This is a genomic window from Thalassobacterium maritimum (assembly GCF_031127805.1).
In the GTDB taxonomy this organism is placed as follows: Bacteria; Verrucomicrobiota; Verrucomicrobiia; order Opitutales; family Coraliomargaritaceae; genus Thalassobacterium; species Thalassobacterium maritimum.
The window spans coordinates 1-57,671 of record NZ_JARXHW010000005.1 but is presented as its reverse complement, the minus strand read 5'-3'; the positions used below and the strand labels follow the sequence as shown (position 1 = coordinate 57,671).

The window sequence follows — 57,671 nt, the reverse complement described above, 5'->3', positions numbered from 1 at the left end:
CATTCTATCCAGTCACATTTTGCCCGAGATCGAACGTTCTTGCGACCGAGTCATCATTATCAACCGTGGTCGCATTGTCGCATCCGGCACCAGCAACGAGCTGCGCGAGGAGTTTCTGCCAGGTAATCGCTTCAGTTTGAGCATTGAGGGCGACGCATCGCAAGTCATCCCCCAACTGGCCGCCAAGGGGTTCGAAGCCACGATCTTGGAAAGCACGCCACTGGCTGAAGATCGTGCCAAGCTCAGTCTGCGAATCGAAAACGACGGCGAGCTCGGCCCACAATTGATTGAAGCACTCAGCAATCAATCCACCTTCACCTTACACAGCCTCGCCCCACGCGAGCCAAATCTCGAAGAAATTTTCCTAGCGGCCACCAAGCGCTCCTGGGAAGAAACCATCGAAACCAAGCCTAAGATCACAACCTAGCCCGTCAGTCATCAATCATTTTCCATCCGTCATTTAAAAGATGCGCCATTTTTTCATCCTTCTTAAGCACGAGCTACGCATGTTGTTTATCAGCCCGCCCACCTATATTGCGGCAGTGCTGTTTCTCAGCCTGATGGGCTTCCTTTACTGGGCCATCTTGCGCGGCATGGTCAACACCCCCTCGGAAGTGCTTCCGACCGTTCAATTCTTCAGTATTTTCTGGATCCCTGTCTTCTTCGTAGTGCCTCTGCTCACCATGCGTAGCATTGCGGGCGAGCGCAGCATTGGCACACTCGATACGCTCATGACGACGCCGACTTCGCGCGTCGCCGTCGTTTTAAGTAAATTTGCCGGCGCCTATCTATTCTACATGTTGCTATGGGTGCTCACGATTGGCTTCCCCTTCCTCACCCAGAAGCTGTATCCGCATGCCGCCGAGAGTGGCGCACTCTTAGAGCTCGCTCCACTGGCAGGCAGCTTCCTCTTTTTAGCGACCAGCGGACTGCTCTTCATCTCGATAGGGATCTTTGCCAGTAGCGTAACACGCAGTCAGTTAGTGGCCGGCATGCTAACCTTCACCACGCTATTTGTAGTCATCATCGGAGGACAGCAAATGGGCAATCTCGCGGATACCGGCGGGCAGCTCTCCTCCTGGGTCGTCGCCACCGTCAATTACCTCCAGATCTTTGAGCACTTAGACGACTTCTCACGCGGCATTATCGATACACGCCCCTTTTTCTACTACGCCAGCACCACCTTTCTACTGCTGGGCCTCTCCACTCTAGTGATCGAGGCGAAAGCCTAAACCGCGCTTCCATTTTCTGATGCAAATCAACCGTTTCAACGAATACCGCGTCGCACGCCGCTTCCGCATCGCCAATCGCTCGATGCAGATCATCTTAGGACTGTGCCTGATCGCTTCGCTCAATTTCCTCGCAGCTAAATACTACGAACGTATCGACCTCACACAGTCGGGCAGCTATACCCTTGCCCCCGAGTCGAAGGCTTACATCCGCGAACTCGAGGAGCCCGTCGACATTATCGTCACCATCCCCAACAATCCAGATGTCGCCGAGCAACAACAGGTCCACCAGCACTTGCGCAAACTTTTCCGTGAATATGAAGCCGCGGGCATGCACGAAGGAAAGGCCTACATCCATATCGAATTCGTTGACATATACCGCCAGCGTAAGCGCGCCCAGGAACTCGCCAACAAATATAATCTCACCCAAGAGAACATCATTCTAGTCGCCATGGGGGATCGCACTCGCGAGATTCGCCAGGCCGACCTCTACGAAGTCAAAGACAACACAATCGCTGGCTTTCGAGGCGAAAAGGCGATCACCTCCGCCATCATCGATGTGTCCTCCAAGGACGAAGACAAAATCTATTTCCTAGTCGGCCACGGTGAAATGCGTCTCGACGATGTCGACCCACTGCGCGGGCTGTCGCAACTCGAAGCCTTTCTACGCGAGCGCAACTACAAACTCGCCACCCTCGACCTGGCAGTCGATGAGAACGTGCCCGCGGACGCCGATTTGATCGTGGTGCCGTCGCCACAGGCCAGCCTACTGCCCGAAGAAGTTGAGAAACTACGCCGCTATATGAACGAGCGCAACGGGCGCATGATCGTATTTGTCGATCCTGGACGTCGCCATGGCATGGAAGAACTCTTTTACGACTGGGGCGTCATGGCCGACGACATGGTGGTCGTCGACGACGGCCCCGATTTCCGTTCCCAAGGGGGCGATCTGATTATTCGACGCTTCGCCGAGCACCCCATCACCAACTTATTGGTCGACTACCAAATCACTGCACTCTTCGGGCAACCACGCCCCATGCGCACCGATCCCGGCTCGCTCAAAGACCCACGCCTCAAGGTAACACAGATCATCGGAACCTCCGATCAGAGCTGGGGCGAACGCGACTACCGCACGCAAGACCCGATTCAATTCGACGCGGGCCGTGACCTCAAGGGGCCCATCACCATTGCCACCGTATCCACACGCACCGCTGGCACAGAACTCGGAATCAACATCCCCGGAGGACGCTTTGTGGCCTTCGGCAACTCCGACTTCATTACCAACAATCGACTGCGCGCCTTCGGTAACCGCACCTTATTCTTTAATTCCGTCAACTGGGCACTCTCCAAAAACAGCTTACTAAAAATCGCCACCCGCCCGCTCGAAAGCTATCAAGTCGTCATGAGCGAGCGAGACCTCAATCGCACACTGATCTACTTCGCAATTATACCTGGCGCCACCGCGCTGCTAGGTCTGCTCATCTATCTCATCCGCCGCCGCTAAGAACATGCGCTTCAAATTTACAGTCTTTCTACTCGCGCTCAACGTCATCACCTTCGGCTTAATCGCCTACCTCGGTAAACAAGCCAAACAAGTGCAAGCCGAGCCCGGCGGGCTCTCGGGCCAGATCGGACGCGAACTACTGGATGCCGACCGCATCGAATTACACGGACGCGGCCTGGAGACCCCGCGTATACTCGAGCGCAAAGGTTCTACGTGGACGATTACCCAGCCCATGGAATGGTCGGCCAATTACTTTGCGATCAATCGTATACTCAACCAACTACAATTCCTCGAAGAAGACGCCTCCTTTGCAGTCGATGAAATTGAAAAATCAGGCCAGAGCTTAGCCGACTACGGACTGGAAGATCCTTTACTGCGACTCGTGATCGCAGAAGGCCAGCAAACGATCTCACTCAGTATCGGCACACTCACTGAAATCGGCAACAACGTCTACCTACTCGGCCCCGATGAGCGCGAGATTTTCGTCGTCAACCGACAAATCATCGACGGCCTGCTGGTCGATCTCAACGACCTACGAACCCGCGAGATTTTTGACATCCCCGTCTTCGAAGTCGAAGCACTCGGGCTACAAATCCGCTCCGAAAGCACCGCCGATGGCAGCTCACTCAAAGTACGCCTCGCCCGCAACAATGGAGAGTGGCGCTTCGAAGCTCCCCTCGCGGCCAAGGCCGACCCGGCATTGGTGGATAATACCATCAACACACTCACCGCCGCCAAAGTGGTGCGTTTCATCGAAGGCAACGAATCCGACCCCATCCTACAAGGCCTGGAAACGCCCTTAATGCAGGTAACAATTCACGGCAATAAGCGTCGACAAACACTGATCATTGGCAATCTAGCCAGCAACGCCAAAGGCCCACCTCAATACTACGCCAAGCTGGAAGACAATCCCGCAATTTTCACTCTCATGGCCCGCCCCTTCGATGCTCTGCGTGAAGCACAGGAAGCCTTGCGCGAGCGTAACTTCGTCAACTTCGACCACCGCTTACTCTCAGCGATTAACATCTCCGAAAACGGTCGTAAGATCCGACTCCAAAAGCTCGAGACTGGTGAACACGACTGGCAAGTATTGGAAAGCAAGGGTGAAGACGAGATTCAGCCACACCGCGCCGACCCCGCTATTATCGAACAGCTCATGGACGACCTCTCCAGCATGCGCGCCAGTGGCTTCGCAGTGGACGCCCCCACTCCCACCGACACAGAACGGCTCGGCTTCAATCAGCCACGCCGTGTAATCACACTCAGCTTCACACAGGGCGAGCCACTCACACTGACTTTGGCACACCCCGAAGATGATAGCGAAGATGCCAACGCGGCACTCTATGCAAAGACCAATCAAGCCGATTTTATATTCCAAGTCGAGCGACGCCCCACCTTACAAATGGTGCCGCTCAACACTTCCTACTATCGTAATCGCACGCTCGAAAAGCTGCCCTCATCCGCACGCATTCGCTCGCTACAACTCACCAACTTAGAGAGCGGAGAGAGCGTATTCGATTATACATTACCACAAGACAGCATTCGCTGGGACAATTTACTAGAACAACTCGAAGGCCAACGCGGCCCGCACATTCGCGTATTAATCGACTCCATTCGCGAATTTAAGGTAAAGAGCTACCTACTAGACCGCTATGCAGAGGCCTACCCCATCGACTCCGAGAAATCACTGCCCTGGAAGTTTAAGCTCAGCGCCACCATCCAACTTCCAGGTGGCGACACGGACCGCACAGAAATGCGTGAATACGTATTCACCAAGCGCCTATCCGGCACGATACAAGTCGCCGGCTCCAAACAGCACAATGCCATTTTCGAGATCCCACAGCCACTGATTGACGCGCTCTACGAGCTCACCGACGACATGGAAACACCCCCCGAAGTCGATGGCAATGCAGTCACCACTCCGGCCACTCCAGCGCCCTTGACAGCCCCACAACCGATCGAGACGGAACTGTCAGAATAATCGGCCCGTCGCATGGCACTCTTAAGAAAGCTCCGCCTCAGCCTCCTGCTGGAGCTATTTCTCGACACAGGACTACTACTTCTATTCATAGCGCAGGCACTCATCGTGGGCTGCCTCATCATCTATGGTCACCTGCCATTGCCCTCTGAGTGGGCCCAGCAGAGCTTGGCTCAAAAACTGCCTCCTGGTCTGCAAGTCGAAGCCGACGAATTTCGGGTGCAGCTAGACGGCTCTCTGAAATTACTGGGCGTCAAAGTGCGCACCAAGACCATTCAGCAAAACCTACTAGAGGCCGACAGCTTAGAGCTCGCCCTCAAGTGGCAAGGCTTCAAACAGCTCCCCACCCCCACCAGTCTAACCGTAACTGGGGGCACCCTCTACATTCCTTCAGTGTATTCGCCCGATGGATACCACAGCCGGCTCCTCGAACGCATTGCCTTTCGTCTAGCGCCCGAAGAAGGAAATTGGAACATCGAACGCTTCGCCGCCCTACACGATCAAATTCACTTACGTGGCAGCTTCCAGACCCAAGCGACGGCCAGCTCAAGCAAACAGCCGAGCGCCCGCCTGCTCCAGCTAAAGCTTCAAGAGATCGATCTCAGCGAACACATTCAAACTTTCTACCAACAGGTGGCCAAGCTATCACAGTATAAGCAGCGCATCAATTTCTTCAAAAACCCGACCCTTAGCTTTAAATTCAAGCTGATTGATGCACAGCACCAAGAAATCGACCTACACTTGAGTAGCCGTCTGTTGCAACACCCGGAAGTGCGTGCAGAACAGGTCCAACTGAAAGCACATATCCAACTGCAAGGCGACCAGATACGCCCACTCTCGGCCCCGCGACTGACGGCCACACAACTCGAAATACCTCGTTACCAAATCCACACCAAGAGCCTCAGTGCAGAATTCCCCCCGGTAGAACTCAGCGGTGCACTTGCTGGGCAGTGGCCCCCGGTCAATTTGGCCGCCGAGCAAATCAAGCTCCAAGACTTCGAACTCGACGCCCCCACCCTGCAAATTGATCCCGCCCACTACCCAGAACTCACTTTTCACGGATCTACACGCAGCTTAGACGGTGCCATCGACCTCAGCGGTCAAGTCAATGCACAAAGCCGGAGCGGGCATGTGCGCGCCCGCGGCAGTGTCGATCTGAGTATACTCAGCCCAGAAGCTCTGCATGCACGGCTCCCGGACATTAGCTACGAGACACCCCCCTACCTCGATCTACAGATAGATTTAGCCCCCGGCTTCGAACTGCAGCAGGCCGAACTAAAGGCACAAGTCAACAATCTACAAATCGACCAAATCAGCTTCGACCATATTAAAGCTCACGCCAGCTATCAAAGCGGTCAGTTCGAGATCCGAAAACTAAGTCTTCAGCGTCAGCGACAATGGCTTGACCTAAAATTCAAACTCAACACCCAGAGCAAAGATTACAAACTCACCCTACTGGGATCCGCGGTGCCTTACGAATACAACACTCTGCTACCTCGCTGGTGGACAGCGATTTTTAGAGATTTCGACTTCAGTCGCACCGACTACAGTCTCGGCGATTTCATCATCTACGGCAACAGCCAGCGCAAAGCTGCCGACCTTTACTATGGCCATGCCGAAGCACATAATGCCATGTACAGCGATATCGCCTTCGACGAAGCCGAACTCATCGTTCGCGGACGCGGCCCCTATTGCGAACTGCGCAACATACGTACCCGCAGCGGCCCAGGCTGGGCAAAAGGAAATCTAGCCTTCAGCTCACGCATGGGCGACGGCAAGGGACCGATCTCGCTGCGCATCGACATGACGGCCAAGCTCACCCTCGAAGATGCCGCCAAAATATTTAAGGGGAATGTCTCTCAAATCATCGCCGACTTTCAGACCGAGGATTTACCCATTACGCGATTCGAAGGGGCTATTTTTAATAGCCAATACCCCGAATATGCAGACCAAACTTACTTCGACTTAACTGCAAAACTCGACAGCCCGCTCACATTCAAAGGCGTGCCTCTCGACTACCTCAGCTTCGACCTCTATGGGCGCTCCACCCTCACACAACTGCGTCAGGTCGAGCTCGGCTATGCCGACGGCCAAGGCCTTGCGCAAATTGATATTCATACCCCGAAATCAGGCGCCAGCACGCTCAATTATCAATTTACCCTCCAAGACGCCGACCAGAACCAAGCAATTCAGAGTCTGCCACAATTAGACAATCTCGAAACCAAGCTACAAAGCACCAGCAGCAACAGCTCGCAGCCCTCAGCGCGAGAGCCCGCGCGCATCGACCTACAACTGAATGGTCAAGGCCCGGCCGAAGACCCACTGCGACACGCGGGCTTCGGACAGATCGAAATCCGTAATGAGCAGCTCGGCACCATTCAGTTACTCGGCCCGCTCTCGAAGATTCTGCAAAACACCCAATTCAACTTCACCTCATTTAACCTCAACTTATTGCGTGGCAATTTCCACTATCAAAACGAACTCGTCACCTTTGATCCTTTGCGCATCGATGGCACCCGCACCCAGATTACCGCCCTCGGCAGTCTGAACTTAAGCAATCAAGCACTCAACATGCGGCTCAAGCTCTCCCTCTTCGGAAATTTCGGCAAGTCAGACTCCAACATAAAAAAGATCAGCGACCTCATCACCAAGCCCCTGACCAACCTACTAGAGTTCGAACTCACCGGCACCCCCGATCAGCAAAAGATTCGCTCCCTCTACGACCCGCGAAATTTAATTCCGCTCTTCGAGTAAAGCAAGCAGCTCAAGCTATCACTCTTAGCAATATACTTATGTCATCACAAAAACTCACCATCGTAGCCAACATTCACGCCAAGGCCGACAAAATCGACCTCGTCCAAGCAGAACTGATCAAGCTGATCGAGCCGACGCGCGCGGAAGAAGGCTGCATCACTTACAACAGCTGACTATTCCGAGCTCGCTTCAGTTTCATTACGAAGCGCAGCTTGATAGGTATGCCAGGGAAGGGTCGCACACTTGATACGTGCGGGAAATTGACGCACGCCCGCGAGCGATGCGAGCTCGCCCGCTGTTTCTAAACTCGGGCTCTCGTCTGTATTGGTATCCAAGATACGGCTGACTCCCTCGCGAAGCGACTCCCCCTCTGCGAGGCTCTGGCCCTGTAAGGCATCTGTCATCATCGAAGCGCTGGCCTTACAAATGGCACAGCAGGCTGCTTCGAATTGAATGGCTTCGATACGATCGTCTACGATGCGCAAAAATACTGTAATCTTATCACCGCAAAGTGGATTGTAGCCTTCGGCATGATGCGTCGCCTCGGCAAGCGCACCGTAATGACGTGGGCGCTTGTTATGATCTAGAATGATCGACTGATAGAGCTCGTGGAGATCGTCGGACATTTTAAAGAATTAGAAATTTAACAGTTGAGGTCGGAGCCCCGCTTTACGTGGAACTCCAACTCATTGAATACGAATTCGCTAAATTGAAGCAATTGCTTTGGCAAGGTCCTCAGTCGGTGCGAAGCAGCGCGTGCCGATGCAGACTTGAATCTGTTGGGCCGGTAAGTCGGTGCTTTGCTGGATAAAGCAGCGGCGCCAAGACTGCGCGGCGAGGCCATCGCGCAAGGCAGATAGATCCACGCCTAGGCCGACTTTGACCACAACGATGCCGACCTGCTGCGTCGCTGCGGCTTCGAGACCGTGCGCCACGCCTGCGGCAACTTTGCGCGCGTAATCAGCGAAGGCCGGCAAGGTGAGTTCGAATTCCGAGGCATAGCGGGCATCACCGGTGAGTGCATAGAGCCCACTCAAGGCATGCAACATCACAGAGTTACCAGAAGGGGTGGCATTATCAAACCACTCTTTACGGCGAGCCACGGGCGTCTCGGTCCGCTCAGCGGTAAAATAATAACCGACCGAATGTGGGTCTGCAAAATCTTGCAAAGCCTGATCTATGCAAGCTTGTGCACGAGCCTGATAGAGGCCCGAAACTCCAGGCTCAATCCAGTCGATTTTGGACGCCAGCGCCAGGCAAGCTTCAGCCAACAGCGCATAATCGTGCAAGAAGCCATCCACTTGTGCGCCGCCGTTTGCATAATAAACTGCTTTGAGCTGAATGCCCTCATCGTTTTCTGTGACCAGTGCGTCCCACAAGAAGTCAGCGGCTTGACGTGCACGCTGCAGCCACTCGGGCCGATTAAAATAAAAACCGGCATCCACCAGCGCACGAATCAACATACCATTCCAGGCGGTGCTCACTTTGCTATCCCGGCCTGGCGCCACGCGTTCGGCTTCACGATGCTCGCGTAGCTGGCGGCGGGCATCGGCTAATTTTTCGCGCACAGCAAAATCGGGCTCGGCCAGTGCGGGATTGCTGTTGCCATGCTCAAAATTGCCCTCCGCGGTAATATTATATGCGGCGCGCACTTCGCGCGCCAGCGAGGGGCCCAGCACGGAATCGACCTGCTCCGGCGTCCAGACATAGTAGCGCCCCTCTTCACCCTCGCTATCGGCATCGAGGGCGGCGCAAAAACCTCCGTCGGGCGAGGACATTTCACGTTCGAGCCAGCCGACAGTTTCCTCCACCACTGCGGCGTAGAGGGGATCTTGGCTGTCCAGCCAGCCGCGCGTGTAAGCATCGAGTAGCAATGCATTATCGTAGAGCATCTTCTCGAAGTGCGGAATCAGCCAGTGCGCATCCACACTGTAACGCGCAAAACCGCCGCCAAACTGATCAAAGAGCCCCCCATGCGCCATCGCGCGCAAGGTGATCCCGCAAATGTCGTCGATCCGCTGCGCGAGCTCGGGCTCAGCCTGTGATCGTAGGGCTCGCAAGAAATTGAGCGACATCGAAGGTGGGAATTTAGGTGCGCCGCCGAAGCCGCCGTATTGATCGTCGTGATTGCCGCAGATGCCCACGGCTGCTTCGATCAACAGTTCAGGGTTCCAGCCCCCAGATGCACCGCCGGTGCTAGAGGCTTGAGTGCCTGCCAAGATGTTTTTCTGAATGGCGTCGGCATTTTCAATCAACTCGTCCTTGGAGCGCTTATAAAAGTCGGCAATTCGCATGCACATCTGAGGCCAAGGGATGAGCCCCTGCCCGCGATCTTCAGGCGGGAAGTAAGTGCCCCCAAAGAAAGGCCGCCCATCGGGCAAACAAAATACATTGAGCGGCCAGCCCCCCTGCTGCTGGATCATTTGCACCGCTTCCATATACACTTGATCCACATCAGGGCGCTCCTCGCGGTCGACCTTTACGCAGATGAAATGCTTATTCATAATGCCAGCGATGTACTCATCTTCAAAAGATTCGTGCGCCATCACGTGGCACCAGTGACAAGCCGAATAGCCGATAGAAACCAGCAAGGGCTTCCCCGACTCCTCGGCAGCCTTCAGGGCTTCCTCGCCCCAAGGATACCAATCCACTGGGTTGGAAGCATGTTGTTGTAAATAAAGGCTGCTTTCGTCTGCAAGGCGGTTTGACATAGCGTTGTTTGTAAAGAGGTTAAGAAAACAGACCCCATGACCACGCCAGCGAAGCACGGCGCGGCCATTTGAATGGGTCGCATCTATTGTTAGTGTAAGCCATGCTCCAAAACCACAAGTCCGGATTTACTTATTAAGAAATTGCTTTGCAGCTGCCGCACAGTGCTTCAAAAGAGTAAGCCCTCTTTAACTATGTCAACGATCCGCATACTATCCGACCGAGTCGCTAACCAAATCGCCGCAGGCGAAGTGATTGAGCGCCCAGTCGCCGTGGTCAAGGAACTGGTGGAAAACAGTATCGACGCCGGAGCCACTCGGATCGAAGTCGAATTCCGAAATGGCGGCAAATCCTACATTCGCATCGAAGACAATGGTAAGGGTATGAGCCCCGACGAAGCACTTCTGTCACTGGAGCGACATGCTACCAGTAAGATCCGTGAGGCGGTCGACCTAAACGAGGTATCGAGCTTCGGCTTTCGGGGCGAAGCCCTGCCCTCTATCGCGTCGGTCTCACGTTTCACTCTGCGCACCCGCGCCGAAGGCTGGGAACACGGCACCGAGATCAAAATCAATGGCGGCAAGTTATTGGACAAAAAGGCCTGCGGGATGCCTGTGGGCACTGTAATCGAAGTGGCTCAATTGTTTAATTCCGTGCCCGCTCGGCGGAAGTTCTTAAAAACTGACCCCACTGAGACCGCACACATCACCTACAACACTAGGCTCTTTGCGGTGGCGCATCCCCAAGTCGCCTTCCGTGTGCTGGAAGGAGGCCGCACCGTCTTTCAATCCCCCGCCTGTGAAAATCTGCGCGACCGCATCGCCGAAATCTGGGGACGCAGCTTGGCCGACGATTTACTGCCAGTCGATGTAAGCGATCCTAAGACAGGCTACCGCCTAACGGGGCTGACTGCCAAACCCGGTGTGGGACGCTCCACCCGGCGCGAACTGGTCACACTGGTCAACCGTCGTCCTGTCGATAGTCGTACCCTCGGTTTTGCGGTATTGGACGCGTATCACGGCCGCATTCAAAAAGGACGCTACCCACCCGCATTTTTGTTTTTAGAAATTCAGCCCCAGGAAGTGGATGTCAATGTACACCCCGCCAAGCGCGAAGTTCGCTTCCGCAACGATGGCGCGATCCGCCGCTTTGTGCTCGGCGCCATTACCGAAACATTAGTCGCCGCCACAGAGGCGCAACGCCCGCAGCTCGAAGGCACGGCCATTGAAGCCGAAGCCCCATGTAATGCGGTCGACGCGGTCGACTCCGTCGAGCTCAAGACACCGTCCCCGGCAACCACGCCCTCCGAAGTGGTGGAATCCTTCCAATCCACCGCCCCCCAACCGAAAGCGAAGCCTGCAGCCAAAGCAGAGCCACGGCGTACGCCCGCACCGGGCATCACACCAGCGCCCCAAGCGACCGCTCAATCCGCGCCCAAAGCACAAGCGGCGCCCCTCGCAACTCGCCCTTCCACAGCGGCGGCCAAAGCAGCCACAGCGGCCACAGCGGCCACAGCGACCAGCACGCAATCTAGTCCGACCTGGCGCCTGATTACTGTATTAAAAAAGCAATACGGCCTCTTTGACACCCCGCGCGGGCTGGTCATGCTACATTTACGGCATGCCGATCAACGCGTGCGCTTCGAGCGCATACTTGAAAGTTACAAAGAGAGCGCACCGCCGAGCCAAGGCCTGTTGATCCCACATCCCGTCGAGTTGGAGCCCTTAGCTTCAGAAGCACTTTTAGCGCATCTCGATTTAGTCAATGCACAAGGCTTTCACATCGAAGAATTTGGCCGTCACTTCTATCGCATCGAGGCCGTGCCAGCATGGCTGGAGCCGGAACAAGCGGAAGGCTTCGTGCGCGACATGGTGGATCTTCTGCGCCAACGCGGGGGCTCGCGCAAGCAAAGCGAATTAGTCTGGGAGGCAGTCGCCAAACTAGCAGTGCAGGGCAGCTACCGCCGCAGCGACAGCATGAGTGAAGCGGGCGTGCAACAACTCGCCGAAGCTCTACTACACTGCGACACCCCACACACCTCCCCTTTCGGAAAACCGACCTTTAGTGAGATCAGTTGGAGCGAATGGGAGCGCCGCTTCGGCAAAGACTAAACCATGCCTGACACTCAAAACAGTTTCGCGCATTGGCAACAACTCGCACAAGACAAGCCCGAACAAATGGCTGCGCAGTTTATCGAGAACTGTGAGTCACTCCCGCCCGAGACGCGACGCGCACTGATTGCTGCCACTCCCGACCAAGACAGCCTGACTCAGAACATCAAAGCCGCATGCGCTCAAGAAGATGCACCGCTACGCGGAGTGCCCTACCTACTGCAAGATCTCTTCGATGTAGAAGAACTGCCCACTCGCTGTGGCGCCCCCTTTCAAGACCCTTTCGAAGCGCCACTCGAAGACGGCAGCCTGCTCCATCACAAATTAAAAAGCCTCGGAGCCAGCCTACTGGGCAAGACCGTCCCCAGTGAATTTGGTGTCGACCCACGCGGTCGCAACTTGAGCTTTGGCGACTGTCCCCACGCCGATGGCCTGCGCTATATCTGCGGAGGCGGTGCCGGCGCCTGCGCCCATGCGGTCAGCGCCGGCTGGGCTCCGATCGCCTTCGGCCTCGACAGCGCTGCTGGCATTCGCATACCCGCCGCATTTCATGGCTTGTTTGGCTTTAGAATGGCGAATAACGACTACGCTCGTGAAGGCGTCTTTCCCATCATCCCCTCGCTAGAGTCCGTGGGCTGGATGACCGCTCAACTGGAGGACTTACAAACTAGCATTGAAGCCCTCTTTCCGAGCTTGACCGCGAGCACCACTGAAGCCCCGCACGGCTATTTACTAAACGATCCAAGCATCCCATTGGATGCCGACCTCAAGGCCAACATGATGGAGCTCACGCGCCACCTCGACGTGGATGACAATCCAGAGCCCAACAGGGCCCTGTGCCGCAGCTTTAAAGAGTCTGGCGAAGCCTTCGCCACCATTGAATCCCGCGAGCTCTACGCGATCCATCAATACTGGATAGAAGAATATCGGACACGCTACCCCGAGCATTTACTGCGACGCATCGAAGCCGGGCAAATCTGCACGGCGGAAAAAGCTGAGCAAGCCACGGCCATCCAACAAAAAATTCGCGAAACGATGTCAGATTTTTTTAATCGCTATGACTATTTGATCCTACCGATTAGCCCGCAACCGACTCCAGATCGAGCCAATTGGAGTGGACAGATCAGCAACGAGCTCAACCGCCTAAACGCGCCTGCCAGCCTGACTTTCTTGCCAGCACTGATATTGCCCTTCCCTTGTGATGAAGGCCGTCACAGCGCGCTACAACTGCTACTGAACCCGCGTAAACTCCATCTCTGCGCAAAGATTTTACAACAGGTCAGAGGCTTCTACGGTTAAACCTCCGAACGGAACAGCAAAAGATTGCTTCATAGTTGCCACGCAATGGGCGACAAATAGACTCCCTTTTCACTAACGCCCCTCACATTAACAAAGCTAATTTACAAACATATGACGCTCCCCCGTGAATGCTCCCGCGATGAATGGCCACTCAAAGCCTACAAGAATCTTGATTTTTTAAATAGCGATCCCGCGCGCAACATCCGTGTGCTCTGCGAAATGACCGAACCGGGCCTGCGCTTTGCGGAACAAGATGTCAAAGACACGATCGTGCTTTTCGGCTCCGCGCGCACCAAGCCGCTACAACTCGCGGAGCAGCAACTCGCCACGGTGCAAGCACGGATCCAAGATCCGGAAAATATGAGCCTCGAAGAAAGGCGCAGTCTCCACCAAGCCAAATGTGCCGTGCAGGCCGCGCCCTATCATCAGGCCGCGATAGATCTTTCAGAGTCGCTGACCAAATGGTCGATGAGCCTACCAGGAGAGCACCAAGATCGCTTTCTAATCTGCTCGGGAGGTGGACCGGGCATCATGGAAGCCGCCAACCTCGGTGCTCACAACGTAGGCGGCAAGTCGGTCGGTCTGGGGATCAGCCTCCCCTTCGAGCAAGGCGTCAACGAGTACATTCCTGAAGAACTCAAATTCGAATTCCACTACTTTTTTGTGCGCAAATATTGGTTTATGTTAATGGCTAAAGCCTTAATTGCCTTCCCTGGAGGCTTCGGCACCATGGACGAACTCTTCGAAACGCTTACACTCGTCCAGACGAAGAAAGTCGAGAAGCTGCCACCGATCGTATTGTTCGGCAGCGAGTTTTGGAACGATGTGCTTAACTTCGACGCATTCGTGAAATGGGGCACCATTTCGCCAGAAGACGTCCACCTGTTTAAAATTATTGATTCTGTCGAAGAGGCACACGACTACATCGTAAAATGCCTGACTGAACGCTTTCTAACAGTCAGCTAGGAAAAGCTAGGCTGGTAGACGTCGTGCAGACGTAGCAGGCCGACACATTTACCATCCTGCGGATCCACCACTGGCAGCACAGAGATTTGTGAAGGGCGGTCTTCCATCACTCGAACCGCCTCACCGAGGCTCATGCCGAGGTGTGTAGAAATCGGCCCGGCAGTCATGCAATCGCCCACTTTCTTGGCCAGAATATCGCCCTCAGCAGATAGAATCCGGCGAATATCGCCATCGGTAATAATTCCTTCCAATACACCGGCGGGCGAAACTACACATGCGGCACCAAAAGGTGCCTGGGTCATACGAATCACGACCTCGCGCAGGGTTTCATCCGCTTGCGCGCAAGCGACGCGCTCGACGGGATGCATGACTTCACGCACAGTCATTAATAAATTGCGCCCCAACTGACCGCCTGGGTGAAAAGTGGCAAACTGCTCTGCAGTGAAATCGCGCGCCTTAACCAATGCGGCCGCCAAGGCATCGCCGATCGCGAGGCTGACAGTGGAGCTGGATGTCGGCATTAAATTCAGCGGATCGGCCTCCTTCTCGACGCTAGCATCGATCACCACATCGGCCGCCTCCGCGATCGGCGAATCCGTATTTCCCACAATCGCGATCACCGGAGATTTGAATTTGCGAAAGAAGGGCAGCAGACGTAAAACCTCAGCAGTGCTTCCGCTCTTCGAAAGCACAACTGTAGGATCACCAGGTTGATAGACGCCCAGGTCACCATGAATCGCTTCGGCTGCGTGTAAAAAGACGGAGGGCGTGCCGCTACTGGAAAACGTAGCGGCCAGCTTCGCACCGATGTGCCCCGATTTGCCGATCCCGCAGATCACCAGCTTTGTCGGTGCAGACAAAATAATATCAACGGCGGCGGCAAATGAAGCGTCAAGCCGTGCGGCCGCCATCTCAATGGCGGTGGCTTCTGCACGCATCGCCTCGCGGCCAGTTTCCAAGCTATGCTGTTCTAAATCGGACATCTTTTAAGCCTAGCTGCTTTGGCTTAAATCGGCCACTCAAAAATTCAGACTGCCCACGAAAGCTGCGTCCCTGCACATAAAAAAAGCCGCCTCCACAGGAGACGGCTGAATCAATTTTTCAACTACACGAACGGGACGCGGCATGTTGGCTGTCAACAAGCTAGCAGCCGCAGCCGAACAGGCGAACAACCCTAGCAGGGAACAGCCCTAGCAGCTGAACAGCCCTAGCAGCTGAACAGCCCTAGCAGGCGATTGGCCTAGTAGTCTTGCAGAGTAATAAGGCCCCAAAGGAGTGTCACCTTATCACCACTAAAATTCTTACGGCTGTAGAGCTCGTCAGTGCTCACCGCGAAGGTTGCGACACCAGCGTTCTCATAAGACTCTCTCTCGATAGACGCGATCCCGAGAAGGTTTGCTTCCTTAGGTGCCATCTGAGCAGTGCCACCATCGCAGCCAGTAAATGCCAGAGCGGCCAATGAAAGAGACAGAAGAGCGAGGATCTTGATACGCATTTTTATTTGTGGGGTTTGAATTAAAGTTAAATAGAGCCTGAGCGCAGTCTCAGCGCTTGGCAAGTGGTTTTTAGTGGTGGATGCGGGTATTCAATTACGCATCGTCATCGCCCAATAAATCGGCTGCGATGTCCATATTCGAATGCACGGCTTTGACATCCTCCAAATCGTCGAGTTTCTCGATCAAGTGAAGCACCTTACGAGCCGTATCTTTATCTTCGATGGGCACTAGAATATTAGGCACGTAAGCCAACTCGGACGACTCGGTCTCGATCTCTTGATCGCTGAGTGCTTGCGAGAGAGTATCGTATTCCGACATAGGGCAGATCACTTCGAAGTGAGTGCCTTCGTTCTTAATGTCCTCGGCACCGGCTTCCAGCGCTAGGTCCATCAAGGCTTCTTCGCTGATCTTAGTGGAGTCGATGATGACTTGGCCTTTGCGATCGAACTGAAACGCAACAGCACCCACCCCCGCGAGGTTGCCCCCATTTTTAGTCATGGTGCTGCGCACCTCCGAAGCGGAGCGGTTTTTGTTATCGGTGGTGATTTCCACGATAATACCAACGCCCCCCGCGCCATAACCTTCGTAAACAAGTTCTTCGTAGACGATGCCGGGCAACTCACCAGTGCCCTTTTTGATGGCGCGCTCCACATTATCCGAAGGCATGTTGGCTGCTTTCGCTTTTGCGATCACGGTGCGCAGGCGTGGGTTCATCGCTGGATCGCCGCCGCCGTCGCGTGCTGCGAGTGTGAGATCCTTACTGATCACACTAAAGATTTTACCGCGCTTCGCATCGGCTGCGCCCTTGGCGCGTTTAATTGTGGCCCATTTACTGTGTCCTGACATAGCTTATAGAAAGTTGAATTTTGTGTATTTGGAAAGAGGAAAATTAACGCTTATTTGCGTTTCGCCTTAGTGCGCGGGGCGCCTCCTGGACCTTTGGACTTAGCACCGGCAGTCGCGACTGCGGGCTTCAAATCTTCGTCGGGGCGGCTGTTAATGATCTTTTGCTGCACGATAGTGAGTATATTTTGCACCGTCCAGTAAACCACCAGACCAGAGGCGAAATTGTAGAGAAAGATCAAAAATACGAAGGGCAGGAACTTAAAGATCTTTTGCTGCATCGGATCCGCAGTGGGCGAGACAGGCATCATGCTCATTTGCAAATACATCGTCACCCCCATGATCATGGGCAAAATATTGATCGGGAAGCCTCCGATTTCGAACTGAGTGTCGGGCAGCGAGAGGTCACTGACCCAAAGGAAAGGCTCGTGGCGCAACTCGGAAGCGGTGCGCAACATGTAAAACAGACCGAGGAAAATCGGCATCTGAATGATCATGGGCAAGCAACCTGCCACCGGATTGACCTGGTGCTCCTTGAAGAGCTTGAGTGTCTCTTGCTGAATTTTCTGAGGATTGTCCTTATACTTCTCCTTCATTTCGGCCATCGGGCCTTGAATCTTAGCCATGCGCTTCTGCGACTTGCTGGCCTTAGCCGTGAGTGGCCAGAACAGCGTTTTGATGCATACAGTCATGATCACGATCGACCAACCCCAACTAGGAACAACCGAGTGGATGGCATACATAAAGGAGAGCAGCAGCTTACTAAAGAAGCCGAAGAAACCGAACTGCATGACGAGGTCCTGCTGATTGCCCAAGGCCTGTAGGCGCTTGAACTCCTTAGGCCCGATAAAGAACTGAAAGTCCAAGGTCTTCGACTCGCCAGGAGCCAAAGTGCCGACTTGATAACCTACACTGCCAGAGATGCCCTGATGGCTAGCCGTTTCGTCGCCCCCCTCAATTGCGGGCACTTTGTAGATATACAGATCATCACCCACGGTGTCGGAAGAAAGCACACTGGCAAAGAACTGGTTTTTAACCGAAGCCCACTCCACGCGATCCGCGATTTCCATCTGATCCGTTGGCTGACTAGAGCCGATGCCGAGCACACCATTGCCCCCTTTAAGTTTGGTGATCGGCACAAAATCAGCGTCTTCACCATTATAGTGCCCGACATTCAAGTAGTTCGCACTTTGCTTGCCCTCGGTAATCGTCCGGGCAGTGCCTAGATTAAAGTAAATGGTGCGAGGATTGATTGCGGCACCCGACTGATTTACAAATACAGTACTATGCTCGATCGCATAAGGCTCCGCATCGGAGCCTGTAGGCGCGATACGATAGCTACGACGGATGAGCATGCCTTCGCCTTGATCCAGCACAAATGTGATCGAATCCGCAGTCTGCTGCTCCACGCGGTAATCGAGCGCAAACTCCCGCATACTTTCGTCGCTCGCCTGATAGCTTAAGCTCAGGGCAGGCAAATACCCCCCTTGATTAAAGACGTAGTCATCACGCTCGCCGCGCTTGGTTTGCAGAAAATCAACCGTCTTAATCGCTCCCCCACGCGTCGTGAAGACCGCCTCAATGAATTCATTAGCCAAACGGACCGTCTGTTCCTCAGCCAGCGGCGCCCCAGACAAAGCAGGCACGGAATCCACTTGTTGAAATAGGTCAGTGACCGCAGCCGCACCCAGTTTCGCCTGATCGGGCTGCCAGTTCGCATCCGCAGCCACAAGTTCGGCATCCGCGGGAGTGGTGGACTGCCCGGCGGGGGCCTCCAAAGTTTCCGCCTGTTGCAACTGCTCAATGCGCTGCTGTTCGATTTGCTGGCTCTGCCAAAACATGAAGCCGATGCCGGCCGCAATACAGACAACGCCTAAAATTGTGTTCTTTTTATCCATCTGAATGAGTATTGAAAGGAGGTGAAATGTCGTGTTCGGGCTCGCTATTCAAGCCCGGAACGGGATCAAATCCGCCTGGGTGCCAAGGGTGGCAACGCACAATACGACGCAGTCCCAACCATGAGCCATAGAAAAAACCATGACGCAAGAGCGCATCACGGGTATAACAGGAACAGGTAGGTTGAAAGCGACAGCCGCAGGAAGTGCCAAATAAAATTTGTTTCAGCGGCGAAAACACTAACTGGTACACTCGCACCAGAGCGGCCGCTACGCGCGAGAGCAAGGAGGGCTGCGCACAGAACAAGCGCTGGATCTGTTTCGCCCAAGACATCATTTGGCGACGTGCTTCTTATGAATCGTGCGGCAGGCACGTAATAAACGCGCTTCCAAATCGTCAAAACTATGACGATCAAAATGATTGCGCAGCACGATCACCAACTCACTACCGGCGGGCAGTTCGCTCGCGTGCTGACGAAATAGTTCGCGAAAAATACGTTTTCCGTAGTTCCGCTTCACGGCGTTGCCTACGCGACGACTCGCAATAATTCCGAGTCGAGGAGGCGTAGCTAACTCGCTCACGTGGCATTGGAAAATAAAAGGTCCGCAGTGGATACGATGACCCAAACTGCGGACTTCTAAAAATTCGCGTGGCTTACGTAAGCGCATTGAAACCGGGATTCCCATGGTCTCTGATAATACGCTCGCGATGATTTAACCACTCAAGGCCCAAGCCCCATCAACCACAAGGATCAACAGATCAAGATGACCTTTATACGACTAGACCACTATGCGGCTAGACGATGACGGCCCTTAGCGCGGCGCGCAGCCAAGACCTTGCGGCCAGAGTGTGTTGCATTACGTGCGCGGAAGCCGAATTTGCGAGCGCGACGAAGTTTGGAAGGTCGATATGTTGGTTTCATAAGAAAGTGCCTCTAAATGGGAAAAGCGGGAGAGAAAAACCTCTGCCCTCGCCACTGTCAAGGCGCGATCTCAGAGATTTATCGTCAAAATCACCAGAATGGAGTCACAACCACGCCCCAAACCAAGCGTTGAAGCGAGGAGAATTCGTTAATTTTCAGCAAAAACAGCTCAGCCCACGCCAAGGACTTGCATCTGAAGAACGATTTAGGAATGATCTAGCAAACAACACTCACATAGATCGACCCCACGCACATGGCTACACTCAACTCGAAGGCGAATACCACCTCTACCAAGAAGAAAAAAAGCTTCGCCGAAGGCCAACGACTCGCCAAACAAAAGTCATACGAAAAGCAAGCGAAGCGCAAGAAGATCAAGCTCATGGAGTTAACGATCTTCACACAACAGCTCGCAGCCATGCTGGAAGCTGGCCTACCGCTGGTAGGCGCACTGGAAGCGCTCGAAGAACAAACAGAGAATCCCGTCTTCCAAATCATCATTCGCAACGTTAAAAATGACGTATCCGCAGGCCGCGCCTTCTCCGAGGCCTGCTCGAGCTATCCTCGCGCCTTCCCCAACCTTTTCGTCTCCATGGTCGAAGCTGGTGAAGCCAGCGGCAGTCTAGCTGAAATCCTAGAAAAGACCTCCAGCTACTTCGAAGAGACGGTTAAACTCATCAAGCAAGTCAAAGGGGCCCTCGTCTACCCCGCAGTCGTCATCAGTTTAGCAATCATCCTAGTGAACGTGCTATTGGTCTTCGTGATCCCCGTCTTCGCTGACATGTTCAGCGACTTTGATGCCGAACTCCCCAAGCCCACACAGTTCCTAATTGGGCTCAGTAACTTTCTAAAGTCTTACATTCTACTCATCATCGCGGGCATAGCTGGCGCGGTCTGGCTCATTAAACGCTTCGTCGCGACACCTAAGGGTAAAAAAGCCTCCGATAAATTCATCTTAAAAATACCTGTCATCGGTGAACTCATGCGCAAAGTCAGCCTATCGCGCTTTTGCCGCACCTACGCCATCCTAATGCGCTCGGGCGTGCCGATCTTAAAGACCTTGGACATTGTCTCGGCAGCAGCTGGCAACACTTTCATCCAAACCGCCTGTAAGAACATATCCCGCCACATCAGCGAGGGTGGCCAAGTTTCCGACGTGGTCGCCAACGACCCCTACTTTCCCCCGATGGTGAAACACATGAGCCGCGCAGGCGAACAAACCGGTAACGTCGACGGCATGCTAGTCAAAGTCGCCGACTTCTACGATGCGGAAGTCGACACCTTAGTCAAAGCACTCACCTCTTTAATGGAGCCCTTATTGATCACCTTCCTCGGGGTCGTAATCGGCGGCATCGTGATGGCCATGTTCTTACCCATCTTCCAGCTCTCCAGCGTCGCCGGCGGCTAACCCCAAAAGGATCACACCCGCCCAGCGCATTCAGCGAACTTGTATCAATTTTCATCAGAAGCTCGCTCCTTTAATATCAATTCAAAAAAAGTTCGGCCCTAATTATATATCTTTTATGACCTCGGTTCTCGGAACCGGGGCGATGCCGATCGCTGCCCGACTGTTTCCTGCATAGCCGAAGGCGACGCAGGGAAGCAAAATTTCGAGGCGACGCAAAGGCCAAGCTTATAGATCATATATTCTTAGAAGCGGCTTAGGTCCGCCCTGCCAGACGCACAAAAAAAAAGGCGCCCCCACGATGGGAGCGCCTTGATTCTAAATTGGAGACTCGACCTACTTCTCGTCGAGCCAGAGCGAGATGCTGAGGATCGTCCACTGCTCTTCGTTGCCGCCAATCTTGGTGCTGACAGTCGCGCCTGGCTCTTTACCGAGCAGGGCTTGAGCGAGGGGTGTCTTGTAAGAGAGCACATCGTTTTCTGGATCACTATCCCAGGCACCGAGGATGGAATAGCGCTGCTCTTTACCAGTGGAGCCTTCCTTCAGGTGAACGATACAACCAATGCCGACGTTGTCGGTGGTGGCTTCGCTGAAGTCAGTCACGCGGGCGCGGGAGAGATCGATTTCAAGCTCACTCTTACGAGAGAGTAGGATGTCTTGATCCTGGCGAGCCATCTTATATTCGGAGTTTTCCTTCAAGTCACCGTGGTCGCGAGCGACTTGGATGGCGACCTTGTTCTCTGGGATCTTGGTGGAGACGAGCTCTTCGTATTCAGCCTTGGCTTCGTTGAAGCTTTCTTGCGATACGATGAGTGCTTCCTCTTCGGAAGTTTCAGCCGCTTGGCCAGCGAGCAAGGCTTGAACGGTTGGGAATTGCTTGATGAAGCGAGCGAGCAGCGACTTCTTGGTCAGATCCTCAAAGCCTTGATTGAGCAAGAGTGTTTGAGCGAGATCGTTGGCGGTCTCGACATTGGCTTCTGCCAACAGGTCGGGAATCAATGTGACGTCGTCGCTGAGCAGATCAGCCAATGGGATGCGGCGTGTGCTTGCATTCTGTAGTGCCTCGTGGTCGATCGCATAGAACATCGCAGCGAGCAAGCGAGGATTGACGAGAGGCTCGATGATGGAACCGTATTTCTTAGATGCGCGGTTCTTGACCACCCAGAAAAGAAGTGGGCCCTTGATGGTTTGCTCCTTGAGCCAGCGATCGAGGCAGTAACTGATGCGCTCTTGCATCTCTTTCTCGAGCATAAAGTTGATACACTCACTGGTGAACTTACCGCTGGAGTTGCGCAGCAGGTCTTCGACCATGGCTTGCCATTTCTCTGGGTAGGTGCGGCTGATGAGGTCGAGGTAGCGCTTGAAATATTGAGCAGGCAGATTCGCGGCGAGCTCGGAGTAATCGTTGGTCGCATCGAGGATCGAGCCGGAAGAAGGCTCGAGAGTTTCGACGTCTTCGTGCAGGTCGCGGGCCAAGTTGTTACGCACCCATACACCGTGTAGACGGTCCGCTTGGCTGAGGCTCTTGGCATTGGCGATCGCATCGGTGAGCTCTTCCAAGATGGAAGGCATCTCTTCGCGCACCACAGAAATGTTTTCGGACAAAGCGTAGAGTTTTTCGCCTAGCTCGATCTTTTGCTTCGAGTTTTTGGTGCCACGGAATTGCTCGAGAATCTCGTCCTCTGGCTTCACGGGATCTACGCGATAAATGTAAGGGTCACTCTTTTTGAGTGGCACACCGATACGTGGGTCTTTGACCAAGACCTTCTTAGCGGCAGTCCACCACTTCTTGTATTTGATCGGTCCAATGACACGTGCCAGGCGGCGCTCGATCTCAGTCGACATCATTGCGTGATTCTCGTTAGAGGAAATCATCTCGCAGATTAAATCAGCAGGCTGCTTCTTAATCATCTCCTCGATCACGTCGGCCTCGGTGCGTGAACGCACAAGCAAGTCGTTGGGCATCAAGATTTCGAGCTTGTCTACGCAGAACGCTGGCGCCATCGCGTGGCCTTTTTTACCATCTTCAAAGTCGATGATTAAACGGTCGTCCGCAGCGTTGTAATCTACAATTTTACCGAAGCCCCAGCTACGGTGTAGGCAGTAGTTACCGGGCACCATCACTTCGAGCTTTGCACGTTGCGAAGCCAGTTTAGGGTTCTTTTTGATGAGAGCGTCAATGGACTCTTTATTCATAATGATTGCTTGTCTTAGTCGTAAACTATCCACTATGGACAGTTTCCGCGCCAATGAGAAGTATTAAGTTTAGCTTATCCAGAAAGTCCACAACAGGCTGGGATGCTGCTGTACACTTGACAGAAGCATATCTGTCAGGTGACCGAAAGGCCGACCAATTGTTGGACGAACTACCTACAGAATTTATAGGAGATCGGCGCGCTGCCTGCCAATCACTTTTTTTAGGGGCGCTTCGCCATGGGCACCGCAGCAAGGCGGCACTGAAGGGGCTATTACGCAAAAAGGCAAAGCCTGGCGTGGAAGCGATCTTGCTGGTATCGGGCTACGAACTGCTGGCCGCCGACGCGGAGAAGCACCCAAAAATCATCCACCACGCGGTGGAGCGCAGCAAGCAACTGGTGAATCGCTTTGAGCAAGGCTTCTTAAACGCGGTGCTACGTAAATTACCGGAGGCGCTGGCTCGGATTGACGCCGAAGCAGCACCTGCGGCTTTTTATAGTCATCCGGAGTGGCTGGTCTCGCATTGGAAACGAGAGTTTCCCCAAAGCTATTTACAGCTGCTGGAATGGGACCAGGGCATTCCAGCCACCTATCTCAAGATCTACGACGACTCGATCCAAAAGCCTGCAGGGCTGGAAGCCACGGATTGGCCACAGTTTTACCGCATCACACCGAAACTGTCTTGGCAGGAGGACCTACACCCGCTGCTAAATAAGGGCAACGCCTATATCAAAGACCCGTCCACGCGTCTCGCCCCGGCCCTACTTGCGCCGCAGGCTGGTGAGTCAGTGCTCGACCTCTGCGCCGCTCCGGGCGGCAAGGCCTACGACATGGCGCACGCTATGACTGGCAAGGGGCAGATCGTGGCCGTCGACCTGCCAGGCAATCGCATCGCTCGGCTCGAAGCCAACTTATCCACGCTACGCTCGACAGACTTAAACTGCGCGATCATCGAATCGGACTTATTGGAATTGGAAGCGGCGACCTTTCAGGCCCAGGCGCTGCCCATTGCATATGACGCAGTCATGCTGGACGCGCCTTGCTCGAACACGGGCGTAATCCAACGCAGGACCGACGTCAAATGGCGCCTGAGACCGAAGGACATCGCCCAATGTGCAAAACTTCAGCTGCAGTTACTCCACTCCGCCGCTCGATTCGTCAAAGCGCGCGGACGCATTGTTTACAGCACCTGCAGCATCGAGGCCGCCGAAAACAGCGAAGTCATCGAGCAATTCCTTAAGAGCAAATCCGGACAGAAATTTGAACTCGTCGACACGGCGATCAGTCTCCCGTGGAAGACTGGTCACGACGGCGCGGGCGCATTTCTGCTCCGCCGCAAAGCCTAACAAGCCCTATGCCTGAATCACAAATCGTCCGCCCCTGCCCCAAGCCGGGCCACGTCTTTAGCTGCCAGGGAGAACTTCTCGCGGTGCCTGCCGGCTGGGCATTATTACCGCCCGGTGATGCCGCACTGAGCCGGCGCATCAAGCAGGACGGCCCTTCTTGGACGGTCAAAGAAAAGAAGGGGCGCAAGGAATTTCCACACGGCATCTGGGCGCCCGCGCACCGAATCGAAGCACTGCAAGCCGCGCGCAAGCTGGAAAAAGCAGACCCCGCTTACACTCAGAAACTGGAGGCGGGCCGCGCCCGTCGCGCCCAAGCGGAGGTCGTGTATAATGAGGACTTTACTCAGGCTCTGCGCGATTACCTCAACTTCCACCCACGCTATGAACTTCTGGCCAAGCGCTTGAGCGTATTGATTGCGGCCCACGCCACACCTGTCGGCAGTGGCACCGTCGCGCGCACTAAACGCATCCCGATTGAGCAGCGTGCGGAAGCCGCCACCATCGCTTGGATGCGCCACCAGACCACCGCTTACGACCACATGCAGATACCGCGCGCCAAAGGAGCCCGGCGCGAAGTGCGTCGCATGCTGGCCCAAGAGTCGAAGCGACTCTTGGAATCCTACCGCAGAGGCACTCGCATCGATGTCAGCCACTGTCCACTGCAAGCCGCGCTACGCTGAGCAGGATCAGGCTAAGCGGAGTGTAAACACCAACGACGCGCCTCCGTGGAGCGTGAGCTAGGCTTCGCCTAACACGCGGGCGGCCTCTTGCACATCCTTATCACCACGGCCGCTGAGGTTACCGATAATGATTTGATCCGGCGACATTTCACGCGCGCGCTTCATCGTGTAAGCGATGCCGTGAGAGGATTCGAGCGCGGGTACGATGCCCTCGATCGCACATAAATCTTGAAACGCTTGCAAGGCCTCCTGATCGGTCGCGTAACCAAAATCGATGCGTCCTTTTTCCTTATAATAAGCATGCTCGGGGCCGACTGCGGCGTAATCGAGGCCCGCAGAGACGGAGTGAGTCAGATCGATTTGCCCCTCGGGGCTCTGCAAAATCCAGGTCTTGGCGCCCTGCAAAACGCCCAGCTGGCCACCTTCGAAACGGGCCGCGTGATGCCCACGCTTGATTTCGCGACCACCGGCTTCAACACCAGTCAGGCGCACATTGAGATCTTTAAGAAAGGCAAAAAAGATACCGATCGCGTTGGAGCCACCGCCGACACAGGCAGCCACTTCGTCGGGTAGACGACCTTCTTTTTCCATAATTTGGCGACGGCACTCCTCACCGATCACACGATGGAAGTCGCGCACCATCATCGGGAATGGGTGCGAGCCAAGCGCGGAACCGATAATGTAGTGAGTGGTGCGAATATTCGTGACCCAATCACGCATGGCTTCGTTTACGGCCTCCTTGAGCGTCTTTTGCCCAGCGGAAACGCCGCGCACCTCCGCCCCGCAAAGGCGCATACGGTAGACATTGAGCGATTGACGGCGCATATCTTCCTCGCCCATATAAATGACGCATTCGAAGCCCATCTTAGCACACATCGCGGCCGTTGCGATACCGTGCTGCCCCGCCCCCGTCTCGGCGATAATACGCTTTTTGCCCATACGCTTGGCCAATAGGGCCTGCCCCAGCGCGTTATTGATTTTATGGGCGCCGGTGTGCAGTAAATCTTCGCGCTTCAAGTAAATCTTAGCCCCACCGCAGTGTTCTGTCAGGCGGTCGGCAAAATAAAGATTGGTCGGGCGCCCCGCGAACTCACGCAACTGAAAATCCAGCTCCTGTTGAAACTCAGGGTCTTTACGCGCGGCCTCATAGGCCTCGGTCAGCTCGAAGAGCGGGGTCATTAAAGTCTCGGGCACATACATGCCTCCGTAGGGCCCGAAGTGACCGCGAGCATCGGGGAGGTTAAGTGGATCGACTTCGAGTTCTGAAGGAGCAGTTTGCATAGCTTAAATACGGCTGTGAGTCGGCGGCTTTGTCAAGCAGGCAAGTGTGTCACTCGGCAGGCAGGCGTGCTTCGAACTCGCCCACATCCTCCGGTGTATCAATACCGATAGTGGCTTGGTCAGTAATGCCCACATGGATGCGATAGCCATGTTCCATTGCACGCAGTTGTTCGAGCTTTTCGATATTTTCCAAAAAGCCGGGCTCCAGACCTGAAAATGCACTCAGGAAATCTGCCTTATAAGCATACAAGCCAAGATGACGGTAACAAGGGTTCTGCGCCAACCATGTGGCATCTACTTGAGCGGCACAATCGCGAGCAAAAGGGATGGGCGAACGGGAGAAATAGAGTGCATAGCCAGCGCGGTCGCGCACGACTTTAACTTGATTCGGATTGGCAAAATCCTGCGCTCGCTCAAAGGGCACCGCCAAGGTCGACATGGCGGCCTCGCCCTCGAGCCCCGCAGCCAGCGCTCGAATCTGCTCGCCAGTGACAAGCGGCTCGTCACCTTGCACGTTGATCACCGCAGGGGCGCCCACGATGGCATTGGCCTCCGCCAAGCGGTCGGTCCCGCTGGGGTGATCTGCTCGCGTGCGCACCGCATTGAAGCCCGCCTCACTCAGGCAACGCTCCAAGGCATCGTCATCCACCGCGAAGTAGAGCGGAAACTCTGGCGCGACCGCACGAATACGTTCGGCCGTCCACAAAATGATGGGCTTTCCACGGACCAGGTGCAGAAGTTTTGCGGGGAAACGCGTCGAAGCGAGTCGAGCAGGCACAATTATAGAAGCTGTCTTTGACATATATCCAAGCATCATCATGAAAGATCACAAATGAACAAGGAAATCAGTGCGAGCGAAGCGGCAATTTTACGCGAAAACAATCCCGAAGCAGTCTTTCTCGACGTGCGCGAAGACTCCGAACTGGCAATTTGCCGGATTGAGGGCGCACTGCATATCCCGATGGGCGAAATCCCAGAGCGGCATACGGCGCTACCTAAGGATGTGCCACTAGTCGTATTATGTCACCACGGCATGCGTAGCATGAACGTCATACAATTTTTGGCAGCAAAGGGCTTTGAGAATACGATTAACCTGAGCGGCGGCATTCACGCTTGGGCGAGCGATGTTGACCCTGCAATGCGCAGCTACTAGCGACGTAAAACGACGAGCTACTTCGAGGTCATCACGTAGGCACCGTTCCAACCGGCGGGAGCTCCTGTCTCTAGGAACTGGCGACAACGCGCCGCGAGAACCGCAGAAGGCGTCGTCGGCGCAAAAGCCTTAAACGGCTCATCAGCCTCGGACGCCTCAAAACCTTGCAAGGCGGCGGCCCAATCAGCTTTAAAATAGAGCTCCAAGGCAGCCTCATAAGCAGCCCGGCACGCAGAGCTCTGGCCTGCTGACACCGAGGAGTCCCAGAGTTCATAGAGCTCGACTGGTTGACGACGCCCCTTCACGACCACACGGTCCAGCTTACGATAATTGAGCTCGGCGCCTTCGGCCAGTGCAGCCTGCAAGGTGTTTTCAGTGACCATAGTATACACACCGTAGATCTTTGCCCCACTTTCGCAGCGAGCAGCGAGGTTCACCGAATCCCCCATCATCGTATAATTGAAGCGCATCTCACTGCCCATATTGCCAATGACGGCGCGCCCCGTGTTCACACCGATACGTGTGCGCATATGCCGCACACTCTCCGGCCATTCGCCAGAGTCTGCCCATTTCTCTCGCAGGGCAGCGTGGCATGCCTGCATTTCAATCGCGGCGTTGCAGGCGCGCGATGCATGATCCGTCACAGGCACTGGCATGCCAAACATAGTCACAATTGCATCACCGATGTATTTATCCAAGGTGCCAGACTGAAGCTGGAAGACCTCCGTCATGGCTCCTAAATATTCGTTCATCAAAGAAACCAGTTGGTGCGGAGTGAGCTCCTCGGAAAGTGCAGAGAAGCCTTCCACATCAGAGAACAGCGCAGTAATTTCCGTATCGGTGCCACCGAGTTGCGGGTCCTGATTCGACTCCACCATTTCATCTACCAGCTTCGGTGCAACATAGGCGCCAAAGAGTGCCTTGATGCGACGCCGTTGCCACTCCTCTGAACCGAGCTTGAGCAATACCACAGAAACCACCGCAGTCAAAGACGAGCCTATCGGCACAATCATGGGCAAGATCCAATTAAACTGCGCAAAGGCAAAAAACACACAACCGCCATATGCGAGTAGCAACAGCAAGGACAGCAAGCGCAAGCTGCCACGATTCAAGGCGAGCATGCAAACCAACAAGGGTAGCAAACACACGATCGCAATACAAAGCCCGGAATCCGCGCGTGTGATATATGCTTCATCCGCGATAGTACGATAGAGATTTGCATGTAGCCCGACCTTAGGCACTGGCTCACGATTAAACGGAGTCGGCGAAATATCTTTTAACTGTGGATCCACCGGACCCACAAAAATGACCTTGTCCCGAAAACGCTCAAACCACTTCTCCAACTCCGCGACTTTGACTGTATCCTGCGCTGAGGCAGCTTCCGATAAGGCATGCGCGTTGCGCAATACTGCTTGCATACTGACATGATCCTCATCGCCCGAGATCTCCCAACCTTCAAACCAATTCACTTCGATCGACTGCTGCTGCACCAAAGGGATCTGTCTAAAGACCTCACCTGCACGTCGAATCGTGAGCGTGTCAGGACTAATTTCTACTGCGTCTTCATCTAATTCATGTGCAGCCAAGAAAGTTTCTAGACCAAGCGTAAAAATCGTCATTTCACTCTGCAAAGGTACCGAATATGTGGAAAAGCCGTCCAAATCAGTCAGTACAACTTCATCGCCCACCACTTCGGAATACGGCTCATTCATGAAATCCATTTTGTCACGCATCGCTCCATCGACTAAATGGAAGCTATAGCGCGCGCTATTTAACCCAACAAAGCTTGGCACATAATACGGCACCACGCCCCCACTCAGGGTTTCATCGACATTGGCCAAGGCCAGACGCCCCACATTGAAATCAACAATCGGATATGTGGGCGCCTCAGGGAAAGGCGACATCTCTGGATCGTAGTCGCCGTCACGGATCATAGGCAACAGAGCCGCTTCTTGGGTGATAGATGACACCACTCCGGTATAAGCTGCAGCGAGCACGATACGATCCTCGTAGGCCGCAACGACCTTGCCCAAAAAACTGTCCCCCTTACGCGCACGTTCCCAATCAAGTAGCGCACCACCACCATACTTTGACAGTATGATATCCACACTGGCGGTCTTCGCTCCACCCACTCCAAGCAGAGCATGCAGCAACACCCCAAACTCACGCCGATCCCAAGGACGATCCCCCATATAAGAAACCGTCTCAGCATCCAAATCGACATAAACCACAGGCGCACTCGATTCGATCTCCCCACGAGCCAAATAGCGCCAGCGCAGCGTTTCCTGCTCCAGCCCATCTAAAACCCCCGATAGCATCAGCAACAGCCAAAGCACCACCGAAAGCGCAATCAGCCCGAGCGAAATTAATAACTGTTTCGATTTCTTCACGTGTCCCGCTTAAAATAAATCAGCTTGATAGGCTGACGGCGGCTTAAGCTCCCCGCGAAAAGGGGTCACGAGCTCGGGCTCGTCTGCATATTCAATGATAATAATAGGCCTGCGCACCTCTTTAACAGCTGCTGAATTAGGCACGACAGCAGATTGCCGCATGCCTTGATCCACCCCCTTAAAGTGCCCTAAGAACGGCTCCAAGGCGTTCGCCGACTCCGAATACTGATCCTGCATCAATTTAAAGCGCTGAATCAACTCATACGAACGAATCGTACTCTCACCAATTTCAATCGATGGCGTATTGCGCGCCCCCGCCCCAGCGAGGCGCTGCCCTGTTCGCAGGGTGTATTGCTGCCCTTGTAAGTCAGTAAAACGAACCCGACCATCACTACAATTAATAGTGAAATCAAAGATTTGGCTGCGTGGATCGAATTCGATACGCATTTGCCATAAAGCATTTTTCACAGTCAAACGCCCGAGCGGGGTTTCAATCAGGCACTGAGAGGATTCAATCATATTGCGGTTATCGACCACAATCTCACCCCCTCGAAAATTAAGAATCATCCGACTTTGGCCCGTCTCAGACTCTGTCGTCTCCCAAGATTGCAAGTCAGGCATGATTTGTTCAAATCGCTCGACCGAAAAACTACCTTCCCCTTGGAAATAAATATGAGTGCGATTCGAAGTACTCAAATAAGCTGCTGCGCCATAGATAGCCTCACAGTCGACCAAGCCAGGCAAAGAAACAGGCACCTGCTCAGGAGCCAATAAAACAGTCTCGGCACCGAGCTGTTTCAAACTAACTTGGCCAGTTACCTCATGCAGCGTGACTGCGCCACTCACCCACATCTCCGCTTGGACCTGCGAAGCGAATAAAAACAGCACGGCTGCGAGAACTTTAGTAAAATGTATCACAGTTAAAGAATGAGTAGTTTTTGCTGTAAGCGACGTGCAGCCGCATTATTAGGATTGATTTCCAATGCCTGCCGAACCATCGACAAAGCCTCATCGCGCCGGTGACTCACCGAGCTCAAATAAGCCGCATAATAGTAATGAGCATTACTATTATGCGGCGCCAACTCAAGCGCCTTTACTAATGCATATTCTGCAAGTTCCTGCTCGCCATGAAAGGCGCGCGCCACTCCCAGTTGCGCCCAGCTTTTCCAATAATCGGGGCTTAAATCGACGCCACGCTGGGCACACTCGACTGCGCGCTCCGCGATTCGTTCGAAATCAGAAGGGTTACGAAAATACAGCTGACACACGGCCGCACTCAAACCGATCCAAGCATCCACATTCTCCGCATCAGCAATCACTGCGTCTTCGTAGAGTTCAATCACCTCATCGAGCAAAATTTTATTTCCAGAGACATGCACTCGCATGTCCACAACGTGCTCTAGCTGCTGACGCGCTCTTAATTCCAATGCTTGAGCCTCCAACTTAAGAGAGCCCAAAACATAAAACGCCCAACCTGCACAAGCAGCTAACAATAAATATCCTATACGATGGACCCAATGCCCCGGCAAAATCAGACGCCGATTGAAAGTGGTCTTCAATAGAATCGCAAAAGCAAGCACGCCGTAAAGCGTCAACGCCGGCACATAGAATACAAAGCTGGCCGCCATACAAAGTGCGAATGCCATCGAAACCGACAGACCAATCGACAAAAAGAAGCGCTGTGGAGGCATTACAGTACCCTCGGCACCTCGCAACTTGACCGCAAAGGGTTCCTTTCGCCAGCGACCAAACGCTCGAAAAAATACATAGATGCAGGGCAGACCCCACAAAAACAAGCCCACGAAGCCAAGCTGACTCAAGACTAAGAGGTAATCATTATGTGGCGTGAGTGGAGCCTCCGCAAGTGCCACTCTGGGGCTTTGCTCAAAGGCCGCACTAAATCCACCCGCGCCCACTCCCGTGATCGGACTCTCGCTCGCAAAAGTCATGGCTTCCTGCCAAAGTACCAAGCGCACACCTTCCCCAGAGACCGCCTGCTCGAGCTCTTGCTTAAAAACAGGATGATACAGCAGCAACAATGTAAAAATGAGCGAAGACGTAAAGAGCCCAATCGCGGAATAAAGTAAGCGACGCTTAACCGTACGAAAACAAAACCATGGGACGACCGCTAAAACAACGATAGTCAAAACAACCGCCCACAGCAACTGCGTAAATGCAAGACCTGCAATAAACATCAAAGCAATATACAGAGACAATAGGCGTAAAATCTTAGGCAAGCGCCGGACAGCAGCCACGACCAAAAGCAAGGGCAGTAACGATAACAAAAAGACTGCCAAAGAATTAGGATCTGCAAAAACGCCCGTTGCCCGCCCCAGAAAAACCTCGTTAATCTCTAAGCCATAATCAGTCATCGCGCCCATAATCCGGTCTGGCCGCTGAAAGAACTGATAAAAACCATTAAAAACCGCGATCGTGCCAGGAATGAGACTCATTAAAATTAAGAGCCACAAATGCGCGCGCGTACGCACATTGTTCGAAAGCACCCACAGCATAACAAAGGCCTCCAATGCATAGATGATCTCATACCAACCACGCCAAGGCACAGGCGAAAACCAAAGCACACTCGCCAGCATCCAGAGTAAAGCAGGAACAAACCACAAGGGGTGCTGACTCAAGCGCTTAGGCGACTCTCGGTCCACCGCCAGCCACAACCCGTGTAGAAACAACAAAACTCCATACAGTGGCAACAGAACTAAATGCGTATCTGGACGCACTCCACCAAGTGAAATCGTCGTCAAAATAAAGATCGCCCCCAAACAAAGGGTGACGAGCCAGTCGACAAAATTCCCCCAACTCACACGTCCGAAAAATGCGATGTTACCGTTTTTATCAATTATAGTGGCCATAGAGAATGAAGAGAGCGTCAGTTAAATACTAAAGCAGCAGGCAATACAGTGAATCCAACAAGGTAAACTCATATTTTAGCCTAAGACTTGAACCCGAGCAGGAACTAGGTTTGTTTGTCGCAATCTCACTACTTTACCAATGAAAAAAACACTCCTAATTATCGCCGCCGCACTCCTTGTTAGCAGTTTAGGCCTGCGCGCTTACTTTGCATTTGTACCGCCCCCAGCTCCGACACTCAAAGAGCCCCTGGCCCTGATCGTGCCCGAAAACCTGAGCGGATGGCAAATCAAAGACCTCGACATGGCCGAGTCGCCCGAGTCGAGCGCTCGAATCAGCGAATTTCTGAATTTTGACGACGCTCTCTTTCGCGTATTTCAAAAGGGTGACGCTTTTGTGGGGCTCTACATCGCCTATTGGACGCCTGGTAAAGCCTCCTACCGCTGGGCGGGCGCCCATACACCTGACACCTGCTGGGTGCTCAATGGCTGGACACGCGAAGAGCGCGAATACTCGATTCCCTTCACCTACAACAAAATCCGCTTAGAACCTGCGGAGTTCGGCGTATATTCCAAAGACGGCTCCTCTCAAAACGTCTATTTCTGGCATCTCGTCGGCGGCGAGCCCTTTAGCTACAGCCAAAAAGGCACTCCCAATATCTTAGGCGCCCTGATGGACGTAAAAGAATACGGCTTAAACTTGCGCCAAGAGCAGTTTTTCATCCGCCTCTCCAGCAATAAGACAATGGATCAGCTCAAACAAATGGAAGGCTTCAATGAGATCATCCAAAGCTTGGTAGAGATTGGGCTGGAAGAAGAGGCCTATGCCGGCCAAACCCCAGAAAACACTCAGTCCTAAAAAGATCGAGCGGGATTGCCAAAGACACGTCCGCCCTCGGGCACATTACGAATCACTACAGAGCCCGCACCAACTGTTGCCTGCGCGCCGATACGTTTACCTGGAATGACACGCACCCCGGAGCCCAAGAAGGCAGCCTCTCCGACCTGAGTGCCTCCCGTCAGGTCGCAATGCGCACTGACCGTCACCCAATCCTCAATCACGACATCGTGCCCTGCAGAGGTATGGCAGTTCAGCATCACTAGGTCGCCCAGCTCGATATCGCAGGTCAATGTGACACGCGGGCACAGCACCACGCCCTGCCCCAGTCTGACATTGCGTCCGACCAGTGCAGTCGGATGAATCAGACTCAGAAACTCGGCCCCCTTCGCACGCATCGGCTCACAGAGCTTACGCTTTAGTTCCACATTCCCGATCCCACAAATGAAAGCGGCATGGGCAAAATCTGGCAAAGCACTAAAGGGCGCGACGACCTCGGCATCGATTGGAGTTTCATCGAGCGCTGCGGGGGCATCGTCGATAAAACCACGCAAGCGATATTGGCTCAGCAGCTTCTGCTCATCAAGTAGCCAGCCGTAAACTTCACGTCCAAATCCCCCGGCGCCCAATATATATAAGTCCTTCATCGCCAAGAAATGCTTCAGCCCTTCTTAGTCTTCACGACTTCGTACAAATCCTGAATCGTTTCCGCGGCCGCAAAATCGGTTTTGGTCAACAAAACAGAGAACTCGACCTCAATGGCGTCCGTCACGGTCAAAATCGCCAAGGAATCCCAAGTGGGGAGCTTTTTAAAAGCCGTATCAGCACACAGTTCACCGGGTTTGACACCATCCAAGGCTCCCGCAAAGACACTCACGAATTGTTCTATTGTCATAATCAACTAAAGGGTAAAAGCAAAAGGTAATGAGGCGCTCATAGGGAGTAGTCAATTAATTCGCAAACCGACAGCTCACTCATATCCACCAAGGCACTGGCCCAAGAAAGCCCCACCCCAAAGCCAGAAAGTAACAGCTGAGTCGAGTCGCGCGCCGCCAGCGGCGCAGCCAGCTCTCCACAAATGGCCGATGGGATAGATGCAGAACTTTGATTGCCAAACTGCTCAACCGTCTGCATCGGCACCTTGGCCAAATCCAATTTCAGACGCTTAGCTATATTACCTAAAATATAACGATTTGCTTGGTGAAAGACGAAATAATCCACTGCATCGGCCTCGACTTGCGCATATTCGAGCAAATCTTTTACAGACTTCGGCTCCTCAGTGATCGAAAAATTAAAAATTTCAGCGCCGTCCATGTAGAGATTTTCTAAAGAACGAAAATTACCGCCCTCATCTTCGCACACGACAGCCGTATCCTCTGAACGAGGCTGACGCGCTCCGCCCGCGGGTACGATCAATTTATCATAGCCCGAGCCATCGGTCTGCAGGCTAAAGTAAGCGGGCGCGATAGTAGTAGAGTGCTCGATCAAGCTCGCGCTGCCGCCATCACCAAAGAGCGGAGCCACCGCACGATCCTTCGCATTCACCAAGCGACTAATCGTATCCCCCGCGAGCAACAAGACTCGCTTAGCCGCTCCACTGGCCACCAATGAGTGCGCCAACCAAAGCCCATACACGTAGCCCGAACAACCAAGACTCACATCCAACGACGCACAATTTTTGGAAAGTCCAAGCCGCCCATGCAATACCGCGGCATTACAAGGCTGCGAATAATCTGGCGTCTGAGTCACGCAAATCATAGCGTCCACCTGCTCCAGTTCCAATGAAGACGCCTCCAACAAACGACGTGCCGCTTGCTCACACAGATCCGCCGCGGTGGTATTGTCATCCACGACCCGACGCTTCGAGAGCCCAATCGTTTTCTTTAAACGCTCCAACTGTTTGACATTTCCTCCAAACAGCTCCAGCTCATCATCGATCGATTTTTCATCGGTGGGCACACAGGTAACAAGCCCGGAAATCTTAACATCTTTAAAGCAGCACTTTGACATATTATATGTAGAATGCTCCGAAATCAGCCCAAGTGAAAGCCCCTTTTTTCCACATCTTCCGCATATAAACGAGCGCCCCAGCCCAATCCCCCCAAAGAAAGGCAGGCATCTCTCTAAAGTAACAAAGACGTTGCACATCGCGAAAAGCTAGCCTTACATACACTTTACTTTGAATTGACCGCCGCAGAGAAATCAACGGCGACACAACACACTACGAACCAACCAACGCTGTAAGAAAGGACATACCTTGGACATCAAACTAATCAAACAAGTCGTCGACCTCATGAAACGCTCGGACATTTCCGAATTCGAATTCGAAGAGGACGGCTTCAAGCTACGCCTGAGCAGCAAAGGAGCCGATGCGCCTCAAATCATTCACGCCGCAGCCCCAGTCGCTGCAGCCCCCGCAGCCGCTGCGGCACCCGCTCCTGCGACAGCCGCAGCCACTGCCCCCGCAGCCGAAGAAAAGGGCATCAGCATCATCAAGTCCCCCATGGTAGGTACCTTTTATGCCGCAGCCTCTCCTGAGAGCCCCGCATTTGCTAAGGTCGGCACTAAGGTCGGCAACGACAGCATCGTATGCATCATCGAAGCCATGAAGGTGATGAACGAAATCCAAGCAGAAATGAGCGGCGTAATCACTGAAGTGCTCGTCGAAAACGGTGAAGCGGTCGAATACGGCCAGCCTCTCTTCAAAATTAAAACAGCCTAATCCGTCCGGATGATTAAAAAGGTACTCATCGCAAACCGCGGCGAAATTGCACTTCGCATCGTCCGCGCCTGTAACGAACTGGGGATTAAGACGCTCGCGGTCTATTCCGAAGCAGACGAACAGTCGCTGCACGTGCAACTCGCCGACGAGGCGATTTGCATTGGCCCCGCAGCTGGTAATCTCAGCTATTTAAAGGCAGACCGCATCATCGCGGCCGCCGAAATCGCCGATGTCGACGCCATTCACCCCGGCTACGGATTCCTCGCAGAAAATGCCGACTTCGCCGAGCAATGCGCCCAATGTAATATCAAGTTCATCGGCCCCGGCAAAGAGGCAATCGTCAACTTTGGCGACAAAGCCAAGGCGCGCGACATGGCGATTAAAGCCAAAGTCCCCGTCATCCCTGGCAGCGATGGTACCGTCGACAACGAAAAAGACGCCTTGGCCGTGGCCAAGAAAATTGGCTACCCCGTCATTATTAAAGCAGTCGCTGGCGGTGGCGGTAAGGGCATGCGCACTGCGCACAATGCAGTCGCCTTCGTCAAAGAATATAACAACGCCCGCAGCGAAGCTGAGAAAGCTTTCGGCAACGGAGCCGTTTACCTGGAGCGCTTCCTAGAAGCTCCCCGCCATATTGAGATCCAACTATTGGGCGACCAATTCGGCAACGTCATCCACCTCGGCGAACGCGATTGCTCCGTGCAGCGTCGCCACCAAAAGGTGATCGAAGAAGCCCCCTCCCCCTTCATCTCCGACGATATTCGCAAGAAAATGGGGCGCGACGCTGTCAAGCTCGCCAAATCCGTCAACTACGAAGGGGCTGGCACGGTCGAGTTCCTCGTGGATGGCAAGGGCAACTACTTCTTCATCGAAATGAACACCCGCATCCAAGTGGAGCACGGTGTGACCGAGGAAGTGACTGGCGTAGACTTGGTCAAAGAGCAGATCCTCATCGCGAGTGGACAAAAGCTCAGCTACGATCAAAAGGACATCAAGATCACCAAGCACTGTATCGAGTGTCGCGTCTGTGCCGAAGATCCTGCTCGGAACTTTGCTCCCTGCCCCGGCGAAATCAGCCTCTACTACTCGCCCGGCGGACATGGCGTGCGCATCGATTCACACTGCTACAGTGGTTACACCATCCCGCCCTACTACGACAGCATGATCGCCAAGGTCATGACTTTCGGAAAGACGCGTGAACTCGCACTCGACCGCATGGACCGCGCCCTCGGCGAATACCTGATCCGCGGCATCAAAACCAATATCCCCTTCTCGCGCGCCATCATTCGTGATCCGCACTTCAGAGCAGGCAAGGCCACCACGAAGTACATTGAAGAATTCTTGGAACGCGTGCCGAAGGATATTTACACCTAAGCCAATAAATACACTATCATACCCATTATGAGCAAGGAACCGGACAATACAAACGAATCAGTCATCCCTACAGTCTCCGAAGATTCAAACACTCTCGGTGACATTCGTATCAATCACAGCGTGGTTGCGAGCATCGTTCGCCTCGCTGCGCTCGAAGTTGGTGGCGTCGCTGCCGTAGGTGGTGGCTTTGTCGACGGCATCGCTGAAATCTTCTCCAAAAAAGGTGATGAACGTGGCGTGCGTGTCGAGGAAGACGAAGTCGGCGATTACCGCATCGAGATCCGGGTGATCCTTCGCTTCGGCGTCGAACTCGCTGCCGTGGCCACCGAAATGCAACAACGCATTGCGGAACAAGTCGAAAAGATGACCAGTAAGAACGTCGCTCGTGTCAATGTGATCATCGACGGAGTCCGCACCAACGACGAAGAAGAAGCCAACGAGAAAGAGGACTGGTCTGAACAGCCCCACACAGACTAAGCGCTGCTCACAGCGCCTCTCCACTTAATCCCGTAATCCAATGAACTTCAGCGACGTCTACGAAGCCATCCAGCAATTACCTCAGCCTGAGTCCCTCTATATATGTGGAACCGTCTTAGCGCTGTTGTTCTTACTATTGCTACTGGTGCGTCGACAGCCGAAAAACGTCGTGGCCTACACAACAGAAAGCGGGCGCGTCATGGTGAGCCGCCAGGCCATCGTAGAATTGGTGCAAACTTCTTGCGAACAAATCCAAGACGTCTCAAAGCCACAAGTTAAGATTACAATCAAAGGTCGAACCACCCACTTTGAGATCCGCATTAAGCTACTCAGTGGTGGGCGCCTTCGCCAAATAGAACAAACTCTACAAAGCCACTTAAGAGAGGCTCTCACAGAGAATCTAGGCATCGAAAACCTAGGCCACATCAACATCGTAGCGACTGGATTTAAAAGCGGTCGCATCGAATCTAAGCTGCCCAACAAGGCGCCGGTAGCCATGCCCACGCCTGCCATCGAAAGCTCCACAGCGGACGATGCAGCCACAGCACTTAACCTAGAGTCCAAGGATAGCTCCAAGAGCTAACTAGCCGTCGATGTCCGTATCCGCGGCTTCAACACGCAATTTTGCGACCTGGTGCGCAACACAGCGCACCAGGCAACGCACTCCCCTCGCCACAGCGCTTGGACTTCTCATAATTTGCCTATCGCTCGGCCTGAGCGCCTGCCAGAATCAAGAGACTCGCGAGCAACAGGCCTTCGCAGATTCCTTTCGCGCCGCAAACCAAGCCAGCGGCCTCGGGCCCATGCTGGCCCTATACGAACTCAGCGGCAGCACAGAGCAAACTATAAGCTTACTAAAGAGCGCGCTCATCAACGAGCTCGGCTTACCCATTGCTCGCATCGAATTTGAGCCACTCAGTGGGCGCCCCGAAGAAACCATCCATTACACCCACAATGGGATTGAATATGGCCCGACACTTGAGCCACAGATGCGCATGCGGGTGAGCTACGCGACCGAGGACGGCTTTGAGAGCCTCTATAGCATTGGTAAAAATACCACGGGGCGATGGCGCATCGTCAGCAGCCGGCCACTCTAGCCATCCCGCACATCCTGCACATCCTACACTGACAGACGGCTACTTCGTTGGCAGGAGACGCTCTCCAGCCCCGCCTGCCAATAGTTGCACATACGATCCGCATGATGTGCTACAGTTCTGAGTAGATCGAAGCATCTGAGCATAAAAAAGGCCTCCGAAGTGATCGGAGGCCTTTAAGAAAATGGAGTGAGTGAAGAGGTTCGAACTCTCGACATCTACCTTGGCAAGGTAGTGCTCTACCAACTGAGCTACACTCACTTTCGTTGAAGAAGTCGGTAGAATCTATATCCAACTCCTTATGTCAATGAGTTTTTAGAAAAAACTTCAAAAAACTTTTCAAAACCTACTGTTCGAGGTCTAAATCGATCAAAAGTTTGCGGCGAACCGTATCAGGCAAGGCAATTAAGTCGTTTTCACGCAAGCTCTTAGCCACCTCATCGTCAAACAATTCGCGAATCACTTTACGCAACTTTTCTGCATCGCGCGGGTTGTAGGCAATGTAAAAGGCGAGACGGATCGGATAGTCTCCATAGTGCACATTATCATCCGAAGGACCAAATGCAGGCGCATCGGAGTCGCTCCCCGAGGAGACCATCAGCACCTTAACGCTGCTCTTAGTCGGCATGCGCGACAAAATGGCAATAGAAGCGAGCTCGGAGCGTAACAAATCTTCAATTTCAGTATCCTTTACCATCGCGACACTGGGCTTCATCGCACCTCCCTTGAAAACAGAGTATTTAAACAACTCTAGCGCGATACTCTCTTCACTAGTACCTGCCAGCGGCTTAATATTTCGACTACCCCAGCCAGAAAGCCCCAGCTCACCCCAAGTATTGAAACTAAACTCTTCGTTGGTGCCGAAGATACCACCTAAGTGAGAAAGGCTAATCTCGTCGAGCGGATTGCTTTCATTGACCACGACCACTGCCACATCATAGGCAAACGGATAGATACTAAACTCCTCACGCGGAACTTCAGAGCCCTCAGGCACGGCGATAATCGCCAGGTCAATTTCGTCAGAACGCAAGCGGTCGAGTGCGGGCAAGCTTCCAATACTATCAATAGTAAAAGTCGTGTCATACTCACTCCCATAAGCTTCAAGCGGAGCTTGAATATACTCAGCAAGCAAATCAGAAGCAGCGATGCGGATTTCTTCGGCATGGACTGAAGTGATCAGCGCAAAGGGTAGTAAAAAAAGCGTTTTGCCAAGATTCATGGTCAATCGTCGTTGGTATATTCTCAGGTATTAATAAAAAAACAGTGCTCTCTTTTTGAATGCTAGACATAGAGAGTCAAACTATTAGCGGCGTGGCTTATTTTTGCACGTCGAGTTCGGGCCACTGGATTAACTTGCGGTGCAAGGTTCGGCGGCTAATGCCCATCAGCTCCGCCGCATGCGTCCGATTACCGTTGGCTTTCATGAGTGCATTACGCAGTAAGCGCTTCTCATTTTCTTCCTTACTCAGTGTGGGGCTCGCGGAGAGCAGAGGCGATTCGTGCGTTGTCGCCTCCGCCCCCGCGACGGCAGAGTATTTTGCATCTAAATCATACTCCGTCACTTCATTGCCTCGCTTCAGGACGACTGTGTTTTCACAAAAGTTACGCAACTCCCGAATGTTGCCGGGCCAGCTGTAGGCGCGCAGCACGCGAATCGCCCCGTCACTCAGATCTGGCGGCGGCAAGTCGTTCTCCTCCGCAAACTGATCGATGTAATAATTCAACAAAACGGGCAGGTCTTCCTTGCGCTCACGTAGAGGCGGCAAATTAATCGTGACTACATTTAAACGATACAGGAGGTCTTCGCGAAACTCACCGCTCTTGGCCATCTCACTTAAATTACGATTGGTCGCACATACGAGACGCACATCTACGTGAATCGACTTGGAACTACCGAGACGTTCGAAGCTGCGCGTTTCTAAAAAACGCAGAAGTTTGACTTGGGTCGACGCGTCAATCTCGCCAATTTCATCCAAGAAGAGCGTGCCCCCGTCGGCGGCCTCAAAGCGGCCGATGCGCCGCTCGGTCGCGCCGGTATAGGCGCCCTTTTCGTGACCGAAGAGCTCGCTCTCTAATAAATTGGCCGCTAAGGCGGCGCAGTGAATCGGCACAAAGGCCTGACGCGAGCGATTGCTGTTTTGATGTATGGCCTGAGCGATGAGTTCCTTACCCGTGCCGGTCTCCCCCTCAAGCAAGACAGTGGCTTTCGACGGGGCGACTAATTTCACCTTGTCCAAGACATCGGTCAAACCAGGCGAATTGCCCACGATCCCATTAAAGCTATATTTCTTATCCAGACGCTCATGCAGCACGACGTTTTCTTCTTCGATCTGACGACTTTGTAACGCTCGCTTGATTAAAATCTCTAATTTTTCCAGGCTGACCGGCTTAGTCAGGAAGTCGAACGCCCCACGCCGCATCGCTTCCACCGCAGTTTCGACATTGCCATAGGCAGTCATCATGATGCAAATCGGTCGATTCGGCAGCGTAATGGCACGGTCAATCACCTTCAGGCCCGACTTACCCGCCATCCGCAAATCAGTCAAAACGACATCAAAACTCTCTGCATCCATCAGGTTAAAAGCCTCGTCCGCGCCGGAAGCCATATAGACTTCATACTCGTCCTCCAGCGCCAGCGCGAGGCCTTCGCGGGTATTCTTCTCATCATCAACAATTAAAATGGTTGCAGGCATATGAGACAATAAGGCACATAGGAGCAAACAATGCAATATTCTGATTGCCATGAAACCTCTCGTTTTCTCCCCTGTCAGTTTATGCTTCCCGAGCGCTTCTGCCTACCACTACAAGTTTTATGAGCCAAGATTTACACGCACCTAACATTGAAGAGAAATTGCAGTCGGCGATCCAATGGATCCCAGCGCTGCGCGAAGAAATCGCCCGCGTCATCGTCGGCCAGCACTATTTGGTCGACCGCTTACTGGTTGGACTACTGGCCAATGGCCACGTGCTACTGGAAGGTGTGCCGGGGCTGGCCAAAACGCTCAGCATCCGCACTCTCGCAACAGCCACTGCGGCCGACTTTAAACGTATTCAGTTCACGCCCGACCTATTGCCAGCGGACATTATCGGCACACTCATCTACAGCCCCAAGGAAAATACCTTCCACACCCGCAAAGGTCCCATCTTCGCGAATTTAATTCTCGCCGACGAAATCAACCGTGCCCCGGCCAAGGTGCAGAGTGCCCTGCTCGAAGCAATGCAAGAACACCAGGTCACCATCGGCGACGAAACCTATCCGCTGCCTGAACCCTTCCTGGTGCTGGCCACGGAAAACCCGATCGATCAAGAAGGCACCTACCCGCTACCTGAGGCACAGGTCGACCGCTTCATGCTCAAGCTTAAGGTCGGCTATCCTAGTAAAGCAGACGAGCGCGCTATCTTAGATCGCATGTCCTCGACAGCTCCCAACCTAAACGTGGACGCCGTCACTTCCTTGGCCGCGATCAGCGAAGCCCGCACATTGGTCAATCAAGTCTATGTCGATCCCAAGATCCGCGACTACATCGTCGATCTGATTCTAGCCACCCGCAATCCGGAACAATACAATCTCAAACTTGGCCAATACATCCAGTTCGGTGCCAGCCCGCGCGCAACGATCAGCCTCACACTCGCCTCCAAGGCATGGGCGCTGATGCAAGGCCGCGCCTATGTGATCCCACAGGATATTAAAGAAATCGGCATGGATGTGCTGCGCCACCGCGTGATCCCCTCCTACGAAGCTGAAGCCGAAGAAATCACCAGCGAAGATCTCGTCACATCGATCTTCGACGCCGTCCCCGTGCCTTGAGCCTAAACCACCGATCCCCCATCACTCATCACTCATCCCCCATCACTCATCCATAGTGACTCCATCCGACATCATCAAAAAGGTCCGTCGCCTCGAAATTCGCACGCGACGCCTCGTCACAGATTCCGTGACAGGGGCCTACTACAGCTCCTTTAAAGGGCGTGGTATGGACTTCGAGGAGGTGCGCGAATACGCCATCGGCGACGACGTGCGCACCATCGACTGGAATGTCTCGGCCAAAATGGATCGGCCCTTTGTCAAAGTCTTTCGCGAAGAACGCGAACTGACGCTGATGCTCTTGATTGATCTGAGTGCCTCGGGCATCTTCGGCTCGATCGATCAAAACAAGCGCGAGCGCGCCGCCGAAATTGCCAGCGTCATCGCATTTTCCGCCTCGCAAAATAATGACAAGGTCGGCCTGCTCATCTACACCGACGAGGTCGAGCATTACTTGCCCCCCAAAAAGGGACGGCGGCACATTTTACGTGTCATCCGCGACCTGCTCTTTTTCAAGCCTCAAGGCAAAGGCACCAACCACAAGGCCGCACTCGACTACCTAAACCGTGTGCAACGCCGCAAGAGCGTGGTCTTTCTCATTTCCGACTTTCTAGAAAATGAACAGGGCCCCCAGCAGGAACGCCCTCTCTTCACCACACTGGCGCTCACCCACCAGCGCCACGACTTAGTCAGCATCGCACTGAGTGATCCGCGCGAATATGAACTACCCGAAGTCGGACTGATCACGCTCGAAGACGCCGAAACTGGCGAAATGGTCGAGCTCGACACCAGTAGCCGCAGCGTGCGTGAGCGCTATAAAAAGCAAGCCCAACAACGCCGTGAAAACTTTAAAACTGGGATGCGTAAAAAGGGCCTAGATTGGATCGAAGCCAGCACCGACCGCCCCTACCTGCCCGCCCTGCGCCAACTCTTCGCCCGCCGCGCGAGCCGACATTAAATCGAAAAGTTAAACCAATGATCCGTCACAAGAATTTTTGATGAGCCTTCTCGCACAAATGCCCGCATCCGCACCGCAACTGCCGCCCCTCCCCGAAGGGCCGACATTTGATCGCGTGCGCGGCCCCATCGAAATCCCCACATACGAGACATGGCAAATCGTACTAGCAGTCGCAGTCGGCGGCCTGCTACTCGGGCTGCTCATCTGGCGCTTACTGCGAGCCCGCAGCCAGGCCCCGAGCTTTGTTTGCCCACGCCAAAGTGCACTCGCGGAACTGGAAACAGCCGCTCGACTCACTGAAAACGACGACCAAAGGTTCGCCCAACTCAGTTCACAAGCCCTACGCCGCTACCTCGAAGAAGGCCTCGGCTTACGCTTCAGCTCACGCACCAGCGAAGAGTTTCTACGCAACCTAAAAGGCGACACTCGCTTCGCCCCTGAGTTTCAAGAAAAACTCGCCGAGCTGCTGAGGACCTTCGATCAGATCAAATTTGCGCAAAAGCCAGCGAGCCAAGAGACACGCAGCCAGATCACCCACAGCGTGCGTCAACTCATCGAACAAGCGCATGCGATCGCACAAAAGGAAGGAGCGCAGGCATGACTTTCTTCCAATTCGACGATCCCGCATTTTTCCTACTTTTATTATTACTCCCAATCCTGGCATGGTGGGCTGGCCGTATGGGCCCCGAAGCAGCGGTCCGATTCTCGAGTATCTCTCTTGTCAAAGGAATCAGCCAAAATCGCCACAGTCGCCCTGGCCAATTTTTGTTCGGCCTACGACTATTGGCACTCGCCGCCTTGATCGTCGCACTCGCGCGCCCGCAGATCGGACGCATGAACGATAGCACCGAGGCCGAAGGCATCGACATCGTCGTGACACTCGACCTCTCCGGCTCCATGCGCGCACTTGACCTGTCCACTCGTGACGACATCGTCACCCGCTTGGACGCCGCCAAGCGCGTGGTCGACAGCTTCATTGATAAACGCACCTACGATCGTATCGGGCTGGTCGCCTTTGCCGCCAACGCCTACGTAGTCAGCCCACTCACCCTCAATCACGACTGGCTCAAGCGTAATCTGAAACGCCTCGAACTCGGCGAAATCGACGGCGGCGGCACCGCCATAGGCACCGCACTGGGCGCGAGTGCCAATCGTCTGCGCGACCACGAGGCCCGCAGCCGTATCATCATTCTCTTGACCGATGGCGAAAACAACGCAGGCACACTCTCCCCCATCGCGGCCGCAGAAGTGGCGAAAACCTTAGGAGTCAAAGTCTACACCATCGCCACAGGTAAAAAGGGCCGCGTCCCGATACCAGAAACGGATCGCAACGGACGCATCGTCCGCGACAACCAGGGAGCCCCGGTCTATCGCGGCCGCAGCGACATCTCCAATTACGACGAAACCGAGCTCACTCAAATCGCCGAACTCACCGGAGGCCGCTTTTTCAACGCCACACAAGACGGCGACCTCGAGCGCATCTACGATGAAATCGATGAGCTCGAGACCACCGAAATCGAGCTGCGCTCTTACTCCACCTTCACCGAGTTATTTGTTTGGCCCGCGAGTCTTGGCCTGCTCTTACTCGCACTCGAACAACTCCTCCGCAACACCCGCTACCGCCGCCTGCCATGAGTTTTCAAGAACCAGTCTGGCTCACGCTCACTCCGCTCCTACTCCTCGTATTTGGCGGTATGCTCGCATATGGCTTTCAACGTCGCGACGTACTGCTCAGCCGCTTTGCCGCGAGCCGCTTACTCGACCAACTCACAGCCCAAGCCAGCCGCATGCGCACGGGGCTAAAGGCGGGCTGCATACTACTCGCAGTGGGCGCTATCGGGATCGCCCTGGCTCGCCCCCAGCTCGGTATCGAATGGTCCGAGCGTAAAGCCCGCGGCCTCGATATCGTGTTCGTGCTCGACAGCTCCAAGAGTATGCTGGCCACCGACCTGCGCCCGACCCGCCTAGATCGCGCGAAACTCGCCATCATTGACTTAGTCGAACGTCTCGAAAGCGACCGCATCGGACTGGTCGCCTTCGCCGGCCAAGCCTTTTTGCAAACCCCACCCACCCTCGACTACTCTGCCTTCCGTGAAAGTCTGGATGCCGTGGATCCCAGCATCATGACCAGTGGAGGCAGCGATTTAGGCAATGCCATAAAAGAAGCCGCCGAAGCCTTCCCCTCGGAAAGTAATGTCAAAGTGGTCGTGCTTCTAACCGACGGTGAAGATCTCGGTGGCCACGCCGCAGAGGCCGCCACTGCAGCGCAAGCCGAAGGCATTCAAGTCTTTGCCATCGGAATCGGCACCCCCGAAGGGGAATACCTCAAAATCCGCAATGCTCAGGGCATCGAAGAATTCGTGCGCGATGCCGAAGGGCAACCTGTGCGCAGCCAGCTCGACGAGAGTACACTACAACAAATCGCGCAGACCACTGGCGGCAGCTACAGCCGCCTCAGCAACGCATCACTGGATCAGCTCTATCGTTCCGTCATCGCGACCCTCCCCCGCGAAGAGCGCGAGTCCGAACTGCAAGAGATCCACATCGAACGCTTTCAATGGGCCCTATCGACTGCTGTCATCTGCCTCGTATTGGAAGTTTTGATACGCCGCCGGCGTAGCGCAGCCATACACTCCAGCCTCGCGATACTGGCACTGCTCGCCATCACTCCCCGCGAGCGACAAGAGTGCCTCACTTTACTGCAAGCAGGGCCATCCATTCCATTTCTACAAAACGACGAAGCAAAAAGCACATCCCCCACAGACGCAGCCCCCGCGGACACGCCACAAAGGAGCGACGCCCGCAGCCTCTACAACTCCGCCTACCAAGCACTCAGCGAAGGCGATTACCCAAGCGCAATCCAAGGCTATGAAACGGCCATCGCCCAGACCGAAAACTTCAAACTCCAGGGCGACGCACTCTACAATTTAGGCTACGCGAACTACCAACAGGCTCGCCAGACCTATCAGTCGGGCGATCCGCAAACCGCACTCGAACAAATCAAAAAAGCGGAAGCACTCTATCAATCCGCACAAGAGATCGCCCCCGAGGACACATCCATTCAACAAGACTTGGCACAAGTGTCCGCCGCCCGTGAAATGATTGAAAAGCTGATCGAAGAACAACAAAAACAAAATCCAGAGCAACAAGATCAATCCGAAGACTCCGAGCAACAGGGCGACCAGTCCGAAGAGAATCAAGAATCCCAACAAGGCGAACAAGATCAGAGCGAACAAGGCGAACAGGACCAAGGTGAGCAAGGCGAAGAATCGGAAGACTCTCAACAAGGCGAGCAATCGGACTCATCCCAGCAAGATCAGAGCGACCAGCAATCCTCCGACCAAGCCGACAGCCAATCAGGCAATTCCAGCGCCGAGGACCCACAGTCATCTCAAGACGGCTCCCAAGACGAAGCGTCCGACTCCCAAGGAAGCCCTCCAGGCGCGGAGCAAGAATCCACGCAAGACCCCGTCGACGACATCCCCCAGCCCGGCGAAGCAAATGAAGACGACGCCGAGCAAGAGTCTCCTGCCGGCGCAGCACCCGAAGCCACCGAAGACGAGTCAAACGAAGAGGGCTCAAGCGCTGCTACAGGTGCAACCGGCGAAGCTGTCGAGGGCATGACCGCAGCCGAAGCGGCCGCCTTACTTGACTCCCTCCAAGGCAAAGAAACCCTTCTCCCCTTTATCGATCAATCCCGCAGCGGCCGCCAAGGCGACCTCCGCGACTGGTAAACTCTCAGCTATGCATCGACTACAGTTATTCTTATCACTCAGTCTCACGCTGCTGGCACTCTCCGCCTCAGCGCAGATCCATGTCACCGCACGCTTCAATCCACCGCGCATCGCTATGGGCGACAAATCGCAATACGTGGTCGAAATCAAGGAAACCGATAGCAGCCAAAAGCCCGAGATCGAACGCGTCACCAGCCTACCCATTCCACAGGCAGGCGGCCTCGAACTCAGCAATGGACGCACCTCCACCAGCCAACAAACCAGCATTATTAACGGCACCGCTGAATACAGCGTCACCCAGCAACTCATCATCGATGCGAAACCGCCCCGCGTCGGGAAGTTCTCCATTCCTAGCTACGTCTTCCAATACAAAGGCGAAACCTACCGCGTGCCCGCCGCCACCCTCGAAACCGTCGAACGCTCGGCCGATGCAGGCCCCACCACCGACGAATTGATCTTTCTAAAAGCCGAAACTCCCGAGCAACTCTATGTCGGCCAAACCACAGCTATTGAGCTCAAACTCTACGTATCTGAAGACGTTCGCCTCACTAGTCTCAATAGTTTCGACCGCAGCGCAGACGGCTTCACGATCAGCGAACTCCCAGAAAGCCAGCAGAGTCGAGAATTTTACAACGGCCGACAATATCAAGTCTACAACTGGCCACTCACCATCACTCCCATACAAACCGGCGAGCAAGATCTCAGCTTCCAATTTACCATATCGGCTAATATTCCAGGCCAAAACAACCGCCGTGATCCCTTCGGTCGACGCGGATTCGGCGGTAGCCTATTTGACGACCTATTCGGTCAATCCGAACGCTTCACCGTATATAACGAACCCACCCAAGTCGAAGTACTCGCACTCCCCACAGCCGACCAACCCGATAGTTTCACCGGAGCCATTGGCGATTTCAGCATGAAAGTCTACACCGACCGGGATCACACCCAAGTAGGCGAACCCATCATGCTCTCCATCGAAATTTCCGGTCAGGGCAATTTCGAGCGCATCAACGGCCCCAACATACCCAACAATCAAGAATGGCGCTCCTACGAGCCCGAATCACAATTCTCGGCTCACAACCCAGGTAATGTACTGCGCGGCACCAAGCGCTTCGACTATGTAATGATTCCCAACCAAGCAGGAAGCATCGAAATCCCCGAAATCAGCTTCGCATACTACGCCCCCGAATCCGAACGCTACACCGAGCTCAGCTCGCCACCGATTCCGATTGAAGTCAGCCCTTCCGACAAGCCAACTCCTGCACCGATCAACAATCAGCTCCCCACCACCGAGACAACCAATAGCACTAGCGCACGTCCCCTACAAAAAGAGCTCAGCATCGAAGACGCCCTGCTCACCCTCGACTACCGTCCACAAAACAATCCCACATTCAACTCCTCGAAACTACAAAAAACTTCTATCTGGCTCATTAACACAATCATCGCAGCCGCTCTACTCGCCACCGCCCTCTGGATGCGCCACAAGCGACGGCTCAAAGAAGACGCCAGCTACGCCGATCTACAAGCTGCCAAACACGAACGACGCACACTCGCCAAATCCGCACAACAGGCCACCGACAGCGAGCAATTCTACGCCCACGCCCAAAACGCCGTGCGCCTAGCCGTCACCTGCCGCACACAGCAGAACCTCCGCACCGCCAACATCAACGAACTCGTGGCCCAGCTCGAGCAGCAACAAATCCCCGAGCCCATCATTAGCCAAACACGCGAACTCTTCCAAACAGCCGACGCACAACGCTTCGCCGGCAACCGCACGCACAGCGATCTCTCCAGCGCAAAGTCACAACTGGAAAGGATATTGAAAGCGATATGAACTTAGCACACAGCACAGCCAGCGCCGCGCCGCACGCCTCCTCCAGAATCCAGCAAATCCTGCAACTCACCCAACTGCTGCCGCTCTATCTCCTGGCGCTGCTACTGGCCAGCCCCCTCGCACAAGCCGACAGCTTTAGCGACGGCCTAGACGCCTATCACGCAGCCCAATACGCCGAGGCAGCCAGCGCCTTCGAGCGCAGCCTCGCAGAGAGCGAAAGCGCAGCCGCTCGCCACAATCTCGCGCTCAGCCTCTTCCAGCAAGGCAAAGCAGCCGACGCAGTCTGGCAACTCGAACGTGCCGTCCGCCTCGCGCCCACCAACCGCAACTATCTCTATAAACTTGGCGCCCTACGTCAGCAACTAGGCCTCTACAAAGTGCCCACGACCTGGTGGCAAAGCGCAGCCAATTTACTATCTCAGCAAACTTGGATCTGGAGCCTGTGCTTAAGCTTTTGGGGATTACTCGCAAGCTTACTGCTGCCACGTATCGGCGGCTTCAGACGCCCCATCCTGCTCAAGCTGACCAGCAGCTTCGCGGCCATCGCCCTCTTAATCAGCTGTGCTGCCCTTACAGTGCGGTCCACCCAACAAGCATCTGGAATCGTATTATCCGATAGTCCCATAGAACTCCGCCACGCGCCCGCCAGCGCCGCCCCCGAAGCCGGCACCGCACGCCCGGGCGAGCGCGCACGCATCCTCGATCAGCACAATCAATTTCTAAAAATCCAAACCGAAGCCCAAATCACAGGCTGGATCGACCAAGCAACATTCCGCAAACTCTAAGCCCAATTTAGGGAACATATACAAATCATCATACAACAATAAATACCCTGCGTATTTATTGTTGTAAAATGAAGTATTTTAGTCGAAGCTCGGTGCATGAATCGACGACGCTTGATTATTTCCGAGAGCACTACGGCTTATCACTTAATCTGCCGAACGGCTTGCCAAGCCTATCTGTTTGGGGATCAAGAAAAAGAGGTTTTTGTCCGTCTATTACTACAACAAGCGCGCTTTGCGGGGATAGAAATCTTATCCTACTGCATCATGTCGAATCATGTGCACCTGCTCGTTCGTATTTCTCCAATCGAGTCCTTGCCGGATCGAGAACTGCTACACCGCTACCAGAGTTATTATGGGGCGGAGAAGGTTCCGCAGTCGACCTATTCAGTGGAAGAACTGCAAACTCTTCTCCGAATCGGAGGGCCGGACGCCGAAGTGGCTCGCCGACGTATTCTAGCGCGCATGGGAGACTTGTCGGCTTTTATGCGCGAACTGAAACAACGCTTTACTATCTGGTATAATCATAAGCACGACAATCAGGGCACGATCTGGGCTTCTCGCTATAAGAGCTTGATTGTGGAAAACGCCTCTGAAAGTTTGGCTAAGGTCGCGGCTTACATCGACTTAAATCCAATTAGAGCGGAAATGGTGGATGACCCAAAAGATTATCGCTGGTGCGGATATGCGGCTGCCATGGCCGGGCGTAAAGCGCAGAAGGATGCGATCATAAAGCTTTTCTCCGAGGAGGACACATTCTCACAAGCCATCGCAAATTATCGCTTGATTCTATTTGGAAAGGGATACGTCAGCAAAGGCTCAGCCACTAAAGACCAAGGGTCTATCTCTCCTGCAGCTTTAGAAAAGGTCATCGCCGACAAGGGACATGTTTCAACTCACGAATTACTACGGATGCGAGTGCGCTATTTTGCAGATGGCACGGCGATCGGCTCGAAGGTATTTGTTGAAGACATTGTGCATCGCAATCGAGCGGCCTTTGGCCTGAAAAGGAAGAAGACGAGCACCGCCCTCCCCCCGCAAATCTGGGGCGACTTGCATGTTTTAAGAGATCTAAAGAGGGACGTCTACACACAGCCTCGAACTGAATAGGCGACATAAAGCGCGAGCACTAGTCCCCAACAGGGACACTAATGATATTTAGAATAATTCCAATTATTGCTTGAGTTCGAGCGCACCTAGGCTTTATTGCTAATTGGTCTCATTATCCACGAGACTATTATAAGCGACTAATCAGGCCTACCACTCACCATGCGACTCGAACCACAGTATAAAGATCTGCTAGATCACGCTCTCGAAGGCAGCGGTCAACGCGCAACCAAGCAGCGTGAGCATGTCTATGCACTCCTACTAGAGAAGCGCGATCACCCGACCGCGGACGAGGTTTACGCCCGAGCACGGGCAGACATGCCGACCATTTCCTTGGCCACCGTCTATAATTGCCTCGAAACTTTGGTCGAAACAAAACTGATTCGCCAAGTCAACTTCGAGCGCGAACCTACGCGCTACTGCCCGAATCTCACCCAACATGCGCACTTCTACTGCCGTGAAAGCGGCGAAATCATAGACATCGACCTGTCGGATGAACTGGTTCAGGCACTCATGAAAGTGCTGCCGGAAGGCTTTTCCGCTCAACACATCGACATCGCCTACGACGGCAAATGCAACGGCTGCCATGACTAGCGAGCGCTCCTAAGCCAGCCACAGCTCCGAACGCGACAGTCACTTCCCATCACTCAACTCTTAATTAGAAAACTAAAAACCACTCGGATCACGCTAAACGAAAAACGTATCCCGCATCACAATGAACACACTCGAAATCAAAAACCTTAATGTCTCCATCGATGGCCAAGCTATCCTAAAAGACTTCAGCTTGACCATCCCTAAGGGCGAAGTACACGCACTGATGGGGCCCAACGGCACAGGTAAAAGCACTCTGGCCAAAGTCATGGCTGGCCACGAGGACTACACAGTCGAGAGCGGCGAGATCCTGCTTGATGGCGAAAACATTTTGGGCAAAGAAGCCGACGAAATTTCCCACGCGGGCTTGTTTTTGGCCTTCCAATATCCGATGGAAATACCTGGCGTGAGCATCGCTAACTTCATCCGCGCCGCTCGCCAAGCACGTCTCCCTGAAGGCGAAGACATCAATGCGGTGGAATACTACAAAGAGCTCTACGCGAAGATGGATTCACTCAAGATGGATCGTAAGTTCACTGCACGTTCGTTGAACGAAGGTTTCTCCGGAGGCGAAAAGAAGCGCTGCGAGATCTTACAAATGGCCATGTTGGAGCCTAAGTATTGCGTGATGGACGAAACTGATTCCGGCCTCGACATCGATGCGCTCCGCATCGTTTCCGAAGGTGTGAACCACATGCGCAGCGAGGAGCGCGGTTTCCTCGTGATCACTCACTACCAGCGCTTGCTCGACTACATCGTGCCTGACGTCGTGCACGTAATGTACGACGGCCGCATCGTCCACAGTGGCGATAAAGAACTGGCCAAGGAGCTCGAAAGCAAAGGCTACGACTGGGTCAAAGAAGAATTCGCCGGCGCCAGCGCGTAAGCGAGCACAATTCTGACTCCTAAATTCTAACAAGTTTCAAATATGAGCGATACAGATTTACAAGACCAGGCCATACAGGTCGATACCGAGAAGGGCAACTTCAGCTATCCAGAAGATTACGCCTTCGATGCGGGCGTGGGGCTCAACGAAGAGACCGTCAAATACATTTCCAAGGTCAAAAACGAAGACCCATGGGTGCTCGACTTCCGCCTCAAGGCCCTCGAAATCTTCAATAAAAAGCCTATGCCGACCAAATGGGCAGACGAAGATCTGGAGAACATTGAGTTCGAAAAGATTCGCTACTACCTATCCAAGGGACAAGTACCCGCGCGCTCATGGGACGACGTGCCCGACGACGTGAAGGAAACCTTCGAGCGCCTCGGCATCCCCGAGCAGGAGCGCAAGTTCCTCGCTGGCGTGGAAGCTCAGTTTGACTCGGAAGCCTCCTACTCCCGCATGAAGGAGGACTTGGAAAAAGAGGGCGTCATTTTTGTCGGCTCAACCGAGGGCTTGGCCAAATATCCCGAAATTTTCAAACCTTACTTCGGCAAGGTCATCCCGACCTCGGACAACAAATTTTCCGCACTCAATAGCGCGACCTTCTCGGGCGGCAGCTTCATTTACGTGCCCAAGGGCGTAAAGCTCAAGCAACCACTGCAAGCCTACTTCCGTATCAATGCGGAAAACTTCGGTCAGTTCGAGCGCACACTCATCATCGCCGATGAAGGTGCCGAGATCACCTACATGGAAGGCTGCACCGCACCCAAGTTCGAAACCGCCACCTTGCACAGCGCGGTGGTTGAGCTGGTCGCACTGAAAAACGCCAAAATTCAATACATCACAGTTCAGAACTGGTCGTCCAACGTCTTCAACCTCGTCACCAAGCGTGGCATGGCCGACGAGGGCGCGGAAGTCAAATGGATCGACTGCAACATCGGCTCACGCCTCACCATGAAGTATCCAGGCGTCGTGCTCAAGGGCAAAGGCGCTCGCGGCGAAGTGCTCTCCATCGCACTCGCCAATGACGGCCAGCACCAGGACACCGGGGCAAAAATGATGCACTTGGCGGACAACACCACCAGTAACATCATCTCGAAGTCGATCTCGATCGGCAAGGGCCGCTCCACCTACCGCGGCCAGGTCCACATGCCCAAGCACCTCAAAAATTGCAAAAACAATACCGAGTGCGACGCCTTGCTGATCAACACCAACAGTCGGACCGACACCTACCCCGCGATCACAACTCGCGGCCAAAACAACACCGTGCAGCACGAAGCCAGTGTCTCCAAAGTCAGCGCAGAGCAAATCTTCTACATGATGCAACGCGGACTCTCCGAGGGCGAAGCCATGAGCCTGGCAGTGAACGGCTTCGTAAATGATCTAATGAAAGCTTTCCCGATGGAGTATTCCGTCGAGCTAAAGCGCCTCATCGACATGGAAATGGAAGGAAGCGTCGGCTAACGCCGCGACCTCGGTGATATCACCGGGGAAACGGAGGTCGAACATTGAACGTCCAACTTTGAACATCGAATGACAACAATTTCAGAACAACCCATGCCTACAAGCATCACCGACGAACCGACTTGGCTCGCAAAACGCCGCGCCGCAGGTGTGGATCTATTTAAGAGCCTCGCCATGCCCACCGCCCGCGACGAAGATTGGCGCTTTGCCAGCGTCGGCAAGCTCAGCATCGACGACTTCGCGCCTGTTGAAGCTCCTGCAAACGCCACACTCGACGCACTCACAGAGCGCTCGAACTTGGTATCAACACGTGCCGGCCGCAGCGTCTACGTGGACGATGCACCCGCCAACTTCGAAGGCGTCAGCCAAGAACTCGCCGAGCAAGGCGTGATCTATCTGCCGCTGGCCGAAGCGATCGCACAGCATCCAGAGCTCTTGGAGAAATACTTCCTGCAGGAGTCCACCGAGCTAGGTTCACAAAAATTCTTCGGCCTACACGCGGCCACCGTAAAGGCGGGTTCCGTGTTGTATGTGCCAAAGGGGGTCGAAATCGCCGAACCCTTCGTCAATTACTACTGGACCAGTGGTGCCCGCGCCGCGGTCTTCCCACACACCTTAATCATCGCCGAGGACAACTCAAAGGCATCGGTAGTCGACATCTTCTTTTCCGAAACCACGGAAAACGAAGCACTCAACATCTCCGTGTCGAACATCCACGCAGGAGCGAATGCCCACGTGTTTCGTAAAATCGTGCAAGACTGGAACGAAAAGACAGTCTCCTTCCAACTCGATACCACGGTAGCCGAGCGCGATGCACAGGTGCAAAACGTGGCCGTCAACATCGGCGCCGAGCGCGCCCGCTTCGAAAGCCAGACCCGCATCGAAGGTCCCGGCGCTGACGTAAAGATGTATTCATTGACCGTCGCCGAAGAATCGCAGGAATTTGACCAGCGCACCTTTCAGACGCACAACGCGCCCAACGCCGTATCCGACCTACTGTATAAGAATGCGCTGCTCGATAACAGCCGCACCATCTTCTCCGGCCTGATCAAAGTCGCCGAAGGGGCGCAACAAACCGACGCTTACCAGACCAATCGCAACTTGTTGCTCGATCCCACCGCCGATGCCAACTCTCTGCCCGGCTTGGAAATTTTGGCTAATGACGTGCGCTGCTCCCACGGCGCCACCACTGGCAACGTCGATGAAGCAGAGCTCTTCTACATGATGCAACGTGGGATTTCGCGTCGCGTCGCGATGCAGCTCATGGTATTCGGCTTCTTCGAAGAGGTCATCGAAAAGATCGACAGCGACGAGCTGGCCGAAAATCTCCGCCAATTGATTCACAATAAATTTGAATCAAAGATTAAATAACACAATTTGTTGAAGTCCCGCCCTTGGGCGGTCATAAAAGCACCGAAACCGCCTGAAGGCGGGACTCCAACCTCAGCCACCATGGACGAACAACGCACACTCACTCGCGAAGTCGAGGCCACACTCATCCCCCAAGGCACGCCCATGAGCTTGCCCGAGGGAGAAATGGTGACCATCACCCACCGCCTCGGCGGCAACTTCACCGTCATGACTCACAACGGCATGTTCCGTATCAAAGGCGTCGATGGCGACGCCCTCGGCGAGGACGTGACCGAAGCGGCACAGAGCGAGCACGACCACGACGGCCCCCCCGAGCAAGACGCGCTCTGGGAATCCCTCAAAAAGGTCTTCGATCCCGAGATCCCCGTCAATATCGTCGATCTAGGTCTCGTGTACTCACTCGAAACCAAAGAACGGCTGGAAGGCGGTCACAAAGTCGACATGGACATGACTTTGACAGCCCCTGGCTGTGGCATGGGCCCCGCAATCGCTGAAGACGCCAAAGGCCAACTCGAACGCGTGCCTGGCGTAAGCGAAGCCGAGGTCAACATCGTCTGGGACCCACCTTGGAATCAAGATATGATCACCGAAGAAGGCAAAATGGTGCTCGGGCTAGTTTAAGAGCATCGAGCCGGACAATGTATTTGAAAGCGGAACGTGATTTAACGTTCCGCTTTTTTGTGCGGTGCGATACAGCCCTCAGCGGCTCATGCAGTCCCCTCCTGACATACTCCCAATCGGCTATGTGCTGGTTTCAACTCTACAGACAGGCTATAAGGCCGTCCCTTTAAGGTCAAATTCACACATTTGTCATAAAAGCGAAGTAAAATCGGCACAATGTAGATCTAAAGTATAAAAGTATTGTATTTTGGCACTAAATTTGCATATTCTAGAAAATCCACAACTAACCAACTCGACCTATGAAACTCACTCAAACCTTCTTCACCGCAGCAGCCATCAGCTGCTTTGCTTTTTCGGCTTCCGGCTCCGTGACATTCGATCCAACAGGAAACAGTGCTTACGATGGCTTGGCTACGATCAATGAATCACTGACAGACACTGACAATGGTTTTAACACTACAATCACATTGACTGCAGGTGGAGGAACTTTCAACTCGAACTCTGGCGACTTCGGAATCGATAGCGGCACCGGAACTAACGATTTTATTGACGGAACATCGGAATCGATTACAATAACCTTTTCTACAGACATCCTATTCAATTTCATCGATCTTAGTGAAGTCGGAAGCGATGCGACTGATGGGGCTAAACTTACAATTGGAGGCAGCAGCATCAACCTGTTCACAGGAGTTACTGGCTTTAATGGCACTCAAGATATCTATACACCTACAAGTCCAATCGCGCTAAGTTCAGGCGACTCGATCATTCTAACTGGATCGGAAGCTACCTCCGAATTCACCCTAGAGGGGATCAATATCACAGTCGTCCCCGAGCCAGGCACTTTTGCACTACTCTCTGGTTTCTCGGCTTTAACCTTCGTCATGCTGCGCCGTCGTTCAGCTTAGGTAGTGTTTTAAATTAAAATTTGATCCATACGAGGATTGCCGCGATGGCGACCATCGCGGCAAAGGTCGTCTGCAACTTTTCGAATCGCGTG

General features: G+C 54.0%; 52 protein-coding genes, 1 tRNA gene and 1 pseudogene (1 of these 54 running past the window's edge). 33 read left to right on the top strand and 21 right to left on the bottom strand.

Annotated elements, in window-relative coordinates; genetic code table 11:
• The 6 genes and pseudogenes from QEH52_RS03620 to QEH52_RS03595 form a co-directional block, all read left to right on the top strand.
• Positions 1 to 427 carry the 3' end of an ABC transporter ATP-binding protein gene (locus tag QEH52_RS03620; RefSeq protein ID WP_308948682.1) on the top strand. The gene continues 569 nt to the left of window position 1, outside the view, so 427 of the gene's 996 nt are visible here — the last part of the coding sequence; the start codon falls outside the window, past its left edge; its stop codon occupies positions 425 to 427.
• Between the two features lie 40 nt (positions 428 to 467).
• Positions 468 to 1,232 (top strand): ABC transporter permease, encoded by a 765-nt coding sequence (locus QEH52_RS03615; RefSeq protein ID WP_308948681.1) that lies wholly within the window; start codon positions 468 to 470, stop codon positions 1,230 to 1,232.
• Between the two features lie 19 nt (positions 1,233 to 1,251).
• Positions 1,252 to 2,733 (top strand): GldG family protein, encoded by a 1,482-nt coding sequence (locus tag QEH52_RS03610; protein WP_308948680.1) that lies wholly within the window; start codon positions 1,252 to 1,254, stop codon positions 2,731 to 2,733.
• Between the two features lie 4 nt (positions 2,734 to 2,737).
• Complete coding sequence (locus tag QEH52_RS03605) at positions 2,738 to 4,714, top strand: DUF4340 domain-containing protein (RefSeq protein WP_308948679.1); 1,977 nt, start codon at positions 2,738 to 2,740, stop codon at positions 4,712 to 4,714.
• A gap of 12 nt (positions 4,715 to 4,726) precedes the next feature.
• Complete coding sequence (locus tag QEH52_RS03600; protein WP_308948678.1) at positions 4,727 to 7,465, top strand: AsmA-like C-terminal region-containing protein; 2,739 nt, start codon at positions 4,727 to 4,729, stop codon at positions 7,463 to 7,465.
• A gap of 38 nt (positions 7,466 to 7,503) precedes the next feature.
• Positions 7,504 to 7,632, top strand: a pseudogene (locus QEH52_RS03595) (putative quinol monooxygenase); the annotation flags it as partial.
• Between the two features lie 6 nt (positions 7,633 to 7,638).
• Here the strand turns inward: QEH52_RS03595 and sufU are convergent.
• On the bottom strand, positions 7,639 to 8,091 hold the full coding sequence (sufU, locus tag QEH52_RS03590; protein ID WP_308948676.1) for a Fe-S cluster assembly sulfur transfer protein SufU: 453 nt from the start codon (positions 8,089 to 8,091) through the stop codon (positions 7,639 to 7,641).
• A 78-nt stretch (positions 8,092 to 8,169) separates the two neighbouring features.
• Positions 8,170 to 10,176, bottom strand: a complete 2,007-nt coding sequence (locus QEH52_RS03585) for a thioredoxin domain-containing protein (protein ID WP_308948675.1) — start codon at positions 10,174 to 10,176, stop codon at positions 8,170 to 8,172.
• Between the two features lie 192 nt (positions 10,177 to 10,368).
• Between QEH52_RS03585 and mutL the strand changes: the two genes are divergently transcribed.
• The 3 genes from mutL to QEH52_RS03570 all read left to right on the top strand — a co-directional run bounded on the left by mutL (position 10,369) and on the right by QEH52_RS03570 (position 14,550).
• Entirely contained in the window at positions 10,369 to 12,285 is a 1,917-nt protein-coding gene (mutL, locus tag QEH52_RS03580; protein WP_308948674.1) for a DNA mismatch repair endonuclease MutL, read from the top strand.
• Between the two features lie 3 nt (positions 12,286 to 12,288).
• Positions 12,289 to 13,584, top strand: coding sequence for an amidase family protein (locus QEH52_RS03575; protein ID WP_308948672.1), 1,296 nt, complete (start codon positions 12,289 to 12,291; stop codon positions 13,582 to 13,584).
• Between the two features lie 111 nt (positions 13,585 to 13,695).
• Positions 13,696 to 14,550: an LOG family protein gene (locus QEH52_RS03570; protein ID WP_308948671.1), complete on the top strand. Its 855-nt coding sequence runs from the start codon at positions 13,696 to 13,698 to the stop codon at positions 14,548 to 14,550.
• On the opposite strand, the gene QEH52_RS03565 is transcribed toward QEH52_RS03570, so the two are convergent.
• The 7 genes from QEH52_RS03565 to rpmH form a co-directional block, all read right to left on the bottom strand.
• On the bottom strand, positions 14,547 to 15,533 hold the full coding sequence (locus QEH52_RS03565) for a KpsF/GutQ family sugar-phosphate isomerase (protein WP_308948669.1): 987 nt from the start codon (positions 15,531 to 15,533) through the stop codon (positions 14,547 to 14,549). The genes QEH52_RS03570 and QEH52_RS03565 overlap by 4 nt on opposite strands.
• Positions 15,534 to 15,790: 257 nt before the next feature.
• Entirely contained in the window at positions 15,791 to 16,045 is a 255-nt protein-coding gene (locus QEH52_RS03560; RefSeq protein ID WP_308948668.1) for a hypothetical protein, read from the bottom strand.
• Between the two features lie 94 nt (positions 16,046 to 16,139).
• Positions 16,140 to 16,892: a YebC/PmpR family DNA-binding transcriptional regulator gene (locus tag QEH52_RS03555; protein WP_308948667.1), complete on the bottom strand. Its 753-nt coding sequence runs from the start codon at positions 16,890 to 16,892 to the stop codon at positions 16,140 to 16,142.
• A gap of 50 nt (positions 16,893 to 16,942) precedes the next feature.
• A complete protein-coding gene (gene yidC / locus QEH52_RS03550) occupies positions 16,943 to 18,787 on the bottom strand; it encodes a membrane protein insertase YidC (RefSeq protein ID WP_308948666.1) in 1,845 nt (614 codons plus the stop codon).
• A complete protein-coding gene (gene yidD, locus QEH52_RS03545) occupies positions 18,780 to 19,118 on the bottom strand; it encodes a membrane protein insertion efficiency factor YidD (protein WP_308948769.1) in 339 nt (112 codons plus the stop codon). The genes yidC and yidD overlap by 8 nt, the downstream gene beginning before the upstream one ends.
• Positions 19,118 to 19,453, bottom strand: coding sequence for a ribonuclease P protein component (gene rnpA / locus QEH52_RS03540; protein WP_308948664.1), 336 nt, complete (start codon positions 19,451 to 19,453; stop codon positions 19,118 to 19,120). The genes yidD and rnpA overlap by 1 nt, the downstream gene beginning before the upstream one ends.
• A gap of 119 nt (positions 19,454 to 19,572) precedes the next feature.
• A complete protein-coding gene (gene rpmH, locus QEH52_RS03535) occupies positions 19,573 to 19,707 on the bottom strand; it encodes a 50S ribosomal protein L34 (RefSeq protein WP_308948662.1) in 135 nt (44 codons plus the stop codon).
• A 253-nt stretch (positions 19,708 to 19,960) separates the two neighbouring features.
• On the opposite strand from rpmH, the gene QEH52_RS03530 reads away from it, so the two are divergent.
• Positions 19,961 to 21,112, top strand: a complete 1,152-nt coding sequence (locus QEH52_RS03530; RefSeq protein ID WP_308948661.1) for a type II secretion system F family protein — start codon at positions 19,961 to 19,963, stop codon at positions 21,110 to 21,112.
• 333 nt (positions 21,113 to 21,445) lie between these two features.
• Here the strand turns inward: QEH52_RS03530 and greA are convergent, their stop codons facing one another.
• Positions 21,446 to 23,305: a transcription elongation factor GreA gene (gene greA, locus QEH52_RS03525; RefSeq protein ID WP_308948660.1), complete on the bottom strand. Its 1,860-nt coding sequence runs from the start codon at positions 23,303 to 23,305 to the stop codon at positions 21,446 to 21,448.
• 116 nt (positions 23,306 to 23,421) lie between these two features.
• On the opposite strand from greA, the gene QEH52_RS03520 reads away from it, so the two are divergent.
• Together QEH52_RS03520 and QEH52_RS03515 are read left to right on the top strand one after the other, a co-directional pair.
• Positions 23,422 to 24,651, top strand: a complete 1,230-nt coding sequence (locus QEH52_RS03520; protein ID WP_308948659.1) for an RsmB/NOP family class I SAM-dependent RNA methyltransferase — start codon at positions 23,422 to 23,424, stop codon at positions 24,649 to 24,651.
• Between the two features lie 8 nt (positions 24,652 to 24,659).
• The gene (locus tag QEH52_RS03515; RefSeq protein WP_308948658.1) at positions 24,660 to 25,331 is read left to right on the top strand and encodes a DUF2293 domain-containing protein; all 672 of its coding nucleotides are present in this window, start codon (positions 24,660 to 24,662) and stop codon (positions 25,329 to 25,331) included.
• A 57-nt stretch (positions 25,332 to 25,388) separates the two neighbouring features.
• On the opposite strand, the gene trpB is transcribed toward QEH52_RS03515, so the two are convergent.
• Positions 25,389 to 26,612, bottom strand: coding sequence for a tryptophan synthase subunit beta (gene trpB, locus QEH52_RS03510; RefSeq protein WP_308948657.1), 1,224 nt, complete (start codon positions 26,610 to 26,612; stop codon positions 25,389 to 25,391).
• A gap of 49 nt (positions 26,613 to 26,661) precedes the next feature.
• Positions 26,662 to 27,390, bottom strand: a complete 729-nt coding sequence (kdsB, locus tag QEH52_RS03505) for a 3-deoxy-manno-octulosonate cytidylyltransferase (RefSeq protein WP_308948656.1) — start codon at positions 27,388 to 27,390, stop codon at positions 26,662 to 26,664.
• Between the two features lie 54 nt (positions 27,391 to 27,444).
• Between kdsB and QEH52_RS03500 the strand changes: the two genes are divergently transcribed.
• The gene (locus tag QEH52_RS03500; protein ID WP_308948655.1) at positions 27,445 to 27,765 is read left to right on the top strand and encodes a rhodanese-like domain-containing protein; all 321 of its coding nucleotides are present in this window, start codon (positions 27,445 to 27,447) and stop codon (positions 27,763 to 27,765) included.
• Between the two features lie 17 nt (positions 27,766 to 27,782).
• Here QEH52_RS03500 and QEH52_RS03495 read toward each other — a convergent pair whose 3' ends face one another.
• The 3 genes from QEH52_RS03495 to QEH52_RS03485 are packed head-to-tail and all read right to left on the bottom strand — an operon-like array spanning position 27,783 to position 33,022.
• Positions 27,783 to 30,155 (bottom strand): CHASE2 domain-containing protein, encoded by a 2,373-nt coding sequence (locus QEH52_RS03495; protein WP_308948654.1) that lies wholly within the window; start codon positions 30,153 to 30,155, stop codon positions 27,783 to 27,785.
• Between the two features lie 9 nt (positions 30,156 to 30,164).
• A complete protein-coding gene (locus QEH52_RS03490; RefSeq protein WP_308948653.1) occupies positions 30,165 to 31,073 on the bottom strand; it encodes a hypothetical protein in 909 nt (302 codons plus the stop codon).
• A gap of 2 nt (positions 31,074 to 31,075) precedes the next feature.
• On the bottom strand, positions 31,076 to 33,022 hold the full coding sequence (locus tag QEH52_RS03485) for an O-antigen ligase family protein (protein WP_308948652.1): 1,947 nt from the start codon (positions 33,020 to 33,022) through the stop codon (positions 31,076 to 31,078).
• 139 nt (positions 33,023 to 33,161) lie between these two features.
• Between QEH52_RS03485 and QEH52_RS03480 the strand changes: the two genes are divergently transcribed.
• Positions 33,162 to 33,878, top strand: a complete 717-nt coding sequence (locus QEH52_RS03480) for an exosortase-associated EpsI family protein (protein WP_308948651.1) — start codon at positions 33,162 to 33,164, stop codon at positions 33,876 to 33,878.
• Here QEH52_RS03480 and QEH52_RS03475 read toward each other — a convergent pair.
• The 3 genes from QEH52_RS03475 to QEH52_RS03465 are packed head-to-tail and all read right to left on the bottom strand — an operon-like array spanning position 33,875 to position 35,867.
• The gene (locus tag QEH52_RS03475) at positions 33,875 to 34,504 is read right to left on the bottom strand and encodes an acetyltransferase (protein ID WP_308948650.1); all 630 of its coding nucleotides are present in this window, start codon (positions 34,502 to 34,504) and stop codon (positions 33,875 to 33,877) included. The genes QEH52_RS03480 and QEH52_RS03475 overlap by 4 nt on opposite strands.
• 14 nt (positions 34,505 to 34,518) lie before the next feature.
• Positions 34,519 to 34,752, bottom strand: a complete 234-nt coding sequence (locus tag QEH52_RS03470; RefSeq protein WP_308948649.1) for an acyl carrier protein — start codon at positions 34,750 to 34,752, stop codon at positions 34,519 to 34,521.
• Between the two features lie 38 nt (positions 34,753 to 34,790).
• Positions 34,791 to 35,867, bottom strand: coding sequence for a 3-oxoacyl-[acyl-carrier-protein] synthase III C-terminal domain-containing protein (locus QEH52_RS03465; RefSeq protein WP_308948648.1), 1,077 nt, complete (start codon positions 35,865 to 35,867; stop codon positions 34,791 to 34,793).
• Between the two features lie 247 nt (positions 35,868 to 36,114).
• On the opposite strand from QEH52_RS03465, the gene accB reads away from it, so the two are divergent.
• Genes accB through QEH52_RS03440 form a run of 5 tightly spaced genes read left to right on the top strand, consistent with a single transcriptional unit; the run spans position 36,115 to position 39,527 of the window.
• On the top strand, positions 36,115 to 36,579 hold the full coding sequence (gene accB, locus QEH52_RS03460) for an acetyl-CoA carboxylase biotin carboxyl carrier protein (RefSeq protein WP_308948647.1): 465 nt from the start codon (positions 36,115 to 36,117) through the stop codon (positions 36,577 to 36,579).
• 9 nt (positions 36,580 to 36,588) lie between these two features.
• Positions 36,589 to 37,953: an acetyl-CoA carboxylase biotin carboxylase subunit gene (accC, locus tag QEH52_RS03455; RefSeq protein WP_308948646.1), complete on the top strand. Its 1,365-nt coding sequence runs from the start codon at positions 36,589 to 36,591 to the stop codon at positions 37,951 to 37,953.
• A gap of 27 nt (positions 37,954 to 37,980) precedes the next feature.
• Positions 37,981 to 38,430, top strand: a complete 450-nt coding sequence (locus QEH52_RS03450; RefSeq protein ID WP_308948645.1) for an Asp23/Gls24 family envelope stress response protein — start codon at positions 37,981 to 37,983, stop codon at positions 38,428 to 38,430.
• A 40-nt stretch (positions 38,431 to 38,470) separates the two neighbouring features.
• Entirely contained in the window at positions 38,471 to 39,013 is a 543-nt protein-coding gene (amaP, locus tag QEH52_RS03445) for an alkaline shock response membrane anchor protein AmaP (RefSeq protein WP_308948644.1), read from the top strand.
• 10 nt (positions 39,014 to 39,023) lie between these two features.
• Positions 39,024 to 39,527 carry a hypothetical protein gene (locus QEH52_RS03440; protein ID WP_308948643.1) on the top strand — a complete coding sequence of 168 codons (504 nt, stop codon included), beginning with the start codon at positions 39,024 to 39,026 and terminating at the stop codon, positions 39,525 to 39,527.
• 182 nt (positions 39,528 to 39,709) lie between these two features.
• Here QEH52_RS03440 and QEH52_RS03435 read toward each other — a convergent pair.
• From QEH52_RS03435 to QEH52_RS03425, 3 genes are all read right to left on the bottom strand, one after another.
• Positions 39,710 to 39,785: transfer RNA gene (locus QEH52_RS03435), tRNA-Gly, on the bottom strand.
• Between the two features lie 85 nt (positions 39,786 to 39,870).
• On the bottom strand, positions 39,871 to 40,743 hold the full coding sequence (locus QEH52_RS03430) for a PstS family phosphate ABC transporter substrate-binding protein (protein WP_308948642.1): 873 nt from the start codon (positions 40,741 to 40,743) through the stop codon (positions 39,871 to 39,873).
• Positions 40,744 to 40,840: 97 nt separating this feature from the next.
• The gene (locus tag QEH52_RS03425; RefSeq protein WP_308948641.1) at positions 40,841 to 42,217 is read right to left on the bottom strand and encodes a sigma-54-dependent transcriptional regulator; all 1,377 of its coding nucleotides are present in this window, start codon (positions 42,215 to 42,217) and stop codon (positions 40,841 to 40,843) included.
• 119 nt (positions 42,218 to 42,336) lie between these two features.
• On the opposite strand from QEH52_RS03425, the gene QEH52_RS03420 reads away from it, so the two are divergent.
• From QEH52_RS03420 to QEH52_RS03355, 14 genes are all read left to right on the top strand, one after another.
• On the top strand, positions 42,337 to 43,332 hold the full coding sequence (locus tag QEH52_RS03420; protein WP_308948640.1) for an AAA family ATPase: 996 nt from the start codon (positions 42,337 to 42,339) through the stop codon (positions 43,330 to 43,332).
• Between the two features lie 55 nt (positions 43,333 to 43,387).
• Complete coding sequence (locus QEH52_RS03415) at positions 43,388 to 44,287, top strand: DUF58 domain-containing protein (RefSeq protein ID WP_308948639.1); 900 nt, start codon at positions 43,388 to 43,390, stop codon at positions 44,285 to 44,287.
• Positions 44,288 to 44,327: 40 nt separating this feature from the next.
• Positions 44,328 to 44,888 carry a DUF4381 family protein gene (locus QEH52_RS03410; protein ID WP_308948637.1) on the top strand — a complete coding sequence of 187 codons (561 nt, stop codon included), beginning with the start codon at positions 44,328 to 44,330 and terminating at the stop codon, positions 44,886 to 44,888.
• Positions 44,885 to 45,922: a VWA domain-containing protein gene (locus QEH52_RS03405; protein ID WP_308948636.1), complete on the top strand. Its 1,038-nt coding sequence runs from the start codon at positions 44,885 to 44,887 to the stop codon at positions 45,920 to 45,922. The genes QEH52_RS03410 and QEH52_RS03405 overlap by 4 nt, the downstream gene beginning before the upstream one ends.
• Complete coding sequence (locus QEH52_RS03400; protein ID WP_308948635.1) at positions 45,919 to 48,021, top strand: VWA domain-containing protein; 2,103 nt, start codon at positions 45,919 to 45,921, stop codon at positions 48,019 to 48,021. The genes QEH52_RS03405 and QEH52_RS03400 overlap by 4 nt, the downstream gene beginning before the upstream one ends.
• A gap of 10 nt (positions 48,022 to 48,031) precedes the next feature.
• The gene (locus QEH52_RS03395) at positions 48,032 to 49,855 is read left to right on the top strand and encodes a BatD family protein (RefSeq protein ID WP_308948634.1); all 1,824 of its coding nucleotides are present in this window, start codon (positions 48,032 to 48,034) and stop codon (positions 49,853 to 49,855) included.
• Positions 49,852 to 50,640, top strand: a complete 789-nt coding sequence (locus tag QEH52_RS03390; protein ID WP_308948633.1) for an SH3 domain-containing protein — start codon at positions 49,852 to 49,854, stop codon at positions 50,638 to 50,640. Before QEH52_RS03395 ends, QEH52_RS03390 begins: the two co-directional genes overlap by 4 nt.
• Positions 50,641 to 50,736: 96 nt before the next feature.
• Positions 50,737 to 51,747, top strand: a complete 1,011-nt coding sequence (locus tag QEH52_RS03385; protein ID WP_308948632.1) for a transposase — start codon at positions 50,737 to 50,739, stop codon at positions 51,745 to 51,747.
• 159 nt (positions 51,748 to 51,906) lie between these two features.
• Entirely contained in the window at positions 51,907 to 52,338 is a 432-nt protein-coding gene (locus tag QEH52_RS03380; protein WP_308948631.1) for a Fur family transcriptional regulator, read from the top strand.
• Positions 52,339 to 52,459: 121 nt separating this feature from the next.
• Entirely contained in the window at positions 52,460 to 53,221 is a 762-nt protein-coding gene (gene sufC / locus QEH52_RS03375) for a Fe-S cluster assembly ATPase SufC (protein ID WP_308948630.1), read from the top strand.
• 42 nt (positions 53,222 to 53,263) lie between these two features.
• Positions 53,264 to 54,682 (top strand): Fe-S cluster assembly protein SufB, encoded by a 1,419-nt coding sequence (sufB, locus tag QEH52_RS03370; RefSeq protein ID WP_308948629.1) that lies wholly within the window; start codon positions 53,264 to 53,266, stop codon positions 54,680 to 54,682.
• A 93-nt stretch (positions 54,683 to 54,775) separates the two neighbouring features.
• Positions 54,776 to 56,053 (top strand): Fe-S cluster assembly protein SufD, encoded by a 1,278-nt coding sequence (gene sufD / locus QEH52_RS03365; protein WP_308948628.1) that lies wholly within the window; start codon positions 54,776 to 54,778, stop codon positions 56,051 to 56,053.
• A gap of 6 nt (positions 56,054 to 56,059) precedes the next feature.
• Positions 56,060 to 56,674 (top strand): putative Fe-S cluster assembly protein SufT, encoded by a 615-nt coding sequence (gene sufT / locus QEH52_RS03360; RefSeq protein ID WP_308948627.1) that lies wholly within the window; start codon positions 56,060 to 56,062, stop codon positions 56,672 to 56,674.
• A 299-nt stretch (positions 56,675 to 56,973) separates the two neighbouring features.
• Positions 56,974 to 57,579, top strand: coding sequence for a hypothetical protein (locus tag QEH52_RS03355; protein ID WP_308948625.1), 606 nt, complete (start codon positions 56,974 to 56,976; stop codon positions 57,577 to 57,579).
• The last annotated feature ends 92 nt before the right edge of the window (positions 57,580 to 57,671 follow it).

Bases quoted from the DNA above. Each gene is read 5' to 3' on its own strand.
- QEH52_RS03615 (WP_308948681.1), top strand. From the start codon at position 468: ATGCGCCATTTTTTCATCCTTCTTAAGCACGAGCTACGCATGTTGTTT.
- QEH52_RS03610 (WP_308948680.1), top strand. From the start codon at position 1,252: ATGCAAATCAACCGTTTCAACGAATACCGCGTCGCACGCCGCTTCCGC.
- QEH52_RS03605 (WP_308948679.1), top strand. From the start codon at position 2,738: ATGCGCTTCAAATTTACAGTCTTTCTACTCGCGCTCAACGTCATCACC.
- QEH52_RS03600 (WP_308948678.1), top strand. From the start codon at position 4,727: ATGGCACTCTTAAGAAAGCTCCGCCTCAGCCTCCTGCTGGAGCTATTT.
- sufU (WP_308948676.1), bottom strand. From the start codon at position 8,091: ATGTCCGACGATCTCCACGAGCTCTATCAGTCGATCATTCTAGATCAT.
- QEH52_RS03585 (WP_308948675.1), bottom strand. From the start codon at position 10,176: ATGTCAAACCGCCTTGCAGACGAAAGCAGCCTTTATTTACAACAACAT.
- mutL (WP_308948674.1), top strand. From the start codon at position 10,369: ATGTCAACGATCCGCATACTATCCGACCGAGTCGCTAACCAAATCGCC.
- QEH52_RS03575 (WP_308948672.1), top strand. From the start codon at position 12,289: ATGCCTGACACTCAAAACAGTTTCGCGCATTGGCAACAACTCGCACAA.
- QEH52_RS03570 (WP_308948671.1), top strand. From the start codon at position 13,696: ATGACGCTCCCCCGTGAATGCTCCCGCGATGAATGGCCACTCAAAGCC.
- QEH52_RS03565 (WP_308948669.1), bottom strand. From the start codon at position 15,533: ATGTCCGATTTAGAACAGCATAGCTTGGAAACTGGCCGCGAGGCGATG.
- QEH52_RS03560 (WP_308948668.1), bottom strand. From the start codon at position 16,045: ATGCGTATCAAGATCCTCGCTCTTCTGTCTCTTTCATTGGCCGCTCTG.
- QEH52_RS03555 (WP_308948667.1), bottom strand. From the start codon at position 16,892: ATGTCAGGACACAGTAAATGGGCCACAATTAAACGCGCCAAGGGCGCA.
- yidC (WP_308948666.1), bottom strand. From the start codon at position 18,787: ATGGATAAAAAGAACACAATTTTAGGCGTTGTCTGTATTGCGGCCGGC.
- yidD (WP_308948769.1), bottom strand. From the start codon at position 19,118: ATGTCTTGGGCGAAACAGATCCAGCGCTTGTTCTGTGCGCAGCCCTCC.
- rnpA (WP_308948664.1), bottom strand. From the start codon at position 19,453: ATGCGCTTACGTAAGCCACGCGAATTTTTAGAAGTCCGCAGTTTGGGT.
- rpmH (WP_308948662.1), bottom strand. From the start codon at position 19,707: ATGAAACCAACATATCGACCTTCCAAACTTCGTCGCGCTCGCAAATTC.
- QEH52_RS03530 (WP_308948661.1), top strand. From the start codon at position 19,961: ATGGCTACACTCAACTCGAAGGCGAATACCACCTCTACCAAGAAGAAA.
- greA (WP_308948660.1), bottom strand. From the start codon at position 23,305: ATGAATAAAGAGTCCATTGACGCTCTCATCAAAAAGAACCCTAAACTG.
- QEH52_RS03515 (WP_308948658.1), top strand. From the start codon at position 24,660: ATGCCTGAATCACAAATCGTCCGCCCCTGCCCCAAGCCGGGCCACGTC.
- trpB (WP_308948657.1), bottom strand. From the start codon at position 26,612: ATGCAAACTGCTCCTTCAGAACTCGAAGTCGATCCACTTAACCTCCCC.
- QEH52_RS03500 (WP_308948655.1), top strand. From the start codon at position 27,445: ATGAACAAGGAAATCAGTGCGAGCGAAGCGGCAATTTTACGCGAAAAC.
- QEH52_RS03485 (WP_308948652.1), bottom strand. From the start codon at position 33,022: ATGGCCACTATAATTGATAAAAACGGTAACATCGCATTTTTCGGACGT.
- QEH52_RS03480 (WP_308948651.1), top strand. From the start codon at position 33,162: ATGAAAAAAACACTCCTAATTATCGCCGCCGCACTCCTTGTTAGCAGT.
- QEH52_RS03475 (WP_308948650.1), bottom strand. From the start codon at position 34,504: ATGAAGGACTTATATATATTGGGCGCCGGGGGATTTGGACGTGAAGTT.
- QEH52_RS03470 (WP_308948649.1), bottom strand. From the start codon at position 34,752: ATGACAATAGAACAATTCGTGAGTGTCTTTGCGGGAGCCTTGGATGGT.
- QEH52_RS03465 (WP_308948648.1), bottom strand. From the start codon at position 35,867: ATGTCAAAGTGCTGCTTTAAAGATGTTAAGATTTCCGGGCTTGTTACC.
- accC (WP_308948646.1), top strand. From the start codon at position 36,589: ATGATTAAAAAGGTACTCATCGCAAACCGCGGCGAAATTGCACTTCGC.
- QEH52_RS03450 (WP_308948645.1), top strand. From the start codon at position 37,981: ATGAGCAAGGAACCGGACAATACAAACGAATCAGTCATCCCTACAGTC.
- amaP (WP_308948644.1), top strand. From the start codon at position 38,471: ATGAACTTCAGCGACGTCTACGAAGCCATCCAGCAATTACCTCAGCCT.
- QEH52_RS03440 (WP_308948643.1), top strand. From the start codon at position 39,024: ATGTCCGTATCCGCGGCTTCAACACGCAATTTTGCGACCTGGTGCGCA.
- QEH52_RS03430 (WP_308948642.1), bottom strand. From the start codon at position 40,743: ATGAATCTTGGCAAAACGCTTTTTTTACTACCCTTTGCGCTGATCACT.
- QEH52_RS03425 (WP_308948641.1), bottom strand. From the start codon at position 42,217: ATGCCTGCAACCATTTTAATTGTTGATGATGAGAAGAATACCCGCGAA.
- QEH52_RS03420 (WP_308948640.1), top strand. From the start codon at position 42,337: ATGAGCCAAGATTTACACGCACCTAACATTGAAGAGAAATTGCAGTCG.
- QEH52_RS03410 (WP_308948637.1), top strand. From the start codon at position 44,328: ATGAGCCTTCTCGCACAAATGCCCGCATCCGCACCGCAACTGCCGCCC.
- QEH52_RS03405 (WP_308948636.1), top strand. From the start codon at position 44,885: ATGACTTTCTTCCAATTCGACGATCCCGCATTTTTCCTACTTTTATTA.
- QEH52_RS03400 (WP_308948635.1), top strand. From the start codon at position 45,919: ATGAGTTTTCAAGAACCAGTCTGGCTCACGCTCACTCCGCTCCTACTC.
- QEH52_RS03395 (WP_308948634.1), top strand. From the start codon at position 48,032: ATGCATCGACTACAGTTATTCTTATCACTCAGTCTCACGCTGCTGGCA.
- QEH52_RS03390 (WP_308948633.1), top strand. From the start codon at position 49,852: ATGAACTTAGCACACAGCACAGCCAGCGCCGCGCCGCACGCCTCCTCC.
- QEH52_RS03385 (WP_308948632.1), top strand. From the start codon at position 50,737: ATGAATCGACGACGCTTGATTATTTCCGAGAGCACTACGGCTTATCAC.
- QEH52_RS03380 (WP_308948631.1), top strand. From the start codon at position 51,907: ATGCGACTCGAACCACAGTATAAAGATCTGCTAGATCACGCTCTCGAA.
- sufC (WP_308948630.1), top strand. From the start codon at position 52,460: ATGAACACACTCGAAATCAAAAACCTTAATGTCTCCATCGATGGCCAA.
- sufB (WP_308948629.1), top strand. From the start codon at position 53,264: ATGAGCGATACAGATTTACAAGACCAGGCCATACAGGTCGATACCGAG.
- sufD (WP_308948628.1), top strand. From the start codon at position 54,776: ATGCCTACAAGCATCACCGACGAACCGACTTGGCTCGCAAAACGCCGC.
- QEH52_RS03355 (WP_308948625.1), top strand. From the start codon at position 56,974: ATGAAACTCACTCAAACCTTCTTCACCGCAGCAGCCATCAGCTGCTTT.